The 57671-nt window shown below is 39.2% G+C and carries 53 protein-coding genes, 1 tRNA gene and 1 riboswitch (1 of these 55 cut by a window edge); of the genes, 29 read left to right on the top strand and 25 right to left on the bottom strand.

The window, feature by feature from the left end; genetic code table 11:
* The 4 genes from purB to EV200_RS17710 all read right to left on the bottom strand — a co-directional run.
* Positions 1 to 122, bottom strand: the 5' end (the start) of a protein-coding gene (gene purB / locus EV200_RS17725) for an adenylosuccinate lyase (RefSeq protein ID WP_132535037.1). It extends 1225 nt beyond the left edge of the window; 122 of the gene's 1347 nt are visible here — the first part of the coding sequence; it begins with the start codon at positions 120 to 122; the stop codon falls past the left edge of the window.
* A 237-nt stretch (positions 123 to 359) separates the two neighbouring features.
* On the bottom strand, positions 360 to 581 hold the full coding sequence (locus EV200_RS17720; protein ID WP_132535035.1) for a hypothetical protein: 222 nt from the start codon (positions 579 to 581) through the stop codon (positions 360 to 362).
* A gap of 130 nt (positions 582 to 711) precedes the next feature.
* A complete protein-coding gene (locus EV200_RS17715; protein WP_132535033.1) occupies positions 712 to 930 on the bottom strand; it encodes a hypothetical protein in 219 nt (72 codons plus the stop codon).
* A gap of 133 nt (positions 931 to 1063) precedes the next feature.
* Positions 1064 to 1282, bottom strand: coding sequence for a hypothetical protein (locus tag EV200_RS17710; protein WP_132535031.1), 219 nt, complete (start codon positions 1280 to 1282; stop codon positions 1064 to 1066).
* Positions 1283 to 1483: 201 nt separating this feature from the next.
* On the opposite strand from EV200_RS17710, the gene EV200_RS17705 reads away from it, so the two are divergent.
* The 4 genes from EV200_RS17705 (at position 1484) to EV200_RS17690 (ending at position 4342) form a co-directional block, all read left to right on the top strand.
* Positions 1484 to 2050 carry an RNA polymerase sigma factor gene (locus EV200_RS17705; RefSeq protein WP_029284795.1) on the top strand — a complete coding sequence of 189 codons (567 nt, stop codon included), beginning with the start codon at positions 1484 to 1486 and terminating at the stop codon, positions 2048 to 2050.
* Between the two features lie 8 nt (positions 2051 to 2058).
* On the top strand, positions 2059 to 3156 hold the full coding sequence (locus EV200_RS17700; protein WP_132535029.1) for a S1C family serine protease: 1098 nt from the start codon (positions 2059 to 2061) through the stop codon (positions 3154 to 3156).
* A gap of 155 nt (positions 3157 to 3311) precedes the next feature.
* Positions 3312 to 3947, top strand: coding sequence for a peroxiredoxin (locus EV200_RS17695; protein ID WP_132535027.1), 636 nt, complete (start codon positions 3312 to 3314; stop codon positions 3945 to 3947).
* Between the two features lie 197 nt (positions 3948 to 4144).
* Positions 4145 to 4342 carry a cold-shock protein gene (locus EV200_RS17690; protein WP_132535025.1) on the top strand — a complete coding sequence of 66 codons (198 nt, stop codon included), beginning with the start codon at positions 4145 to 4147 and terminating at the stop codon, positions 4340 to 4342.
* A gap of 56 nt (positions 4343 to 4398) precedes the next feature.
* Here EV200_RS17690 and EV200_RS17685 read toward each other — a convergent pair whose 3' ends face one another.
* Genes EV200_RS17685 through EV200_RS17670 form a run of 4 tightly spaced genes read right to left on the bottom strand, consistent with a single transcriptional unit; the run spans position 4399 to position 8058 of the window.
* Positions 4399 to 5583 (bottom strand): class I SAM-dependent methyltransferase, encoded by a 1185-nt coding sequence (locus EV200_RS17685; protein WP_132535023.1) that lies wholly within the window; start codon positions 5581 to 5583, stop codon positions 4399 to 4401.
* A 39-nt stretch (positions 5584 to 5622) separates the two neighbouring features.
* Complete coding sequence (locus EV200_RS17680; RefSeq protein ID WP_132535021.1) at positions 5623 to 6888, bottom strand: aspartate kinase; 1266 nt, start codon at positions 6886 to 6888, stop codon at positions 5623 to 5625.
* A gap of 1 nt (position 6889) precedes the next feature.
* Complete coding sequence (locus EV200_RS17675; protein WP_132535019.1) at positions 6890 to 7357, bottom strand: GNAT family N-acetyltransferase; 468 nt, start codon at positions 7355 to 7357, stop codon at positions 6890 to 6892.
* Positions 7354 to 8058, bottom strand: a complete 705-nt coding sequence (locus tag EV200_RS17670; RefSeq protein ID WP_132535017.1) for a YggS family pyridoxal phosphate-dependent enzyme — start codon at positions 8056 to 8058, stop codon at positions 7354 to 7356. Before EV200_RS17670 ends, EV200_RS17675 begins: the two co-directional genes overlap by 4 nt.
* A gap of 70 nt (positions 8059 to 8128) precedes the next feature.
* On the opposite strand from EV200_RS17670, the gene EV200_RS17665 reads away from it, so the two are divergent.
* From EV200_RS17665 to EV200_RS17650, 4 genes are all read left to right on the top strand, one after another.
* Entirely contained in the window at positions 8129 to 8680 is a 552-nt protein-coding gene (locus EV200_RS17665) for a DUF4296 domain-containing protein (protein WP_132535015.1), read from the top strand.
* A 1-nt stretch (position 8681) separates the two neighbouring features.
* Positions 8682 to 11060, top strand: coding sequence for an endonuclease MutS2 (locus EV200_RS17660; protein ID WP_132535013.1), 2379 nt, complete (start codon positions 8682 to 8684; stop codon positions 11058 to 11060).
* A gap of 493 nt (positions 11061 to 11553) precedes the next feature.
* On the top strand, positions 11554 to 12255 hold the full coding sequence (locus tag EV200_RS17655) for a CoA transferase subunit A (protein ID WP_132535011.1): 702 nt from the start codon (positions 11554 to 11556) through the stop codon (positions 12253 to 12255).
* 55 nt (positions 12256 to 12310) lie between these two features.
* The gene (locus EV200_RS17650) at positions 12311 to 12973 is read left to right on the top strand and encodes a CoA transferase subunit B (RefSeq protein ID WP_132535009.1); all 663 of its coding nucleotides are present in this window, start codon (positions 12311 to 12313) and stop codon (positions 12971 to 12973) included.
* A gap of 688 nt (positions 12974 to 13661) precedes the next feature.
* Here the strand turns inward: EV200_RS17650 and EV200_RS17645 are convergent.
* Positions 13662 to 14930 carry an Hsp70 family protein gene (locus tag EV200_RS17645; protein WP_132535007.1) on the bottom strand — a complete coding sequence of 423 codons (1269 nt, stop codon included), beginning with the start codon at positions 14928 to 14930 and terminating at the stop codon, positions 13662 to 13664.
* Positions 14931 to 15400: 470 nt separating this feature from the next.
* Here EV200_RS17645 and EV200_RS17640 point away from each other — a divergent pair.
* The 4 genes from EV200_RS17640 (at position 15401) to EV200_RS17625 (ending at position 20308) form a co-directional block, all read left to right on the top strand.
* Positions 15401 to 15473, top strand: a tRNA-Lys gene (locus tag EV200_RS17640).
* Between the two features lie 248 nt (positions 15474 to 15721).
* Positions 15722 to 17044 (top strand): site-specific integrase, encoded by a 1323-nt coding sequence (locus EV200_RS17635; protein ID WP_132535005.1) that lies wholly within the window; start codon positions 15722 to 15724, stop codon positions 17042 to 17044.
* Between the two features lie 191 nt (positions 17045 to 17235).
* A riboswitch (Fluoride riboswitch) is annotated at positions 17236 to 17301 on the top strand.
* A gap of 408 nt (positions 17302 to 17709) precedes the next feature.
* A complete protein-coding gene (gene eno, locus EV200_RS17630; protein ID WP_132535002.1) occupies positions 17710 to 18990 on the top strand; it encodes a phosphopyruvate hydratase in 1281 nt (426 codons plus the stop codon).
* A gap of 19 nt (positions 18991 to 19009) precedes the next feature.
* Complete coding sequence (locus EV200_RS17625) at positions 19010 to 20308, top strand: voltage-gated chloride channel family protein (RefSeq protein ID WP_132535000.1); 1299 nt, start codon at positions 19010 to 19012, stop codon at positions 20306 to 20308.
* A 197-nt stretch (positions 20309 to 20505) separates the two neighbouring features.
* On the opposite strand, the gene EV200_RS17620 is transcribed toward EV200_RS17625, so the two are convergent.
* A complete protein-coding gene (locus EV200_RS17620; protein ID WP_132534997.1) occupies positions 20506 to 22050 on the bottom strand; it encodes a SulP family inorganic anion transporter in 1545 nt (514 codons plus the stop codon).
* Between the two features lie 313 nt (positions 22051 to 22363).
* On the opposite strand from EV200_RS17620, the gene nhaA reads away from it, so the two are divergent.
* A complete protein-coding gene (gene nhaA, locus EV200_RS17615) occupies positions 22364 to 23677 on the top strand; it encodes a Na+/H+ antiporter NhaA (protein WP_165877964.1) in 1314 nt (437 codons plus the stop codon).
* Positions 23678 to 23918: 241 nt separating this feature from the next.
* Here nhaA and EV200_RS17610 read toward each other — a convergent pair whose 3' ends face one another.
* The 3 genes from EV200_RS17610 to EV200_RS17600 all read right to left on the bottom strand — a co-directional run bounded on the left by EV200_RS17610 (position 23919) and on the right by EV200_RS17600 (position 24927).
* Positions 23919 to 24335: a helix-turn-helix transcriptional regulator gene (locus EV200_RS17610; RefSeq protein ID WP_132534995.1), complete on the bottom strand. Its 417-nt coding sequence runs from the start codon at positions 24333 to 24335 to the stop codon at positions 23919 to 23921.
* A gap of 66 nt (positions 24336 to 24401) precedes the next feature.
* A complete protein-coding gene (locus EV200_RS17605; RefSeq protein ID WP_132534993.1) occupies positions 24402 to 24731 on the bottom strand; it encodes a type II toxin-antitoxin system RelE/ParE family toxin in 330 nt (109 codons plus the stop codon).
* Positions 24721 to 24927 (bottom strand): hypothetical protein, encoded by a 207-nt coding sequence (locus EV200_RS17600; protein ID WP_132534991.1) that lies wholly within the window; start codon positions 24925 to 24927, stop codon positions 24721 to 24723. The genes EV200_RS17605 and EV200_RS17600 overlap by 11 nt, the downstream gene beginning before the upstream one ends.
* A gap of 192 nt (positions 24928 to 25119) precedes the next feature.
* Here EV200_RS17600 and EV200_RS17595 point away from each other — a divergent pair, with 192 nt between their 5' ends.
* Both EV200_RS17595 and EV200_RS17590 read left to right on the top strand, forming a co-directional pair.
* A complete protein-coding gene (locus tag EV200_RS17595) occupies positions 25120 to 26613 on the top strand; it encodes a HEPN domain-containing protein (protein ID WP_132534989.1) in 1494 nt (497 codons plus the stop codon).
* On the top strand, positions 26603 to 30019 hold the full coding sequence (locus tag EV200_RS17590; RefSeq protein ID WP_132534987.1) for a DEAD/DEAH box helicase: 3417 nt from the start codon (positions 26603 to 26605) through the stop codon (positions 30017 to 30019). The genes EV200_RS17595 and EV200_RS17590 overlap by 11 nt, the downstream gene beginning before the upstream one ends.
* Before the next feature lie 161 nt (positions 30020 to 30180).
* Here the strand turns inward: EV200_RS17590 and EV200_RS17585 are convergent, their stop codons facing one another.
* From EV200_RS17585 to EV200_RS17560, 6 genes are all read right to left on the bottom strand, one after another.
* A complete protein-coding gene (locus EV200_RS17585) occupies positions 30181 to 30789 on the bottom strand; it encodes a hypothetical protein (RefSeq protein ID WP_132534985.1) in 609 nt (202 codons plus the stop codon).
* 33 nt (positions 30790 to 30822) lie between these two features.
* Positions 30823 to 31806: a relaxase/mobilization nuclease domain-containing protein gene (locus tag EV200_RS17580; RefSeq protein ID WP_132534983.1), complete on the bottom strand. Its 984-nt coding sequence runs from the start codon at positions 31804 to 31806 to the stop codon at positions 30823 to 30825.
* The gene (locus EV200_RS17575; protein ID WP_132534982.1) at positions 31796 to 32173 is read right to left on the bottom strand and encodes a MobC family plasmid mobilization relaxosome protein; all 378 of its coding nucleotides are present in this window, start codon (positions 32171 to 32173) and stop codon (positions 31796 to 31798) included. Before EV200_RS17575 ends, EV200_RS17580 begins: the two co-directional genes overlap by 11 nt.
* Before the next feature lie 274 nt (positions 32174 to 32447).
* Positions 32448 to 32753, bottom strand: a complete 306-nt coding sequence (locus tag EV200_RS17570) for a hypothetical protein (RefSeq protein WP_132534980.1) — start codon at positions 32751 to 32753, stop codon at positions 32448 to 32450.
* Positions 32750 to 33010 carry a helix-turn-helix domain-containing protein gene (locus EV200_RS17565; protein WP_132534978.1) on the bottom strand — a complete coding sequence of 87 codons (261 nt, stop codon included), beginning with the start codon at positions 33008 to 33010 and terminating at the stop codon, positions 32750 to 32752. The genes EV200_RS17570 and EV200_RS17565 overlap by 4 nt, the downstream gene beginning before the upstream one ends.
* Before the next feature lie 399 nt (positions 33011 to 33409).
* Positions 33410 to 34180: a hypothetical protein gene (locus EV200_RS17560; protein ID WP_132534976.1), complete on the bottom strand. Its 771-nt coding sequence runs from the start codon at positions 34178 to 34180 to the stop codon at positions 33410 to 33412.
* 174 nt (positions 34181 to 34354) lie between these two features.
* Here EV200_RS17560 and EV200_RS17555 point away from each other — a divergent pair, with 174 nt between their 5' ends.
* From EV200_RS17555 to EV200_RS17515, 9 genes are read left to right on the top strand one after another with little or no spacing between them, the layout of a single operon-like run.
* Positions 34355 to 34684, top strand: coding sequence for an ArsR/SmtB family transcription factor (locus tag EV200_RS17555; protein ID WP_115401794.1), 330 nt, complete (start codon positions 34355 to 34357; stop codon positions 34682 to 34684).
* A 55-nt stretch (positions 34685 to 34739) separates the two neighbouring features.
* Positions 34740 to 35207: a DUF6428 family protein gene (locus tag EV200_RS17550; RefSeq protein ID WP_132534973.1), complete on the top strand. Its 468-nt coding sequence runs from the start codon at positions 34740 to 34742 to the stop codon at positions 35205 to 35207.
* A 10-nt stretch (positions 35208 to 35217) separates the two neighbouring features.
* Positions 35218 to 35709, top strand: a complete 492-nt coding sequence (locus EV200_RS17545; protein WP_132534971.1) for a GNAT family N-acetyltransferase — start codon at positions 35218 to 35220, stop codon at positions 35707 to 35709.
* Positions 35710 to 35721: 12 nt separating this feature from the next.
* Complete coding sequence (locus EV200_RS17540) at positions 35722 to 36141, top strand: arsenate reductase ArsC (RefSeq protein WP_132534969.1); 420 nt, start codon at positions 35722 to 35724, stop codon at positions 36139 to 36141.
* A 2-nt stretch (positions 36142 to 36143) separates the two neighbouring features.
* Complete coding sequence (gene arsB, locus EV200_RS17535) at positions 36144 to 37220, top strand: ACR3 family arsenite efflux transporter (RefSeq protein WP_132534967.1); 1077 nt, start codon at positions 36144 to 36146, stop codon at positions 37218 to 37220.
* 47 nt (positions 37221 to 37267) lie between these two features.
* A complete protein-coding gene (locus EV200_RS17530) occupies positions 37268 to 38332 on the top strand; it encodes an ArsO family NAD(P)H-dependent flavin-containing monooxygenase (protein WP_132534965.1) in 1065 nt (354 codons plus the stop codon).
* Between the two features lie 2 nt (positions 38333 to 38334).
* Entirely contained in the window at positions 38335 to 39963 is a 1629-nt protein-coding gene (pafA, locus tag EV200_RS17525; protein ID WP_165877963.1) for an alkaline phosphatase PafA, read from the top strand.
* 10 nt (positions 39964 to 39973) lie between these two features.
* A complete protein-coding gene (locus EV200_RS17520; RefSeq protein WP_132534961.1) occupies positions 39974 to 40744 on the top strand; it encodes a metallophosphoesterase family protein in 771 nt (256 codons plus the stop codon).
* A gap of 3 nt (positions 40745 to 40747) precedes the next feature.
* Positions 40748 to 41485 (top strand): metallophosphoesterase family protein, encoded by a 738-nt coding sequence (locus tag EV200_RS17515; protein WP_132534959.1) that lies wholly within the window; start codon positions 40748 to 40750, stop codon positions 41483 to 41485.
* Between the two features lie 21 nt (positions 41486 to 41506).
* Here EV200_RS17515 and EV200_RS17510 read toward each other — a convergent pair whose 3' ends face one another.
* A complete protein-coding gene (locus EV200_RS17510) occupies positions 41507 to 41842 on the bottom strand; it encodes a YnfA family protein (RefSeq protein WP_132534957.1) in 336 nt (111 codons plus the stop codon).
* Between the two features lie 775 nt (positions 41843 to 42617).
* On the opposite strand from EV200_RS17510, the gene EV200_RS17505 reads away from it, so the two are divergent.
* The 4 genes from EV200_RS17505 (at position 42618) to EV200_RS17490 (ending at position 49236) form a co-directional block, all read left to right on the top strand.
* The gene (locus tag EV200_RS17505; RefSeq protein ID WP_165877962.1) at positions 42618 to 43247 is read left to right on the top strand and encodes an outer membrane beta-barrel protein; all 630 of its coding nucleotides are present in this window, start codon (positions 42618 to 42620) and stop codon (positions 43245 to 43247) included.
* A gap of 21 nt (positions 43248 to 43268) precedes the next feature.
* Complete coding sequence (locus EV200_RS17500; RefSeq protein ID WP_132534953.1) at positions 43269 to 43973, top strand: hypothetical protein; 705 nt, start codon at positions 43269 to 43271, stop codon at positions 43971 to 43973.
* A gap of 719 nt (positions 43974 to 44692) precedes the next feature.
* On the top strand, positions 44693 to 45958 hold the full coding sequence (locus tag EV200_RS17495; RefSeq protein ID WP_132534951.1) for an NAD(P)/FAD-dependent oxidoreductase: 1266 nt from the start codon (positions 44693 to 44695) through the stop codon (positions 45956 to 45958).
* A gap of 179 nt (positions 45959 to 46137) precedes the next feature.
* Positions 46138 to 49236 (top strand): glycoside hydrolase family 2 TIM barrel-domain containing protein, encoded by a 3099-nt coding sequence (locus EV200_RS17490; RefSeq protein ID WP_132534949.1) that lies wholly within the window; start codon positions 46138 to 46140, stop codon positions 49234 to 49236.
* 671 nt (positions 49237 to 49907) lie between these two features.
* Here the strand turns inward: EV200_RS17490 and EV200_RS17485 are convergent.
* From EV200_RS17485 to EV200_RS17465, 5 genes are all read right to left on the bottom strand, one after another.
* Entirely contained in the window at positions 49908 to 51287 is a 1380-nt protein-coding gene (locus EV200_RS17485; RefSeq protein ID WP_132534947.1) for a DUF3526 domain-containing protein, read from the bottom strand.
* Between the two features lie 4 nt (positions 51288 to 51291).
* A complete protein-coding gene (locus tag EV200_RS17480; RefSeq protein ID WP_132534945.1) occupies positions 51292 to 52737 on the bottom strand; it encodes an ABC transporter permease in 1446 nt (481 codons plus the stop codon).
* Positions 52737 to 55244, bottom strand: a complete 2508-nt coding sequence (locus tag EV200_RS17475; protein WP_132534943.1) for a TonB-dependent siderophore receptor — start codon at positions 55242 to 55244, stop codon at positions 52737 to 52739. The genes EV200_RS17480 and EV200_RS17475 overlap by 1 nt, the downstream gene beginning before the upstream one ends.
* Positions 55245 to 55257: 13 nt before the next feature.
* The gene (locus tag EV200_RS17470) at positions 55258 to 55953 is read right to left on the bottom strand and encodes an ABC transporter ATP-binding protein (RefSeq protein ID WP_132534941.1); all 696 of its coding nucleotides are present in this window, start codon (positions 55951 to 55953) and stop codon (positions 55258 to 55260) included.
* 94 nt (positions 55954 to 56047) lie between these two features.
* On the bottom strand, positions 56048 to 56359 hold the full coding sequence (locus EV200_RS17465) for a hypothetical protein (RefSeq protein WP_132534939.1): 312 nt from the start codon (positions 56357 to 56359) through the stop codon (positions 56048 to 56050).
* Positions 56360 to 56602: 243 nt separating this feature from the next.
* Between EV200_RS17465 and bla the strand changes: the two genes are divergently transcribed.
* The gene (gene bla / locus EV200_RS17460) at positions 56603 to 57472 is read left to right on the top strand and encodes a subclass B3 metallo-beta-lactamase (protein ID WP_132534937.1); all 870 of its coding nucleotides are present in this window, start codon (positions 56603 to 56605) and stop codon (positions 57470 to 57472) included.
* Positions 57473 to 57671 lie beyond the last annotated feature (199 nt).

Below are 57671 nucleotides of genomic sequence, written 5' to 3'. Positions count from 1 at the left end.
ATTTCTACAAAAACACGATATTTGATTAATGCTTCTTCAGAGAAGTAGGCTGCTAAACCTTCAGTAGTTTTTCTATATCGGCCATCAATTGGCGAAATGGCTTGTAGTGATGTTAAATTCATTATGCGGATTATATTTTTGCCGCAAATTTACTACAATTGGTGGGATTTTAGGACTTTCATCTTTAAAGAAATCCCGTAACAATGAAAAAAGTGGCTATTAAATAGATCCGTCCTATTTTTTTGAGGAATAGATATTGATCAGATAGAATGATATAAAAAAATCGCTTATTTCTTAGTCATAAAAAAAGGTCTTGATTTTAAAATCAAGACCTTTTTTTATTTATGATGAAAATTAAACTAGTGTTTAACTTCTTCAGTAGTTTTTGTAGTAGCTTTCACAGTAGTATCTTTTACTGTAGAATCTTTAACAACAGTATCAACACCAGTTGTGTCAGTAACGATAGTTGAAGAATCAGTTACAGTTGTATCAGCACCATCAGCTTTTTTCTCTGAGTTACAAGCTGCAACAGATAATGATAATGCTAAAGCTAAGAAGCCAAATTTGAATGTATTTTTCATTTTGATATTTTTTTAGAGTGAATATATACCTTTAATACTAAAGGATTAAAAAGGTAACCCAAAAAAATAAAAAAAAATAAAAATGGCCTTGAAAATTAATTCAAGGCCATTTTTTATAAGTAAAGTCAGACTAGTGTTTAACTTCTGTAGTAGTTGTAGTAGCTTTTACAGAAGTATCTTTTACTGTAGAATCTTTAACAACTGTATCAACACCTGTAGTGTCAGTAACGATAGTAGAAGAATCAGTTACAGTAGTATCAGCACCTTCAGCTTTTTTTTCTGAATTACAAGCAACAACTGATAAAGATAAAGCTAAAGCTAAGAAGCCTAATTTGAATGCATTTTTCATGTTTGAGTTTTTTTAGTTATTAATTAATTTACCCTTAATACAGTAAAATTTAAAAGGTAACCCAATAATTTAAAATAAATAAAAAAGTCCTTAAGATTATAACCTTAAGGACTTTTTTATATGGTAAGTTAGACTAGTGTTTAACTTCTGTAGTAGTTGTAGTAGCTTTTACAGAAGTATCTTTTACTGTAGAATCTTTAACAACTGTATCAACACCTGTAGTATCAGTAACGATAGTAGATGAATCAGTTAAAGTTGTATCAGCACCTTCAGCTTTTTTTTCTGAGTTACAAGCAACAACTGATAAAGATAAAGCTAAAGCTAAAAAGCCTAATTTGAATGCATTTTTCATTTTTGAATTTTTTAAGTAATTAATTTTCTTGTTAATGCCGCAAAGGTAGAAAGGTAACCCGGTATTTTTAAAAAAAGTGAAAATATTTTTTTTACGCTGCTTCAGGTTAGGTTTACCTGAGTCGGTTATTAAACTTATTTATTGGCTATAATTTTTTTTGTCTAATATTGGGTTACTATTTACCGAAAAACGTATTAACCAGTGAATAACAGTTTAAAGGGTTCAGTTCCAACAGATAGAGAGGTTATTTTAGGTATTCTAAATAACTCTGCGGATACACTTAACAAGTTATATAAGGCTTATTTTGCGATGGTTTTGCAATTTATCCTGAATAATAATGGAGATGAAGATGATGCAAAAGATGTATATCAGGAGGCGATTATTATTTTATATAACAAAATTAAAGAAGGAAATTTTGAGCTTAGCAGTAAACTAAAAACATATATATACTCGGTTTGCCGGAGGATTTGGTTAAAAAAACTAAGTCAGCGAAGTAAAAAAACAGGCAACATTACCGATTATGAAGATGTGTTTGCTGTAGAAGAGGATGTAGAACAACATGAAGAAAAGGATTTGCAGTTTGTGAAAATGCAATCTGCCCTTGATCATCTTGGTGAACCTTGTAAAACCATTATTCAGGATTTTTATATCCACAGTTTATCCATGCAGGATATTTGCGAGAAGTTTGGTTACACCAATACAGATAATGCAAAAACACAAAAGTATAAGTGCCTGCAGCGGTTAAAGAAAATATTTTTTCAACCTTAGTTATTGAAATGAGAAACGATTTGGAGTTAGACGCAATTATTGAAGATTATCTTTTAGGTAAGCTTAATCCACAGGAAACTGAAGCTTTGGAACAACTACGTCGTAATGATCCGGCGGTTGATCATAAAGTGGTTTCACATAAATTCTTCCTTGAATCTATGGAGATGTTTGCGGCGCAAATCCGTTTGAAAGAACAATTAAATAGTATTCATGCGGAAATCAATGTAGAAGGTCTTGCTTCTTCACTTAGGCCACATCCATCACGGGTGGTTCAACTTTGGAGGAAACAGAAATCAGCCATTGCTGTTGCTGCTTCATTTTTGGTTTTGTCTCTAGTGTCTGTTTATTCTATTCAGCACAATACTAAACAAAAAGAACAATTGGTTTTGTTAAGTAATCAGGTAAATAAAGCGATTAAAACACAAAATAGTTTAATCAGAAAAATAAATAACACCACTACAACAGCTGGAAAACCTGTAATTCAAAATAGTTTTGGCGGTACGGGGTTTGCGATTTCTACAAATGGTTATATTTTAACTAATCTCCATGTAATTAACGGAGCGGATTCCTTGTATGTTCAAAATAATAAGGGAGAATCATTTAAAGTGAAATCAATTTACACAGACCCTCAAAATGATATTGCCATACTTAAAATAAATGATAAGAATTTTAGCCATTTATCTTCTATACCTTATACCATTAAAAAGAATACCAGCAGTATTGGTGAAATAGTTTATACGCTAGGTTATCCTAAAGATGATGCTGTTTTAGGTGAAGGATATGTTAGTTCGAAGAATGGTTTTGTGGGAGATACCACTCAGTATCAGGTTTCTATCCCTGTTAATCCGGGGAATAGTGGTGGTCCGCTTTTAGATGCCAATGGCAACTTGGTGGGAATTATTAGTGGTAAGCCAGATCAAACAGAAGGTGCTGCATTTGCCATCAAATCGAAATATATTTTAGAAGCCATGAGGGCAATTCCCCAGGATTCTTTAGGAACTAACCGACTTTCATCTAACAAGAAAAGCATGCTGTCGGGATTAAAACGTACAAAACAGATCGAGAAATTGCAGGATTATGTTTTTATGATTAAAGTTTATAATTAAAATAACCCAAACAAATTATATTGTTGAGACCCTGAAGCTAACTACTTCGGGGTTTTTTATGTGTTTATAATTTAGATGTATTAAATAATATAATGTCTACGTATTTACTATGGTATTGATTAGATTTGTTTAATTCAAATTAAAAAAATAATATTATGAGTATAAGATTAGGCGATACCGCACCAAATTTTCAGGCAGAAACATCTATCGGAAAAATTGACTTTTACGAATTTTTAGGAGATAGCTGGGGTGTTTTATTTTCTCACCCGGCGGATTATACACCCGTTTGCACCACAGAATTAGGAAGAACTGCTGCCTTAAAGGGAGAGTTTGAGAAACGTAATGTAAAGGTTTTAGCGTTAAGCGTTGATTCGGCAGAATCGCATAAAGGATGGATTAATGATATCAATGAAACTCAGCACACCACTGTAGAATTTCCAATTATTGCCGATCCGGATAAAACAGTTGCAAATCTATATGATATGATTCATCCAAATGCGTCAGAAACATTAACCGTGAGATCGCTTTTTGTAATCAGTCCTGATAAGAAAGTTAAATTGACTATTACTTATCCTGCATCCACGGGTAGAAATTTTAATGAGGTGTTAAGGGTAATTGATTCTTTACAACTTACCGCTCAATATTCTGTTGCTACACCAGCAGATTGGAAAGATGGGGATGATGTAATTGTAGTGAATAGCATTAAAACTGAGGATATTCCAGCTAAATTTCCAAAGGGTCATACCGTAATCAAATCTTATTTACGTACTACACCACAACCTAATAAATAAATATCTGTATTATTAAACCATGCAACATTATCGTTAATAAATACAATATGTAGATATTTTTTAGGTCTGTTTATTATATTTGATAGTTTTGTTTTTGTGAATTGACGTTTAATCTGGTTATCAAATTGAAATGCTTAAAAAAAATGAATAACAAGACGTAAAGAATTATTTATTTATCATTATTTTTTATTTTTTTTATGGCAATTGGAAAAGTTAAGTGGTTTAATACTCAAAAAGGTTTTGGATTTATCATTCAAGAAGACAATAAAGATTTATTCGTTCATTTCAAGGATGTTTTGGGTGGAATAGATGCAATAAAGGAAGGTGATGCAGTTGAATTTGATGTGGCTGATGGTACAAAAGGTTTACAGGCTGTAAACGTTAAGAAAATTTAATATCATACTATATTGGTATCATAAGAAAAGTCATTCCTGTGGAAGGGCTTTTCTTGTTAATAATGCTGAATAATACGTGCACTCAGGATTATATTCTCATTTCCTCCAGTTTTAGTAAAGATTAAAAACTGATCTTGGGCGGACTTAATTTTATACTTTTTTGATAAATCTTCGGGCTTTGCCGGATAATTTCTAACAATAATATTCCCAGTTAGATTGGTTGCCTTTCTTAAATCCGTTGTGGTTAATTGTTGCAGAATTTCAAAAATTCTTCCTGGAAAACTATTGTTAATGATATTGCTGGCGTAAAGTTGTGTCTGCGGATGTAGTTTAACCAAGTGATATCGCTCGCCAATCAAATTAAAAGCCCCTGATTTTAATAATGCGGTATCCGGCTCATATAAATATTTAAATGTTGATAGGTTCTCCGCATATTTTAAATTAATATGACTTTCTGATTTTTTGAATGAAAATATTTTCTCGGTTTCATTAAGTGCAGCTGCGAATATTTTGGGTTCGTCGGTAAAATCATGATTAATTACCCATAATAGTTCCTTACATTCATTTTTTACACTCACGATGTGAATTTCACTCACTTGTTTTAATTCATTCAAACCCGCTGTAATATCCAATAAAGGAGCAGTTTTAATCAGCAGCCTTCCTGATTTTTTTAATAATAAATCTAAATTACTGCTGACATCAGGTGTGCAGTCTTTCAGCATAAAAACCTTGCCCATGCTTGCCCTGCGGGCAGGATCTACATAGATGGTATCATATCGTTGTGATGTTGATTTGATGAATTCCATTCCATCAACGGCCTTGAATTCAATATTGTTTGACTCCAGAATATTCGCATTATGGGCTGCTATTTCTGACAATTCTGAATTAATTTCACAATGTGTCACAGTATCCACCTGTTTAGCAAAATAATTTGCATCGATTCCAAAGCCTCCGGTTAAGTCGATTAACGAATGTCCGATTGCTAATTTAGATTTATAGCTGGCTGTAATTTCTGAGGAAGTTTGCTCAATTGATAGTGCCGAAGGATAATAAATGCCAGGAGTATGAAACCAACGCGGTAATTTCTTCTCTGCTTTCTTTTTACTCAAGATTTGTCCGGCCAATTCTGATGAACTGATACCATCAAACTTGCTTTTAGCCAAAGCGATATGATTTACATCTGCCTTTAGGTTTGCGTCAATGTATTCTTGTACAGCCTTGGTTAAAAGTTTAGGATTCATTCTATAAATTTACGTCAGTATATGGCGTTAAGAATTCTTTCAGGACTTATTTTTCATAACCATTTGACAAGTATAGCGACTTTTTACTTCCAATAAAATATCTTTATTAACCGTAACCCGATCAATGGTGTTCTGATTATAATAACGGATGGTAACCAATTCAAGACCTTTATTGTATTTAATTGTAAACTCCGCAGAAAGATCTTCAATCAGGCGTTCAATCCGTTCAGGATGATCGTCAATGCTTACCGAAAAACTAATGGCAGAATTTAACATCGTATTGATTTTGATCTTATGTTTATGAAACCGCTCAAAAATATTACTCAGATTTTCTTCAATAATAAATGAATAGTCCTTAGGGAAAATAGAGATCAGTGCCTGATTAATTTTGAATATAAAAGAAGGAATCGGCAAGGGATTATTTTCTTTTGTAATGGCTGTTCCCGTACCTTCAGGCTGAATAAAAGATCTTACAAATAATGGAATGCCTTTATTTTGTAAGGGTTTTATCGTTTTTGGGTGAATAACTGTAGCGCCGTAGTAAGTAAGTTCAATCGCATCATGATAGGAAAGCTGCGCAATGAGTTCGGTTTCGTCAAACCATTTCGGATCGGCATTTAAAACACCAGGAACGTCTTTCCAAATGGTTAGTGCATCGGCGTTTAGGCAAGAGGCGAATATAGCAGCAGAATAATCCGACCCTTCTCTTCCTAATGTTGTTGTATAGTTCTCACTGGTTCCACCGATAAAACCCTGGGTAACAATAATATTATCCTCAAGCAGAGGAACAAGATCTTTCTGAATAATCAGATTAGTCTTTGTCCAGTCGACCTTTCCTTCACGGTAAGTGTTATCAGTCTGAATAAAGTTCCTGGCATCTGCCCACAAGGTTTTATTTCCACTTTCCTTTAGCCATGCAGCTACTATTTTAGTAGAAACGACTTCACCAATCGATACAATCTGATCATAAATATAGTCTGCATCGTTATCAGGCTCATCCTCAATTAACCACTCAATTTCTACAAAAGTATTGGCCACATCATCATAAACGGAATGTGATTTGCCATCAAAAAGTTCTGCTATAATTTGAAAATGGAAGTGCTTTATCTCTTCTAAAAGTGCATGGGTATTTTCATTGCCTTCTAAATAAGCCTTCGTTAATTCTTCAAGCTTATTGGTCATTTTTCCCATGGCGGAAACCACAATCAGCAATTTGCCGTTCTGGTAATCTCGTACTATAGTGGAAAGGTTTTTTACGCCAGCTGCATCTTTTACTGAGGCACCCCCAAATTTATATATATCCATATTAAAATGCCTTAACCTGCTCTGTAGATAGTGCAGCATTCAACCATCCGCTTTCTAAATGTGCTTTGTATTTATTGTAAAAATTAATTGCGGGTTCATTCCAGTCTAAAACCTGCCATACCATGCCATTATAATTTCCATTTTTTGCTTCTTCAATTACTTTTTCGAAAAGTAATTTACCAACGCCCTGGCCCCTGAAGTCTTCTGTAACAATGAAGTCTTCAAGATATAATCTGCAGCCTTTCCAGGTAGAATAGCGGGTGTAATATAAGGCGAAGCCAATAATGGTGTCATCTGCTACAGCGACAAAAGCCTTCCACACAGCATTTGCGCCAAAACCAGCTTCGATAAAATGATCAAGATTTACGGTAACTTCTTCAGGTGCACGCTCATAAACAGCTAATTCAGTAATCAATTCGAGCATCCTTGGGCAATCGGCGGCTTCTGCAGTTCTTATATTTAAATTCATGATGGATTTTCTGATGTGTTTTTGAAATGTTTGATGGTCCGTTTTCCGAAAATACTGCTTCCAATCCGAACCATTGTACTGCCTTCTTCTATTGCTATTTTATAATCAGCACTCATTCCTGTCGAAATTTCTTTAAAAGAATCTTCATCCTTAAAAAAACTTGCTTTTAATCCATCAAAAAATATCTTTAGTTCATTAAACTCAATGGTAATCTGTTTTTCATTTTTGGTATTTGTCGCAATGCCCATTAAACCAATAATCCTAACATTTTTCATTTCACTATATTCACTGGAACGAAGTAATTCAATGGCTTCATCATGAGCAAGGCCAAATTTAGTTTCTTCATCTGCAATATAGATTTGTAATAAACAATCAATAACCCGTTTGTTTTTAAGCGCTTGTTTGTTAATCTCCTGCAGCAATTTCAAGCTATCAACGCCATGAATCAGGCTCACGAAAGGTGCGATGTATTTAACCTTGTTGCTTTGTAAATGGCCAATTAAATGCCATTCAATATCAGCTGGAAGTTGTGTCTGTTTATCGACCATCTCCTGAACGATGTTTTCGCCAAAAATTCGTTGCCCTGCTTGGTAAGCTTCTAAAATGGTATCGGCAGTTTGTGTTTTAGAAACGGCAATCAGTTTTACACCGTCAGCCTCTACTTCGCTTTTATATTGTTTAAGATTATCAGCTATGCTCATTTATAACTATTTTTGGGTAAAATTAACAACCTTGCCGCAATTTGGGCAAAAAATAATACTTTAATTGAGCATGAAAAAGATAATGTGGGGTTTAATTGTTGCTATACTGTGGTTTGGCTGCAAATCTAAAACGCCAAGTGGCATCATTGATGAAGAAAAGATGGAGGCCATTTTATTTGATGTCCACATTGCAGATGGTTACATTTCAACGATTTATGTTCAGGATTCTGCCAGAAAAGTGGCCGCTGCATATTATAAGGGGATTTATAAAAAATTTGATACCGATTCTGCAGCGTACAACAGAAGCTTAAATTACTATTATCAAAATCCTGAAAAACTGCAGGAAATGTATAAAGTCATCTCAACTCGTTTAGACAATCAAAAAGCTAAACTTAAACAGGCCGACTCGTTATTGCTAAAAAGGAGATTTAAGGCAGATTCAATTAAAATTATTAAAACATTTAAAGCTGATTCTTTAGCCATTAGAAAAAAGATGAAAACAGATTCATCATCGAAGGTTAAAGCAGATGCACAAATTAAAAAAAAGAAAGCACAAGCTGATTCGCTTTTGAACACCAAGAAAAGTGGTGATTTGAAGCCATTAGCCGTTGCAGTACAATAATATGTTATATCCCGAGAATTGTTTAGAACGTTTAGGTTTTTTAGAGATAAGGCAACTCATTAGCAAACATTGTTTAAGTCCGATGGGGCAAGCAATGGTGCTAAAGATGCAGGTGATGAACCGTTTTGATCAAATCGATAAATTTTTACGTCAAACCCACGAATTTAAAAGTATCCTGCAAAATCAGGAGCCATTACAAATAAATACTTTTTTTGATATTAAATCTCTGGTTGATAAAATCAGGGTAGAAGGTACTTATCTTATGGAAGATGAGTGGTTTCAGGTTTACACATCGCTACAGACTGTTTTTTCTGTTTTGCGGTTTTTTGAAGAGCGGGCAGAAGTATATCCTACTTTGGAAGCACTCTTTGAACATTTGCCTATCGAGAAAAATATCATCAGAAAAATTGAGACAGTGATTGATGCAAAAGGTAAAATCAAACCAAATGCATCAAAAGAATTGCAGGAAATTACTTCCGCCATTTCACGTGCTGAGCAGGATGTGCGTAAGCGCATGGATAGCATCTATAAGCAAGCTATTGCGAATAATTGGGTAGCAGATGGTAGTTTAACCATTCGCGATGGCAGGATGTGTATTCCGGTTTTAGCCGAAAATAAGCGTAAACTTAAGGGATTTGTACATGATGAATCTGCCACTGGTCAAACTGTTTACATTGAGCCGGAGGAAGTTTTTACTTTAAATAATAAGCTGCGTGATTTAGAATTTGATAAACGCCGTGAGATTATTAAGATTTTAGTAGCGCTTACAGATGACTTAAGGCCATATTCTCCATTATTACTTTCATATCATGGTTTCCTGACTAAATTAGATTTTGTGCGGGCGAAGGCTTTATTTGCCTTAGATATTGAAGCCGAAATGCCTGGTTTATTAAAGGAGCCTAAAACAAAGTTGATTAATGCCAGACATCCGCTTTTATCAATCTCTTTTGCTGCAGAAAAGAAAACAGTTACGCCTTTAAATATTCATATTGATGCAGAAACGCGGGTTGTCTTAGTTTCCGGACCAAATGCCGGAGGTAAATCAGTCTGTATGAAAACTGTTGGTTTATTGCAGATTATGTTGCAGACAGGCTTGCTGATTCCAGTGGATGCAAACAGTGAGGTCGGCATTTTTGAAAATATCTTTGCAGATATTGGAGATGACCAATCGATAGAAAGCGATTTAAGTACCTATAGTGCACATTTAAAAAAGATGCGGTATTTTGTGGAGCATGCTTCGCCCAAAACCATGGTACTCATTGATGAATTTGGTACCGGTACTGATCCGCAGTTTGGTGGCCCCATGGCAGAGGCTGTTCTGGAGGTACTTAATAATAAAAAAGTACGTGGCGTAATTACCACCCATTATTCAAATTTAAAGTTATTTGCGGGGAACACACCGGGATTAGAGAATGCCTCTATGCTTTTTGATAATGCAAAGATGAAACCACTTTACATTTTAGAAATGGGTAAGCCTGGTAGTTCTTATGCCTTCGAAATTGCCCAAAATATTGGGTTACCGAAAGAGGTGATTCAACTAGCCAGAGAGAAGACCGGATCTAATCAAAATAGAGTAGATACGATGTTGGTTGATTTGGAACGTGAAAAAAAGAATGTTTATGATGTAAAGGTGAGTTTAGCCAATCAGCAAAATAAAGCTAAAAATCTGATCGCAGAAAATGAGAAATTAAGGTCATTCCTTGATGAAAACAGAAGGATTTTAATCAAAGAAGCGAAGCAAGAGGCACAAAGCATTATTAAAAACGCCAATAAACTGGTTGAAAATACCATTGCTGAGATCAAAGAAAAGCAGGCAGATAAGGAGGCTACTAAGGAGCTTCGACAAAATTTACAGCAAGAGCTTATTAAAAACACGGTGCCAAAAGAGCGGCCAAAACCAGCACCTGTTGTGGTAGGCGGTGAAATAGTTATAGGCGATTGGGTTAAGTTTACAGATAGCGAAACCACTGGTATTGTGTTGGAAATAAACAGAAATGAACTCATTTTAGCTATCGGCGATTTACGATCTACTGTTAAAAAAAATCGGGTACAACGAATCAGTAATAAGGAAGCTAAAAAAGTGGTACAAAGTAGTGGTGGTTCTTTTGCTGGCCGAATGAACGATGCTGTCTCTGGCTTTCGTGCAGAGTTGGACCTCCGTGGCAAACGAACAGAAGATGCCCTGTTTGAGGTAGAAAAATATTTAGATAAGGCAATTATGCTCGGCTTTCCGTCTATTAAACTAATTCATGGTAAAGGCGATGGAATTTTGAGGAAAATGATTCGTGAGTATCTTCGGAAATATAGTCAGGTGAATAGGATGGAAGATGAACATGCAGATCGTGGTGGGGATGGAATTACCTACGTTTATTTGAATTAAGAAAGGGGAGTCTGAGAGTTGGGTAGTTGTGAAGTTGGAAAAGGAAATAGATAAGATAATCGTCTATGTGAAATGATCAGAATGTTGCTGTTTCCTTTTAGGGTGATTATAAAATACAATAAATGACATTAAAGATGATTAGAGGCCTTGATTGAGGATTTTAATCAATATAATTAGAGGAGTAAGTGATCAAGCTTACTTCTTTTTCTCACCTGGACATTTTTTGCAGCGCTTTCCTTTTTTGTATTTTTCACAGCATTTTTTGTGTTCAGCTGTACAGCTAAAAAGAAAGCCCATGCCTTTTTGAAATTCAGGATCAGTTGGGATAATAAATGTTTTGTCTTCGTCTCTCTCGTAAATCATTGCCTTACAAAGGTAAGCGTTGTTTAGATCAATTCCAATTTAAAGGCATTCTAAAAAGATTTAAAGGTCCAGATATATGAAATTGATAAAGGCAATTACTAATTTAGCGCCCTAACCAAAAATTCATAATATGATAAACAAAGTGGTATCAGGCGCTGAAGAAGCGATCAAAGATATTTCAGATGGCGCTACCATCATGCTCGGTGGCTTTGGTCTCTGTGGTATTCCCGAAAATTGCATTGATGCATTGGTTAAAAAAAATGTGAAAAATTTAACTTGTATCTCGAATAATGCGGGTGTTGATGATTTTGGCATTGGCTTGATGTTAAAGCAGCGTCAGGTAAAAAAGATGATTTCATCCTATGTAGGTGAAAACGCAGAGTTTGAGCGCCAGTTGTTAAGTGGTGAATTGGAAGTTGATTTAATTCCACAGGGAACACTTGCAACACGTTGTTTGGCTGCCGGATATGGAATGCCCGCTATTTTTACTCCGGCTGGTGTAGGAACAGAAGTAGCCGAAGGTAAAGAAATTAGAAATTTTGATGGGAAAGATTATTTACTTGAATATGCATTCGATGCAGATTTCGCAATTGTAAAAGCATGGAAAGGCGATGCCGCAGGTAATTTGGTATTCCGTTCGACAAGCAGGAACTTTAATCCGGTAATGGCAATGGCCGGAAAAATCACTATTGCTGAAGTAGAGGAATTGGTTGCTGTTGGAGAATTAGATCCAGATCATATTCATACGCCGGGAATTTATGTCCATCGCATCTTTCAGGGAAAAGATTATGAAAAAAGAATCGAGCAGCGAACTGTTCGTGTGAAATCTTAAGTCCTCCGTAAGTAGCATTCATTAATTCAATCATTCCCTCATTCAAAATTATATTATGTCATTATCAAAAGAAGAAATAGCGAAACGCATCGCGAAAGAAATAAAAGACGGTTACTATGTAAATCTTGGAATTGGCATCCCAACGTTGGTGGCTAATTATATTCCCGAAGACATTAATGTTGTGCTGCAATCCGAAAATGGATTATTGGGCATGGGACCTTTTCCTTTTGAGGGAGAGGAAGATGCCGATTTAATTAATGCCGGAAAACAAACCATCACTACTTTACCGGGTTCATCCATATTTGATTCGGCCATGAGCTTTGGAATGATCAGGGCACAAAAAGTCGACCTGACTATTTTAGGTGCAATGGAGGTTTCAGAGAATGGCGATATAGCTAACTGGAAGATTCCAGGTAAAATGGTGAAAGGGATGGGAGGAGCAATGGATTTAGTGGCTTCTGCGAAAAATATTATCGTAGCCATGCAACATGTTAATAAGGCTGGTGAGAGCAAGCTATTGTCAGCATGTACGCTACCATTAACAGGCGTAAAGTGTATCAAAAAAATTGTAACTGAATTGGCTGTTTTAAATGTTTTACCTGAAGGTGGTTTTCAACTTGTTGAACGGGCTCCGGGCGTTAGTGTCGAATTTATACAACAATCTACTGCTGGAAGATTAATTATTGAGGGAGAAATTCCGGAAATGAACTTTGACTAATTCCATTTCTTCCCAGAGGCTGTATCATCATTCGAAATGTCATCATGAGGTACTAAGGATCCCTGGGTTTTTATCTACTGACTTCATTTTCACACAGAACCCATTCGTTGGTTATTGGTTCACCACCACTTTATCCTTACCTCGGCTTGCCGCCGAAGGGCTTCTTCTTTGTTCTTGATAACAAAGAAGCAAAAAATCAAGGCTTGGATCTGATGTCGGATTAGCTCGCCGAAATTTATATGGCGCTAGCACAAGGGCTCAATTTTATTTTAATAAAGATTTTTTTAAAGAGCCGTTCGCGCTACCTCGGCTTTGAGGTCTTTGAAACGGAAGTGCAAAAATTTCAACGGCTTCTCCTTCCATCACCTCCCAGGCCGGATAACAGGATGCAGATAGCAAAGTGCTAACAGAATGCGTAAAGTAATCTTCCCACCTTGCTGTCATTCAGAGCGCAGCGAAGAATCCTTGCGTTTTTATCTACTGACTTCATTTAACACAGAACCTCTCATGCCGAATAGTATGGTGGAAATAGTAATGTGCTTTTTACAGGGTGCGAAGAATGCTTTTTTACGCCCTTTCCCATCCGGGGAAAGGTGCCGCAAGGCGGATAGGGGCTTTTTTTTTCTTCCATCATCTCCTGGTGTCATTTAGACGGTTAGATGGGTTAGTTGTTTGGATGGTCAGCCGCTTAATTTTCAAAAAGATAACCGCTGTACGCCAGGCCTTTGGCTACACTTTTGAAATTGTCTCCTGAATTGAGTGGAATGTGTGGGAATTTGGTTTTAAACAGGTGCTGAATTGCGGCCACCATTGATGTTCCGCCGGTTAAAAATAAACAATCGATATCTTCTGGTTTGATCTGGTGATCTTCCATAAATTGGTTGAGGTAGGCTTCAATTTTGTTGACATCCTTTTCTATAATGCCATTGTATTGCTCAATAGAAATGCTTTCATCTATTTCGATTCCCATATTGGAATAACGGAAATCAGATTGCGTCTGATCGGAAAGTTCAATCTTTGTTTTTTCAATGGCCCTGAATACAGAATAGCCTAAATTTTGATCTACCAGGGTAATCAGGTTTTTAAACTTCGGATCATTACCGGAATAATAATAGTAATCTTCCATCTCTTTCTGGATTTTCAAGCCATTAAAGAAATTCATTTTATCCCAGGTGCAGATATTGGCGAAAAGTGACTTAGGGACATTCAATTTTTTTCCTGGCGTTGCTTCGTACATGGTGTTCTTGCCGAAGTATGGCGTTCCGCGGTCCCACATAAAAGCAGAATCCAGACTGTCGCCACCGATGTAAATCCCACCGGAAGCAATCATATCATTTTTCCGGTTTTGGCTGCCTACTTTTTCGGGATCTAGAATAAGGTAGGTGAAATCCGTTGTACCTCCACCTAAATCGGCTACCAGTACTCTTTCTTTATTTTTAATGGTTTTCTCATAAGCAAAAGCGGCCCCAATAGGCTCAAACTGGAAACGGACATCTGTAAAGCCTGCCATTTCTGCGGCCTTTTTTAGCCGGGTTTGGGCTAAGGTGTCTTTTGATGTGTTGTCGTCATCGAAAAATACCGGCCGTCCGATTACGGCTTTATGACATTCTTCACCGATGATTTGATCGGCTTTCGCCTTTAGATCTTTGAGAATCAGGGTAACTAAATCTGATGCGGTATAGCGTTTGTTATGGATCCGGGTTTCTGTAAAGGTGCTTCTGGAGAGAATTTGTTTAATGGATTTAATGAAACGTCCTTTCATGCCATCATTCAGGTAAGCTTCAATGGCATTTTCACCCACAATGTGACTTTCTCCATCGACCATACTTTTAGTTTCGGTAAAGTAAATGAGTGATGGAATAGAAATCGTATCAATAATCTCTTTTTTCTGTTCGTCGTAAATGGAGAGTGCTGAATTGGTTGTTCCAAAATCAATTCCGTATAAAAAGTTACTCATGTAAACCTGAATTTAAAATTTCTTTAGCGTCTGTCGAACATTATAACCAAACCAGATTTAAATTGAATAGGATGTAAGTCCTCCGATGGTAACCTGCCTTAGTTCACCGCATGAATTGCTGTAATCTAACGCAGAAAAATGCCTGTCCATTCTTAAGTCTGTTTAGGATAATCTGTTGATCTTGAATACGCTGCTGTTTTCCTGAATGATAGTTTATCGTTTTAAACCATATTCAGGGAATATTTCGGCAAATATCTATAATTTTAATGATGCTATCTACCAAAAGTTTTCAACGGTTAATTTGTGTTTTCGATTCAGATTTAGAAGGTGATGTTTCACAAAAGCAATTTCAGCAATCATTGATGAAAAATATTTTGCTGTGAATCAGTAGTTTCAGGTGGGAGGGGGGCAGTTTATTTAAATACCTGTTGTTTTTTATAAAAAATTTCTATCTTTGCGACCTCAATAATGATTCCGTAGCTCAGCTGGTAGAGCATTACACTTTTAATGTAGTGGTCCTGGGTTCGAATCCCAGCGGGATCACAAGAAACAATATCAAAGAGAACTAAAACCCTGCAAATCAAATGATTGCAGGGTTTTTGATTTTAAGGGTTATGCCAAAATATGCACAAAATCGCATATAAAATGTGCGTCATTCGGTGCGTCGTTCGTTATAATATCAAACTCCCCTAATTCGTATTAAAACACTGATATTCAACTGGTTTAATAGCTGAACATCTTGTGTGAATGAAACTGCAAAGCTATTTTTGTTTAACCTTAATGTTATCGTTATGAAAACTAATTTTAGCGTGCTTTTCTTTTTGAAAAGGCCAAAGAACTACACAAAAGGGGCTGTTTACTTTATCTTTTTAAGGATTACAGTGGACGGGATTCGTGCGGAAATGTCAACAAGCAGAAATTGCGAGCCAGAGCGGTGGAATGCAAAAGCCGGAAAAGTCATTGGTACAAAGGAAGATGTCAAAACCCTGAATGCCTATCTGGAAAACATGAAAGCTGAAGTTTATGCAGCCCATAGCCAGCTAAGCGTGGACGGAGCCGAAATAACCGCCGATAGTGTAAAATGCAAATTCCTAGGCAAGGAAGAAAAAGCACACACCATATTGGAGGCCATTAAAACACACAATGAAAAAATGAAAGCATTAGTGGAGAAAGAAGAATATGCACCCGGAACCCTTAGAAGATTTGAGGTGTTGGAAAGGCATGTAGTGGATTATGTTGCTACCAAATATGGCAGAGCGGACTTTAATGTGAAACGCATAGACCACGAGTTTATTGACGGCTTTGACTTCTACCTGCATACGGTGAAGGAAAACGACACCAATACCGCAAACAAACACGTTAAAAACCTCAAAAAGATCGTCAGTATCTGCCGCAGATATAAATGGATCAGCACTGATCCATTCTTTGGGCATACGCTAAAATCCAAGCCTGTCCACAGGGAGTTTTTAACCGCTGATGAATTGCAGAAGATTACCCAAAAACAGTTTACTACTGACAGGTTATCGCAGGTACGGGACTTTTTCCTGTTCAGTTGCTATACGGGACTTTCCTATGCGGATGTTCAAAAACTAAAATTAGCCGATGTAAGTATTGGGGTTGATGGGGAAAGATGGATATTTACCTACCGAAAAAAAACAGATACAAGGGTGGCAATACCCTTGCTTCCAATAGCGGTAAGCATCCTTGATAAATATAAAGATCACCCTTATTGCCTCCATAACAACAGGGCTTTACCAATTTCCAGCAATCAAAAGATGAACGAATATCTGGTTGAAATTGCGGCACTTTCAGGGGTTAATAAAACATTGGGCAACCGGATAGCAAAACGGACTTTCGGCACGACTGTAACTTTGCTTAATGGAGTTCCTATTGAAAGCGTATCTAAAATGCTAGGGCATACCAATATACGTACCACTCAATTATACGCTAAAGTATTGGATACCAAAGTAAGCGAAGATATGGCTCCGTTAATGGGAAAATTTGTCGCCCAACATACTAAAGCCTATGACGTTACCGAATCAAAAATAAGCACTGACATTGCCCTAATCAGGGAAAAATATATTGTGAAAAACTCTATGGAGGAAGCTTTTTAAAGTTCTGCCAAACAATTGATAGTAAATTTGTTTTGGATATGTGAAGGGGCTGCAATAATTGCAGCCCTTTAATATTTGGATGCGCCCGCCCTATAAACGAGGCTGTAGGGGAATGTCATAATAAACATATTTTGGTGTTAGATCGCAGAATAATTTGCTTTTCTCAATACAATACCAATTTAATAGCTATATTAGCGGCAGGAAATGGTGTCCTTCCTATTCAACCGCTTTTAAAAGCTGATGGCGCCTACAATACACTCCAAGAGGTAATTAAGCCTTATGGACTAAACTATTGTAGGTGAAAAAAAATAAATCAGTATCAGCTCAGCCTTTTATCCCTTTTTCAGTAAATAATCTTTTAGGACTTTGTCTTAAACAAAGAATGCTTAAGTGGTTGCCACAATTTGTTAGGATTAGGGCATATAAACCTATCTATTTTAATGAAGGTTACTTCCATTTTACTTATGCGTTAACCTTCAATGATAAGTTGTCGATATCTACATTTTTTCTATTAAACATGCTATTTATGCGACAAAATTCAAGCTAAACCTAAAATTTGGAAGACGTAACACCCCAGCATTTCTAATTAAAAAGTAAAAGAAAATTTTAACTAATTTTTTATTGCATCTAAAAACAAATAAATATCAACGATTAAATCCAAAAATATGAAATTAACAAAAATTCATGCCCGTGAAATCCTAGATTCAAGAGGGAACCCTACTGTAGAGGTAGAAATGACATTAAATGGAGTTACAGCAAGAGGAATCTCTCCTTCCGGTGCGAGTACGGGGCAAAAAGAAGCAGTAGAACTGAGGGACGGAGATCCTAAACGCTATAATGGCAAAGGGGTGGAAAAAGCAATAAATGGAATTAATATAGACGTGCGAAAATCCCTTGTTGGCTTATCTTTTGATAACCAGGATGATTTTGACAAGCATTTGATTGCTCTTGACGGAACTGATAACAAATCGAGGTTGGGTGCAAATGCTATGCTGGCAGCTTCTATCGCCTTTGCCAGAACATCATCTGTCGCCAAGAATATCCCATTATACAGACAACTTGTGGACAAGGAAAATTATTTGATGCCAGTTCCTTGCATGAATGTGATTAACGGTGGAAGACATTCTGATAACAATATAGATTTTCAGGAATTTATGATTGCTCCACATAATGCTCCTTCATTTAAGGAAAGTCTTCGCATGGGAGAAGAAGTTTTTCATTCATTGAGAAGTTTGTTGAAAAGCAAGGGGTATTATACCGGGGTTGGCGATGAAGGTGGATTCGCACCAAATCTGAATTCAAATGAAGAGGCTGTCCAAATCATAATGGAAGCTATAGTTCAGGCAGGATTAACTCCCGGCAGAGATGTTTCGCTTTGTCTTGATCCGGCAACCAGCGAAATGTGGAAAGACGGCAAATATGAATTTTATAAAAGTTCAAAAGAAACAATTAGTACAGATGAAATGATCATTTTTTGGCAAGAATGGCTAAACTCATATCCTATAATACTATTGGAAGACGGACTGGGTGAAAATGATTGGCAAGGCTGGGAAAAGCTCACACGCATCTTGGGAGATAAAGTTGAATTGGTTGGAGACGATATATTTTGCACCAATCCAAAAATTATTCAACAGGGAATCAGTCAGAAAATAGCTAATAGTGTTCTAATAAAACTGAACCAGATTGGTACTGTTTCTGAAACGCTAAAAGCAGTAGAACTTGCGCAAAGCAATGGCTATAATTGCTTTATTTCGCATCGCAGTGGCGAAACTGAAGATACAACCATAGCAGATCTTGTTGTAGCTACAGGTGCGGGACATATCAAAACCGGGAGCGGGTGTAGATCTGAAAGGGTTGCCAAATTTAATCAGCTGCTACGTATTGAGGAAGAGCTAGGCGCCCAAGCCACATTTGCAGGAATAAACACATTTTATAAAAAGTTATAATTTCGAACATCAATTATCAATGATGAAAAATAAATTATCATTCGAGCATTTCCATATTTTAAAATTTTCAGTTCGCTGGACATTACTGATACTTCCTATTGCGATAGCAATAGGAAGTACTGTTGCCTTATTTCTTTGGTTACTGAACTGGGCTATTCACTTTCGGTTCAGCCATACCTGGCTGCTTTACCTTTTACCCATTGCCGGAATAGCCATTCATCTCATATATAAGTCTGTTGGTAGGTCTTCGGAAAAAGGTAATAATCTCATCATGGATGAGATTCATCAACCAGGTGGTGGTGTTCCCCCTCAGATGACGCCTGTGATCTTAATTACAACGGTAATCACTCATCTATTTGGGGGCTCGGCCGGACGCGAAGGTACAGCAGTACAAATCGGTGGAAGTATTGCAGGGATGTTTAGCAAATGGTTTAAGCTAACTGAGCCAGATACAAAGATTGTCTTGACAGCGGGAATAGCAGCTGGTTTCGGTGCCGTGTTCGGCACGCCACTAACCGGTGCGGTGTTTGCAATGGAGGTGCTTACAATAGGAAAAATAAAATACAATGCGCTTCTCCCCGTGTTGATTGCAAGTGTGATCGGTGATTTAACAGTTTCAGCATGGGGAATACATCACACGTTATATCATATTGATATTTTGCCTAAAAGTGATTACATTCTTTCTAGTTACCTACCACTTGACATTCTTTTGCTGGGTAAAGTTATTTTTGCTTCTGCAATGTTTGGTTTGGCTAGTTATCTTTTTGCGACAACAGTGCATGCAATTAAAACTTTCTTTTCCAAAGTATTTAAGACACAATGGTTGATACCTGTCATTGGGGGGATAATAATTATTGGGCTTACCCTGGTTATTGGTAAACCTGATTATTTAAGTTTAGGCGTCGATGGCGAATATCCTGGGGCGATCACAATTCCTTCTGCTTTTCATGTTGGTGGGGCTGATACTTGGAGCTGGTTATGGAAAACAATCTATACAACGCTAACCTTAGGAACAGGCTTTAAGGGTGGAGAGGTAACACCTTTATTTTATATCGGAGCTACTTTAGGCAATGTACTCTCCACGCTAATGGATGCACCCGTTAGCTTGTTTGCTGCTCTAGGCTTTATTGCTGTCTTTGCTGGAGCCACAAACACACCGCTTGCCTGCACAATTATGGGAGTTGAGCTGTTTGGAAGCGAATACACTTTGTTTTTTGCAGTTGCTTGTTTTACCGCTTATTTATTTAGTGGTAGTTCTGGAATCTATTCAGCACAGCGTATTGCCGTTCCAAAAATATTTATTGACAAGAGAGTTTAATGGTTAGGGAAAGTATCACTTAATACATTTATAAAAAGTCACCTTATGCATTTCCAAATAAGGGAAAACTAAGATCTTATGCAGAAGTAGAAGAAGCTTCATAAAATAAGCCCCATAATGGTTGCAAAATTGCCTGTTCATGTTGTATAAGATATAATCTATGTATACATTATTCATGAACAGGCATTTAATTGATATTATTGTCGTTTGTCAGTCGCTACCTGGTAAGTTGGATCTTCAATGATGTTCACATCAATAATATCTCCAGCATTTTTTAGCAATAGTATGCAATCTTTACTAAGGTGCTTTAAATGAAGTTTTTTACCCAGCTGATGGTATCTCTCGGTAAGTTTATTCAATGCTTCTATACCGCTCATATCTGCAACCCTGCTTTCTTTAAAATCAATGATCACTTCATTGGAATCCTCCTGTACGTCAAATTTCTCATTAAAGGCAGCAACGGAACCAAAAAATAGCGGGCCATAGATTTCATAATGCTTCACACCATTTTCGTCGATATATTTTTTTGCACGGATTCGTTTTGCACTTTCCCAGGCGAATACTAATGCGGATATAATTACACCTATCAAGACCGCTAAAGCAAGGTTATGAAGCCAAATAGTGATCACTGCAACCAGCATTCCAACAAAAATATCTTGTTTGGGCATTCTGTTGATGATACGGAAACTAACCCATTCAAACGTTCCTATTGCTACCATAATCATAACTCCGGTTAAAGCTGCCATTGGTACACGCTCAATAATTGGTGCACCAAATAAAATAATGGCTAAGATAGTAAGAGAGGCAATTATCCCCGACAACCTGGCTCTTGCACCAGCGGACAGGTTCACTAAAGTTTGGGCGATCATCGGACATCCTCCCATACCAAAGAAAAAGCCGTTAGCTATATTGGCTGCTCCCTGCGCAATGCATTCTTTGTTGCCATTGCCCTTTGTACCCGTCATCTCATCGACCAGATTAACAGTAAGCAGGCCTTCTGTTAAACCTACTCCCGCCATAATCAACGCATATGGAAATATAACTTGAAGTGTCTCCAGATTAAACGGTATCATGGGAATATGAAAAGGTGGGAACCCTCCGCTAACAGATGCGATATCTTTAACCGTTTTTGTGTCAATATTTAATCCGAATACTAATAGGAAAACAACGATAATAGCTACCAGTGATGGCGGGACAGCTTTTGTAATTTTAGGCAAAAAGACCACGATTGCAATGGTTAACAGAACAAGCCCCGCCATAATCATCAAAGGAGTACCACTTAGCCAGCTAACCTGCCCATTTACAACGGTTTTAAATTGTTCTAACTGCGCCATGAAGATAATGACCGCAAGACCATTGACAAACCCGTACATTACAGGTTGTGGTACAAGCCTGATAAATTTCCCCAATTTAAGGACACCGACAAGTATTTGAATAATACCCGCTAGCGCAACGGCGGCAAATACATATTCGATGCCGTTGGATTTCATTAGTGCGATGAGTACCACAACTGTTGCACCCGCACCACCCGAAACCAATCCTGGTCTACCTCCAAATATCGAGGTGATTAGCCCCATAATAAAGGCAGCATATAAGCCCACCAGAGGAGGAAATCCGGCAAGTATGGCAAAGGATAAGGATTCTGGCATCATTGTCATCGCCACGGTTAAACCTGCAAGAATTTCATTTTTGTAATTAATCTTTTGCGAAAAGTCAAAGAGACCTAAATAAGTTTTAGTCATGTAATAAAGTATATAAGTGAAAAATAAAAGATTCAATGAAAATTTCGAACAGCATTTGGTGCTGAACGACATTTAAATTTTTAGAAATGCCAAAAGGAATTTCAAATAAAAAACTGTTTTAAAAATTTGGATATAAAGAATTTGCCTTGCTTAGAACAGCTAGTGCATAAAAAGATGTACTGATATTGATCAGTGCTTTGTCACTCGGTTATATGAAACTTTATCCTTTTTTCTCATTTCGATTGCTGCAAAGATATAAAAAAACTGTATTTCTGCGAAAATGATTTATTTTATATATTCTATCTTTGGCGATATGGAGAAATCAGCAATAGATAAGATCATGGCTCCGGTAAGCCGATTCATTCATTTAGAATACACCAGCGGCATTGTGTTGCTTGCTAGTGTCATTGTGGCTATTGTTTGGGCAAATTCTGGTTACCATGAATTTTATGAGCATTTGTGGCACATTAATTTTTCAGTAGGGTTTGATAACTTTATGCTAACCCACCCACTCCACATCTGGATCAATGATGGATTAATGGCAATTTTTTTCTTCGTAATTGGCTTGGAATTGAAGCGGGAATTTATGGAAGGAGAACTTTCTTCATTGAAAAAAGCATCCTTACCCATGACTGCGGCGCTTGGGGGAATGTTATTACCTGCACTGATATATTTTGCAATAAATAAAGGTACGGATGCTGATCATGGCTGGGGAATTCCAATGGCAACCGATATAGCTTTTGCCCTTGCACTTTTATCCATGGCAAGTAAAAACATTCCAGTTTCTGTAAAAGTATTCTTGTCTGCATTGGCCGTAGCAGATGATCTCGGGGCAGTACTTGTAATAGCGTTTTTTTATACAGCTGAAATAAATTTCATATCGCTTGCAATCGGTGGCGGTTTCCTTTTAGTTTTAATCGCAGGTAATTTATTGGGCATAAGAAGTAGTCTATTTTATCTAATTATAGGCATCGGCGTTTGGATAGGATTTTTACTTTCCGGTGTACATGCTACAATAGCTGGAGTGTTAGTAGCTTTCACAATTCCTGCGGTAACGAAAATAAACGAGCATATCTATTCCGATAACCTTAGGAAGCTGTCACACGACTTTGAGACGGACATACCAGAAAAAGGAAGTCTAATTACACCTAAGCAAAATAAGACTATACAAAAAGTAAAAAGCCTGAGCATGGCTGCTGAAACTCCCTTACAAACAATCGAACATGCCCTACATCCATGGGTTGCTTTTGGTATCATGCCATTGTTCGCATTAGCTAATGCTGGTATCGTCATCGGATCAGACTTCTTTTCTTCTATCATAAATCCGGTATCAATTGGTGTGGCAGCAGGATTGATAATAGGAAAATTTATCGGGATTCTTCTTTTTTGCTGGATTATGGTTAAACTCAAATTAGCTAGCCTTCCAGAGCAAGCCAATTGGAAGCACATCGCCGGAGTTGCACTGCTTGCAGGTATAGGCTTTACTATGTCATTATTTGTTAGCGGCCTGGCATTCAAAAATCCGGTTTTCATCGATCAGGCCAAGTACGGAATTTTAATCGCTTCAGTTCTTGCGGGGCTACTTGGCACTGTTGTACTCAAACGCATCGGAAAATCCGGTAGTTGACAAATTTGACATACATCTTTGGTTTCTTTGCATCCCTGTCTATAAGGAGGAGAACCCGAGTGCTACTTTCCGTAAATGCCCAGAGCGAGAACTGCGGGCTGGCCTTGGGAGAAGGGGTTTCGCAGGCCGCACCGTGCGTGGGGAATATAAATTTAGGGTCTTTTTTAGAAAATCTATTATAAGTAGAAAGCCATTGCGGTTTGCAATGGCTTTCCTGGAATAAAATATCCTTGTCTAATTCTTATTTATTCTCCTGTGCTTTTAATAAACGCTCATAGAGTGCTTCTTTTTCTGCATGAAGTTTTTTAAGTTCATCTACCGTTTCCATTAGTTTGTCTAATGGGTTAAATGAGCAATTATAATTCGGCCCGATTAAGTGACCGTGGCTGTTATCATAGTTATATTGAATATTATTGATAGCCGTTTCCTCGTCAAAATTCCTGATCGCCTCTTCCGGCACATTCAATATCTTAGCAATTTCCGCTAAAAGTGCATCTTCTATTTTTTCTTTGGATTCCAGAACTGAAATCTTTTTCTGGCTCCATTCCTCGCCCAAAGAAGCGGCAAGCCCTTCCTGTTTAATCCCCATCATTTCACGAAAACGTTTAACATTTCTGCCTTCATGCACTTTATTTGGACGATCAGTTGTAGTACTCATATAATGTTAATTTGAATCAAATGTAATAAATCTTCTGTTGTGTGGTAAAATAAATTAGTTGTCTGTTTATTCGGGAACCTGCTTTAACAGCTCGGCAAGTTCCGCATCTGTTAAATTCGACTTTTCAGATTTATCATAGATGGTTAGCAAATAAACAGCGTCATCTTCAATAACCAAATTTGCGATAACTCTGGCACCGCCGGATTTGCCCTTTCCTTTTGAGGCAATGGCCAACCTGATTTTATAACACTTGTTACCTATCGCTGTGCCCTGTTCTGGATTATTCTCTAAAGAATCAATAAGATCAATATATTCCTTTTTTAAAGAGGGATATTTTTTTACCAACCTTTTAAGCTGCTTATCAAAGGGGCGTAAAGTATAAACATTATAGCTCATTGATCAAATCCCTTGCAGGGCGGGCTTTAAGTTTACCCTGGCGTACTAATTTAAGGTCTTCAACCGCTTCTTTAATCTCGTCAACTAAAACAGCGTTTTCATCGGAAAGCGGCCTTGCTTTAACAAAAGACAGGCTGCTCAAAAGCTCCATAACAAAGGCGGCCTTATTGTCCTTAATATCTAGTATTACTTTCATGATCTGTGTTTAAAGGGGGTTAATACACAAAGATAACTATATCTTTTCAAACATAAAAACAAACCATCTGGATTGAATTTTCGTCTGAAATAGCGTTTAAAATATGCCCCAAATCATCTAAAAAATGGACTGAAAGATTAATATAGACTTTGCAGGTTTTGGTTCTTTGGCTTGAACTAATTAAAGCCTAACATGAAACAAGAACCAACCGTTAGCGAAAAAACCTCTTTCCGCTATTTAAAAGAAAAAGATATAAATAATCCGCATTTTCAAATCGTATGCTTTTTCTGCGACGAAAACCATATTGAATCTTTCCGCTTTGGAATGATCGACCTGATTAAAACAGCCTGCTCCAACGGGTATTACGGCAATAAGGACAGCTATTATTACCATCAGCAGCAGTTTGTAAAACTATTGGAACTGGCTTACGTACTAAATGAAAGCAAGGAAGACTTTAAACTAAGTACCAATCATCCGCTGTACAGGTTTTCTGACCATCCCTTTGAAATATATACCGAAAGCAAACACAAGCCTTTTCCGGCTTTGCATTTTCGAACGCTCCACGGAACGGAGGTCAACGATGTACGGATATTTTTTGAAGAATTCTTCGGCTATAAAAGTTTAGAAGACTGGAGGGGCATTTTAGATTCTGTTTTGTATTGTACAAAAGGTGACGTGAAACTAGATGACATCTATGATGAAAAAGTCTATGAAACGGTATTGATCAGGGAATATATAGAGAAAACGATAGAGGCTATGGGGCTGGTCTGTGAAACTAAATCTCTGCCTTACATTAAATTGCATCACGCCGGGGATTTCAAATTTGAAGATGAGGAAGAAGAGGCCGCTCTCATGGTCAACCCTATCCCGCTGATGAGGTTTACCGAAAAGAACTTCCCGGCAGTTATCAACTTTATCGCAGATGTTATCGAGCCGGAAAAGATTTACTGCTTAAACCATCGAAGTGACCCGGATGGTAAAGACCATGCCGATCTGATCTTGGTCATCCCCGAAAAATATCCGCAGACATTCGAGGAAATAGAGACTATCGTAAAATTTGCATTCCTCAAACACCTTCATTTGAGCTGTACCTTATTTAAAAGCTCATTTTTTCATAAGATGGTTAGTGAAGGACATATTTATTTTTCCATGGCCTGTAATGCTGAAAGCCTGGTGTACGATGACGGCAGCAAACCTTTGCCAGCATTGCGACTGGATAGCAGGCCTGAAAAAATAGAAAAAACCAGGCAGGACTTTTCTACCGGGCTTACCAAAGCCAAAACCTTTTATACTGCTGCCCATACCTACCGAAATGACAACGTGATATTATCTGCCTTCATGCTGCACCAAGCTGCTGAACTATCTCTAAGGGCGTTAAACAGGTCGCTAACCACGCAAGACAAAACGACACATAGCATAAAAGCGCTGCTCAAATTCAGTTTACGCCTCACCACCAAATTATCATTACTGATGGATAGCGGCAGTGCTGAAGACGAACGTCTGCTGACCGTATTCGAAGGTGCTTACCTGGGTTACAGGTACCATGAGAAATACACTATCGAACCTACCGACCTGGATATTCTTTTTGATCGGGTCAGAGACCTGCATTCATTTGCGGAAGAAACATTCGTGAACTGGATAGAAAATTATGAACGCCTGATAAATACTGCTCAAAATGAACAATAAAAACCCGGAAAATTCGCCTAAAAGAAAAGCATCAACGCCTTACAAATTACTGCTGAATGAGGTAACACAGTTGCCACACCCAGCTGATCTGATTACCGTAGAGGAACCGGAAGCGGAAAACTACCCGTACTGTAGCTATGAAATTACCCGATTTAAAGGCCGTACATTGACCATTCGTTCAGGATGGCGGGATTATCATCAGCAGGAAATCATCATGATCAAAGATTATATCCTGGTATCCTGTAACTGCGGAACTGAAGTCACACGGCTTTGCTGGCACGTTACCAAACTATTCACCAAGATGATTGAAAGAAGGGAATTTGGTTTTTTTGAGCGTTTTAAAAAATATCCCTTTACCGATACCGCTTTCTTTGAAGAGTATCTGACGCTGAAAGCACATTACCACTATGGTGTTACTGCTGTCCCTAAACCGGAATACGGCCATATTTATAACTACGAAAGTGCTATAGAGCCTGGGCGCTTTATATTGTACCCTTCATTTTGCCCATTGCCAGTAAAAACAAATGAAGAAGATTACGGCCTGGTGGCTTATGTCATTGCGGCGCACTCTGATTTTAATGTCCCTTTTCTGATCCCTTGCCAGGCACTAGGGCATGCTAAAGGTACGGCTATCAAATCCTTCGTCAACTTTTATGATCCTGCACTGGCACCAGAACGCTTAGATTCAGCAGGCAAGTTACTGCATTCCTACAGCCGGGATTTTGACCAGCTCTTAAATTTTGAAACAGTACACAAGCAATACAAATACGCTCCCGGTGAAGAAAGAACAGCCTTGCGGCATACCGCTTTTAACTATTGGAAAAGAATAGTACCAGTGTTGAAAGCGCAAGGTCAACTGTTTTACCACACCTTTTACAATAAGCTGCCCTACAAAGGGAGCCTCCCAAAAAACACGATGAGACCGATTGCGCTATCAGATGAACGGGTATCATTCGGGTTTACCTTTTCCCAGCATAAAGGCCATTATAAGCTTAGGGTTAAGGCGCAGTTAAACGGAACGGATTTTGACATTGGCGAGGTGTTGCCTGCCGGAGACCCATTTTTCCTTTCGCTGGAACAGGTGCCCGGTTTGTTTTACCAGTTTTTTAGCATGGAAGAAGGCCAGGCCATCGGCGAACTGGTTAAAGCCGGGGGAACTTTTACCGTTCTTGAAAATGACCTTGAAGAGTTTAACCAACTCATTTTATTCAAACTGGCATTGAATTATCCGTTAACCTTCGAGCTGACAAAAAGAACAGCGCCACAGGAGCTTACTGCAAAATCAAAACGCATCAGGACGCTGGATCAAGGTGAATATGTTGCTTTTATCCCAGAGATAGTATACGAGGGAGGATTGGACATTCCTGTCCAGTCCGGTGGCACTGAATTGCTACAAATTAAAAATGACCACGTGCAGGTGTTGCAACGAAACAAATCGGAGGAATTGGCCTTCAAAATATTTTTTATGGAGCTTCACCCCGCATTTGAGAAACAGGGAGCATTGCCATATTTTTACCTGTCCAAAGATACCCTTGGAGCCGAACTCTGGTTTGCCAGAACGATCTATAACCTCAATGATCCAGATGTTACTTTTATGGGTTTGGAAAACCTTACAGGTATTGATTTCCATATACAGCTACCGGATATAGCAGTAAACGTACAGGAGGAAAAAGGCTGGTTTGATATTGGGGTATCTGTGACTTTTGGCGAAGTTGAACTAAGTCCAGAAGAAATCCAGAAAGCCCTTAAAAAGCGATCCACTACCTTAACGCTTTCCAATGGAAAGACTGCGCATTTACCCGATGATTTTTTTACAAAGCTAAGTACCGTTTTCCGAAGTGGCACACTGACCGATAAAGGTGTAAAACTTGCCGGGCAATACTATACGCTTATAGATCAGCTATACAATAAAGTGGAAAGACCTGATCTTGCAAATATGATAGCAGCAAGAGAAAAGCTGTTTAGTGAGCAGGAAAAAATACCACTGGTTACAGTTCCTGATAATCTAAATGCGGTATTGCGGCCATACCAGTTAATAGGTTATAGCTGGTTGTGCCACCTGCATTCCTTAAAATGGGGCGGTCTGCTGGCCGATGATATGGGGCTGGGAAAAACATTACAGGTACTTTCCCTGCTTCAATATCTTAAGAATAAAGGGCTTGCTGCTGCTCCGCATCTGCTGTTAGCCCCAACGTCTTTGCTATATAACTGGCAGGAAGAAGCGGCAAAATTTTGTCCAGAATTAAATGTGCTGGTATTTCATGGAACCGTACGGGAAAAGGTTGTATCTGAATTAAAGAAGTATGACCTCATCATCACTTCCTATGGTACCGCTGCTGTCGACGTTGCTTTTTTGCTCACGACCAGCTTTGATTACGTGATCCTGGATGAAGCACAGGCGATTAAGAACCCGTTTTCACAAAAGTTTAAGATGGTGATGCTCTTTGATGCGCAGAACAGGCTTGCGCTTACCGGAACACCAGTTGAAAATAGTTCTTCCGATCTGTATGCGCTGATGAATTTTGTGAACCCCGGTTTTTTCGGAAGCCTAAGAATGTTTAAGGATAACCTTGCAGCAAAGGGAGATCATGAAGATAAAGAGCGGGCTGGAACTTTACTAAAAATGACTAAGCCTTTTATTTTAAGGCGCACCAAAAAACAGGTCGCAACCGATCTGCCTCCTAAAACAGAAATGACCATATGGTGCGAAATGGAACCTGCCCAGCGAAAAATTTATGACAGGTACCGTAAGGAGTTTAAAACTTACCTGACCGATAAGATTGATACCATCGGACTGGAAAATTCCAAACTGTACGTATTAAAAGGCTTAATGACACTTAGGCAAATTTGTAACTCCCCTGTATTAATCAAAGATGCACCCGATTTCGATGGACATTCCTGCAAAATTATCGAACTGATGGAACATATTATGGAGAAGACAACAGGCCATAAACTGCTGATTTTTTCAGCTTTTACCGGAATGCTGGGCTTAATCAGATCAGGATTGGAACAACAGGGCATAGCTTACGCATACCTGGATGGAAAAACCACTTTAAATAAAAGAAAGGAAGCGGTGACCAACTTTCAGGAAAATGAGGCTTGCAGGGTATTTCTGATCAGCCTGAAAGCAGGCGGAACGGGACTAAATCTGACCGCTGCCGATTATGTCTATCTGGTAGACCCTTGGTGGAACCCTGCTGTAGAAAATCAGGCAATTGACCGCTGTTACCGGATTGGGCAGGATAAACATGTAATGGCCTACCGGATGATCTGTAAAGACACTTTAGAAGAAAAGATTTTGGAGATACAGGACAAAAAAAGAAAGCTTGCGGGTGAACTGATCCCGACCGATGAGGGTATATTGAAATCCCTTGGAAAAGATGACCTGCTTAAATTATTTGGATAGTGATACAGGTACAGTCTTACCATTAAAAAAAGCAAAGGGTTTGAAATGATCGCCCCCTCTGATTTGCCATTCATTATTTATTGAATGGCAAATTATTTCATATCGTCACCTAGATTGCATTTAGTCGCACCTCTTATATTTATCATTTCACATAAACAAACTCAATCTTTGTTTTTCAGCGAATGCAGCCGCTTCCTGGCCTGCTTCGCCTCTTCTGCCGTTTCTCTGGCAACTTCTTCCGCATAGGCTTTTTCCAACGCCTCGGTTTCAAGTTTAATAGTATTCTCTTCCATCGCCTGTGGATTACGGCTGTAGGTCGTATCCGCCCAATGTCCCCATTTAGGGGCGATCTGCCTAATCGCACGAAACTTGATGTCGTTGGCCGCAAGAAGGTTGTTTTTGTGGTTCAGGTACAAAGCTGTTCCGAAAGATGAGGCTGTGATTAGGAAACAGGCTGCAACACCAATGATGAGGTTTTTTGACCATGCCCCGAAATGGTGGTGATGTTCGTTTTTTACGGTGATTACCTTTGGCGTGGTACCCACGAGGTCTTTGACCTGATCGATCTGCTGGCTGATCTTCTGATCGTCATAACGCTTGTTGGATTTTTCTATCTGGCCAGAGATGTTAGCTAAAGTCTCTTTATACTGTTCTAAAAACGACTTTAAAAATTCTGGTAGTTCGCTTTCAATGACTTCCATACGCTTGACTAAGCCCAAAATTAGTTCTTCGGCCATTGTTACTTTTTCTTCTAATTCGTCCTGTTCCATAACATTGAATTTTGTTGGTGAATTTTTGTTTATTTATCTGGTTACACCCTGGGATTGCTCTGCCTGATGTTTCTTTCGTTTCCTCCGGGCTATTTCTGCGTCTCCTACCGGATCTGGTGCCGATGGCACAAACTCCGGGCTAAGCAGGATATTCAGCAGGTTTTCAACTACACCAGACGCATTAGGACTATGCCCATGCTCGGCATGAATGTCCTGCCGGATTGTCTCCCGTAACTGCTGCGCCAGTGAGGGCTGATGTGCCTCCCTTGCGGCATGGTAATCCTGTACCTGCTGGTTACGGTTTAGCTGTGCATCCATACGGGAAAAGCTCAAACTCCGGTCAATGGCGGAACCCTTCATTTTAATCTCGCCCTTCTCATAGGAAATGCCCTGCACTTCTTTAGTGCCACTTTTGAACTTATAGACGATACCGATACCCCGTAATGTTAGCTTCGCTTCCAGCTCTTTCCAGTTCGTGGATGTTTTCATAGCCGCCTTGATGGAATCATACAGTTCATACCTGATCTTTTCCCTGCCATTTAAAGCCTGCCTGTTGACCTGCTCTTTACCCTTGCCCCAATGGTAACCGTATTTTAAGGTAAGCTCCCTGCATGCTTTGATATTGCGTGCGTAATTATTTTTATCGGTGATCGTTGCCCCTTTGTTATCGACCCGGTTATAAACCACGTGCAGATGTGGGTGCAATCTATCATGGTGACGTACAACTACATACTGCGTATCCCGGATACCCATCTTCTGCATATACTCTTTGGCATGCTCCAGCATGATCTTATCGGTCAGTTTGGGCAGGTCTTCCTTACTCCAACTTAAGACCAGATGCCCGACCGCCTTACCCAGTTCCGGCCTCATTTTTCGTTGCAGGTTAAAATCATTGGTCAGCGTGGTGGCGTTCTGCATCCTTACACCCTCGGCAAAAAGGATCTTCGCTTCGGGCTTGTCCACGATGTAGCGGACACAGCCCCCGAAGCTTCTTCCTGTGATCGGTTTACCCATCATGGCTGCTGATCTTGGTTAACAGTTCTTCGATCTGCCTGATCAGCGCCTGACATTTTAAAGCCAGCGTAGGCAACCCTTCCACGTGGGCAAGGTGGGTCAACTGGTTCAGGTTATTGGCCATCCCTGATAGCATCCTGAACCATCCGCTTTCCTCCGGGGTAAAGCGGGGGAAAACCCTGGCACTTTTTGCCGCCCTGCGGAACCATTCGCTCGGTTTCAGCCCCGCATTTTTCGCCCGTTGCCCGATCAGTTGTTTTTCCGTCGGGGTTAACCGGATCATAAGCAGGTCACTACGGCTGATCGTTTTTCTTGGTCTGCCAGGTACCCTTTTTTTCTTTATTTCACTACCAGTTGTCGCTGTTTTCATGCGCTGTGTTCCTTTCCAAATCTGTGTTAGATCCCTTCTTAATTCCTTTTTTTAACCGACCAACGGGAGCGAGTCCGGGGCATCCCTTAAGGGTGAATCCGGGTTTTTGTATAGCAAAAACATTAACTCGCTCCCTACAAAGCGCATAAGTTAGACCTTCTAAAAGCTTCGGCAAACCTTAGCGGTTTCCATGCCTTGATGGCTCCTGTAAGGAGTGTCAGGGCTCTAAACTTCGCCGGGATTTCCCGGCACCTTTCTGGTCGGTTGCCCCAGCTCAACCGGGTGGCCAGTAGACCAGGCTGCCCCTGATCGGGTGGTATGATGGCTGGTAGCGGATGTACCCAAATGCATCTAGTTCTTTGATGCATTTATGGTATGTGGCAACCGATGCAATCCGGCTGTATGCCATGAGCTTTTTACGTGTAACAGCAAAGGGACTGGCAAACCCGCCATGTTGCCAGCAGACAAAAAGTGCGGCAAACAGGCTGACATGGGTGGCCAGCATCCGGCTGTCTGTACCCATGCGCCTGACCAGTTTGGAATAGTCCGCCGCCTTGTTATGGATGCCTGTTTCTGTCATTGGTTACCTCCCTCTAGCAGCTTGTTGATGTCTTCCAGTTTGTAGTACATCATCCCGCCGATCTTGGTAAATCGCAGCGTACCGTTGATGCGTAAATTTTGCAGGGTGCCCGGTGAGATGTTCAGCAGTTTGCGCACTTCGGCGCTTTTTAGCCATTGCTGAGCTTTTTCCTGTGGTCTAACAATATTCTTAATGTCGTTCAGCAGTTCGGCCTTAAACTGCTTTAAATCGTCTTTTGTGATAATTTCCAGTTGCATTCTTATTCCTCCTTGAATTGATGATTAGTATATTTTTTAGTGTATAACTGAGTATCGGTATAACTATGGGGTTATTAGGCTGGATATACAGCTAATGAGTTAGCTGAATATCCAGCTTAGCGCTTAGGAACTATCAAGCCTAAGCAATGACCTGCTAAGTTGAACCGAACTGATTGCATCATGTATGCAATGGGAAGGGAATTGTTTTTTTGTGATTTCCATAACCTTTGTTTTGGAACAAAAGAATGTTATGGAACTAACTTTAATTTACCACGAAGTCTGGGTGGTAAAATGATTGATTTGGAGGTCTTTGCCTTAGTTAATTAAATAGCTCAATACCAATTGATTAAAAAGCTATTTCTTTGGTGGATTTCGGCAAACTACAAAACTCTTATCTATCTATTTTGAGCGGGAGATCGTGTAAAGTTGATGTTTTTTCGGTATCTCGTGTTCCCTTTTTCTAGGGTCTTGAGGGTCAATACCCCGTAAATAGTACCTTAATCTTTCTATTTTGATTTCCTTGGTCTGACCTGTATTTTCATTATCAACCTCCCTAAAGTATTTACTTATCATCTTTGCCCAAGTATTTTGTGCAGGAGTAATTAAGAAAGCTCCATCGTCTGTGGCTTTCAGCATTTGCATTTTTATACATAAATCTAGTAAAGCCAATGCCTGCCCGTCTCTGATTAAAATGTAACCATCAAATTGACGGTATTCTGCTAAGTCTGCTGTTAACTGGATGGTCTTTTGATTTAAGGCATGGATTTCTAATTCCTGCGCTGCTACAACTGCTTCTGTAGATTTATGTAAATTCCACCGGTCATGTGAGATCAATACTTCGGTGAATTTTTTAAGCTTTCGGATTTCACGCTCATTTCGGATATGGTCTTTGTCATAAATATCTTTGAGCAGTAGTACTTTAAGTTGACGATCTATCAAATCCCATAGATGCCTAAAAAAAGTTTCTTCATTGCCGTTGGGATGTTGTTCCAAATAGTAATTAAGATGCCGTTGGTAAAATTTTTCAATGCGCTCTTCTCTGACTGCAAAAATTCTTATAAACAAATGCCTTAAAAAATTTTTACGGCTCCAAGATATGGGGTTTCCAATGTCCAAGGTGTCAGTACTAAAATCAAAACGGTCACGGAGTTTAAAATAGCTAATACTCATAAGCAGCTGATTGAAAGTGTTTTTTCAAATTTACACATTCTTACGCTTATGTAAATAGCACTAAACCGGATCAGGAACATTGTCCAATCAAATTCATTTTTGAAGAAGAAGAATTTTTTTATACAAAAAATTTGGAATACGTCAAGATGCATCGTAATATTGCAATATAAAATTATGGGACTTACAAAAACAGAAATATTTACAGATGAGCAGAACCAGCTTGCAACTTTATTAAAGGCTATGGCTCATCCTGCACGTATCGCTATTCTTCAAAGAATACTGATTTCTAACACATGCATTTGTGGTGATCTCGTTGGCGAACTTGGTTTAGCGCAGGCTACGATATCACAACATTTAAAAGAGCTGAAGAATGCTGGGATTATACAGGGTACAATAGAAGGTGTTAGCGTTTGTTATTGTATCAATCCAAAAACATGGAAATTATTGGAAACACAATTAGGTGCGTTTCTTGGGGAATACAAAGGAGAAACAGCTTGCTGTTAACCTTTTTTTAGTCAAATCAATCGTTAAATTGCAATAATACTTTAAATATATAATTATGAAACTATCAGAAATAAAAGAAATCCTTGCTACGGCTGAAGGTGTAAATTTTAAACTTGAAAATGGCAATTCAGTACCAGAACATTTCCATGTAACAGAAGTAGGAATGATCACAAAGGACTTTATTGATTGTGGTGGTACCGTACGCCATGAAAAAGTGGCTAATTTCCAATTATGGGATGCTAATGATTATGATCACAGGTTGAAAGCAGGAAAACTGCTAAATATCATTTCACTTTCAGAAAGGGTATTGGGAATGGAAGATTCAGAGATTGAGGTGGAATATCAGGCAGAGACCATTGGTAAATATGACTTGGGTTATGATGGAGAAAACTTTCTTTTGCTCGCTAAGAAAACAGCATGTCTTGCAATGGACAAATGTGGTGTCCCAGCTGAAAAACAAAAAGTTGAAATGGTAAATCTGGCTTCTGGTGCAGCTTGTACCCCAGGTGGTGGCTGCTGCTAATACCGTTAATATGGAGATCGTTGAACTGATGCCCCTTCATTGGGAAGATATTAAGTCAATTTATCTGCAAGGAATAGCTACAAAACAAGCGACTTTTCAAACAGATGCACCGTCATGGGAAGAATGGGATAAAACCCATCTTCCCGGTTTTAGATACCTGGCAATGGTCAATAACATTATTGCAGGATGGGCAGCATTAACCCCTGTTTCCGGCAGGTGTGTGTATGCCGGGGTAACAGAAGTCAGCGTATACATCCATGAGAACTTTCGGGGTCAGGGTGTAGGTAAATCATTGCTTCAAAAATTGATAACCGAAACAGAAAAAGGAAACATTTGGACGCTGCAGGCTGGAATATTTCCAGAGAACCTACCAAGTATGGCGCTGCATGAAAAACTTGGATTTCGGCAGGTCGGCTACCGGGAAAGAATTGGAAAGATGGATGGCGTGTGGAGAGATACAGTATTATTAGAACGAAGAAGTAAAATAACAGGTCAAGATTAAATTTAGTCATAAATGAAAAAAGTATTGGTGCTATGTACTGGCAATAGTTGCCGCAGTCAAATTGCAGAAGGCTATTTGAGACATTTCGCAGGGGATAAGGCGGAGATTTATAGTGCAGGAATAGAAACACATGGTGTTAACCCTAAAGCCATCCAGGTAATGGCAGAAGATCATATTGACATTTCAGCGCATACTTCGAACCATGTAGATGAATATTCAACAATTCCATTTGATGCTGTAATTACGGTTTGTGATAATGCCAATGAGGCTTGTCCATTCTTTCCCGGCAAAGTAGACCGCTTTCATCAGAACTTTCCTGACCCGGCAAAAGCAACCGGCAGCGCAGAAGAAGTCATGGCTGAATTTAGAAAGGTACGTGAGCTGATTAAAGCTTATTCAGCAGATTTTGTAAACCAATACATAAACAAATAATAATGAGTGCTAACAATTGTGCCCCTGTGGCAGAACGTAAAAAACTTGGATTTTTAGACAGATACTTGACCCTGTGGATTTTCATTGCTATGGCAATCGGTGTTGGTGTTGGCTACTTTGTACCTTCTTCGGCTGGCTTTATAAATTCATTTTCAAGTGGGACAACGAATATCCCTCTTGCAATTGGCTTGATCTTAATGATGTACCCGCCACTGGCCAAGGTGAAATATGAAAAAATGGGAGAAGTGTTTAAAGATACCAAAGTGCTTAGTGTTTCGTTGGTACTCAATTGGGTAATTGGCCCATTATTGATGTTCTTTCTGGCCGTGACCTTTCTAAGGGACTATCCCGAATATATGGTTGGACTAATATTGATTGGACTTGCCCGATGTATTGCAATGGTGGTCGTTTGGAATGAATTGGCAGAGGGTAACAGGGAATATGCGGCTGGTCTGATTGCTTTAAACAGTATTTTTCAGGTGTTATTATACAGTGTTTTTGCCTATGTCTTCATTACGATTTTACCGCCTTACTTCGGATTAAAAAGCCTTGAAATTGATGTGACCATTGGCGAGATTGCTAAATCTGTAGGTATCTACTTAGGTCTGCCCTTCGCAATGGGAATCATCAGCAGATATTCTTTAATTAAACTAAAAGGTGAAGAGTGGTTTCAAAATAAGTTCGTTCCATTAATCTCTCCGATTACCTTAGTTGCATTACTCTTTACCATCGTCATCATGTTCAGTCTTAAAGGGAGCCTGATCGTTAAAATACCAATGGACGTTGTACGAATTGCCATCCCGCTGGTCATTTATTTTTCCATCATGTTTGTAATTAGCTTTTTTGCAGGGAAATATTTTGGGGCGGACTATTCTAGAAGTACATCAATTGCTTTTACAGCTACAGGAAATAACTTTGAACTGGCTATTGCTGTAGCAATTGGAGTATTCGGAATCAATTCAGGACAGGCATTTGCGGGTGTAATTGGCCCTCTGGTTGAGGTTCCTGCGCTGATCGCTTTAGTGAACCTTGCTTTCTGGTTCAGGAAAAAATACTATAAGACAGAAACCGCCGCCTAAGTTAAAAGCTCTCATATAACTGACATTAGTCTTTTGCCAAATAAATAATGAATAGATACGACATCATTATCATCGGGGGTGGGCAAAGCGCATTGGCCTGTGCCTACTTTCTACAGCGAAGAGGATTGGACTATCTAATTTTGGACGATCAAAATGAAGCAGGCAGAGCTTGGTTGCATACGTGGGATTCGTTAACCTTGTTCTCTCCTTCCGAATATAGTTCGCTGCCTGGCAGGATGATGCCTAAATCTGAACGTAAGTTTCCGTCCAAAGATGAGGTGATAGCTTACCTCAACGAATATGAAAAACATTATAAAGTTAAAGTCCAAAGATCGGTATCAGTTAATGAGGTAATCAAAACAGAAAATGGTTTCCAATTAGAAACTAATCAAGATAGCTACGAATGTAAAGTGCTGATTTCTGCCACTGGCACATGGAAAAAACCTTTTATCCCATTTGTACCGGGTTCAGACCTATTTGACGGGCAGCAAATACATTCTGCCAATTATAAAAATCCAAACAATTTTAAAGCCAAGAAAGTATTGGTTGTAGGCAATGGAAATTCCGGTGCCCAAATACTGGCTGAAGTTTCGAAGGTTGCAACAGCAACTTGGGCCGTACAGAGTGAACCAGAGTACCTGCCTGATGAGGTTGACGGAAGAGTACTCTTCGATGTGGCTTCCGCAAAGTACCATGCCATGCAGGCAGGAAAAGAATTCGATGCTTCTCAATACAGCTTAGGCAAAATAGTAATGGTACCACCTGTTGTTGAGGCAAGAGAGCGAGGTGCATTGCAATTTAAACAGACTTTTAAAGCGCTTACAAAAACGGGAGTACTGTGGCCTGAGGGAATTGGAGAACAGTTCTATACAATTATCTGGTGTACAGGGTTCAGGTCTGCAACGGATCACTTGAATTCGTTGAACATCGTAGACGAAGACAGCAGGATTAAAACTATCGAAACCAAATCTACAGTTGTACCAGGATTATATCTTGTTGGCTATGGCAACTGGACTGGATTTGCCTCCGCCACTTTGATAGGTGTCGGCCGTTCGGCAAAACAAACCATTGAATTGGTCGCTACCTACTTAAATATTTTAATATCTAAATGACTATGAGAAGAAAATTTCTTTTACCTTTTTTAATGATTTGTCTATCCGTAGGATCGTTAAGGGCGCAGCAAGCTGAAAAACCAAAACTGGTGGTGATGATGGTCATCGATCAGATGCGTGGCGATTATGTTGGAAGATACTGGGACAAATTCGGTGATGGCGGTTTCAAGAGGATCATCAATGGCGGCTACAACAATAAGAACGCGAACTATAACTTCTTTCCAACCTATACCGCTGCTGGACATGCGAGCATATCAACAGGTTCAATACCATCGTTGAACGGGATTGTAGGAAATGACTGGTACGACAGGAATAAGAAAAGATCGGTCTATTGTACAGAAGATGAAAATGTGCAGACCGTAGGATCAAAATCTATTGCAGGCCTGCAATCACCAGCAAATCTATTAACGACTACCATTGGCGACGAACTGCGGCTCGCAACAAATTTTCGTTCAAAGGTGATTGGAATTGCACTCAAGGATAGGGCGGCGATATTAACCGCAGGACACAATGCTTCAGGGGTTTACTGGTTTGATGAAAGTAATGGGAGTTTTATTTCAAGTACCTATTATACCAAAACCTTACCTTCATGGTTAACCCAGTTCAATGATAAGAAATTGACAGAGCAATATCTCACTGAAAAGTGGGAAACCCTATTGCCCATGGCAGAATATGCAAAATTTGCTACTCCAGATGATGTTCCATACGAAGGTAAATTTAGCGGCGAACAGTCGCCAGTGTTTCCCCATGATATCCCTTCCATACGAAAAAAGGGAAATCTTGGGCTGATCAGAAGCACCCCAAATGGCAATCGCCTAACATTTGATATGGCAAAGGCAGCGATCGAAGGTGAGGCATTAGGCAGCCATGAAACGCCAGATCTGCTCAATGTCAGTTTTTCTTCACCAGATTATATCGGACACCAGTTTGGCCCCCGATCTGTAGAAGTTGCAGATATGTACATCAGATTTGATCTCCAGTTGCAAGAGTTTTTAGAGTACCTCGACAAAAAGGTAGGCAAAAATAACTATGTAATCTGTATTTCGGCAGATCACGGAGCAGCAGATAATCCTAATTTTTTAACGGATAATAAATTTCCGGGCGGTTATGGGGGGCACAAATTAAAGGATAGCCTGAATATTTTTCTTAAGGATAAGTTCGGTATTGCCCCGGTAACCGTTTTCAAGAACCAACAGTTCTATCTTGATGAACTTGCCATAATCAACAGCAAGATCAGTCAGACCGATGTGGTAGCTGCAATGAAAACATACCTACTGACAAAACCTTATGTACTTGCCGCTTACGACAAGGAACAGATCATGGTTTCTGGAAATCCAATGGGCATGCTGACAATGCTTCAGAACGGCTTTTTTTATCACCGGTGTGGTGATGTGAATGTTGTATTTAATAGTGGCTATCTGGAAGGTCAGTCCGGTACTGGAACAACCCATGGCTCTACATACAGATACGATACAAATGTTCCCATGCTTTGGTATGGAAAAGGCATTAAAAAGGATACCGATTTTTCATCGGTTCACGTAAGCGATATTGCGCCAACACTTTCGGCCCTTCTGGATATACAACCGCCTTCGGGTAATGTAGGTACAGTTATTCAAAATATATTCAAATAAAATTCAGCATATGAAAATAGCACTATTCTCAGATATTCACGCCAACCTGCCTGCACTAGAGGCATTTTTTAAAGATTTGGAAACAAGAAATACAGACGCCGTTTATTGCCTTGGCGATTTGGTTGGCTATAATATCTGGCCTAATGAAGTTATTGACGAAATAAGAAAAAGAGGTATTCCTACAATTGCTGGCAATTATGATTGGGGCATTGGCAGATCTAGCGATGATTGCGGATGTGCCTACAAGACCGATGAGGAAAAAGCAATGGGCAAGGTTTCCATTTCTTATACGAACGAAGTGGTTAAGGATGAGCAGCGTGCCTATCTGAGAACCCTTCCTGCGCACATCAGACTGGAATACCAATTGAATGATGAGAAGCGCAATATTTTATTGGTACACGGAAGTCCACGAAAGGTAAATGAGTATCTTTTCGAAGACCGTAATGAGAAAAGTATGATCCGGATTATGGAACATGCAGATGCAGATATTATGTGCTTTGGGCATACCCATCAACCCTATCATCGTATACTAAATTCAGGTGCCGATGGAAGGGATCATTTTAGGCATGCCATTAACATTGGATCGGTTGGTAAACCAAAGGATAAAGACCCACGGGGAGGTTATGTGATCTTGACCATCAACCCAGATAGCAACGTAACAAGAAGCGAAAGTATTCAGGTAGAGTTTATCCGCTTTGAATATGATATAGAAAAAGCAGCGAAAGCGGTAGAGGAAAGTCCACTGCCAAATGAATATGCAGATATGTTACGTAACGGATAGACGATGAAAATAGCACTTTTTTCAGATATACATGCCAATCTTCCCGCCTTTGACGCAATGTTAAATGATATGGATAGCCAAAAACCCGATATGGTATATTGCCTTGGAGATTTGGTGGGATACCACATTTATCCAAATGAAATCATTGATGAAATCCGAAGGCGGGCGATAGGGACTTTGAAAGGTAACCATGATGAAAAAGTCGAAAGTATAATCACCACCTCTGAAAGTTTAAATGAAGCGGGTAAGAAATATGCTTATCACCTGATTAACCAAGGAAATAGAGACTACCTAAAGGCTCTTCCTGCCCACATTCGGCTGGAATATAAACTCAATAATAATAAGCTTAATCTGGTATTTGCTCATGGAAGCACCAGAAGTATTGACGAATACATACTTATTGATACTGAAGAGAACTATGTTTTAGACTTACTAAAAGAAGCTGACGCCGATCTGCTCTTTGTTGGTCACTCACATAAGCCTTATCATAGGATTCTGCAGGACGCCAATGGCGAATTTAAGCATGTAATTAATCTTGGGTCTGTTGGCAAGCCCAAAGATGGAGATGTAAGAGGCTGTTACGCCATCTTAACCATCAACAACGATAGTTCAACACTTGTAAAGGAAAGCATAAAAGTTGAGTTTAGAAGGGTTGAATATGATGTGGAATTATCAGCTAAAGCAATCGAAAATAGTCCATTGCCCAATGAATTTGCTGAAAATTTACGAAACGCAAATTAGATATATCCTTATTTAATGATTTTAAGAAGTGGTTCTGGGCATGTATATAATTATACATGCCCCTATCAAAGCTATAGTTGCACCGATAATATCCCATTTATCAGGTTTAAACCCCTCTACTTTCCATGCCCATAGTAAGGCTAAAACTATGAAAATGCCGCCATAGGTCGCATAGACACGGCCAAAGTTTGCAGTCTGCCACGTAGCTATTACTCCATAAGCAGCAAGGATCACCGCACCGAATATACCATACCATAACGGTTTACCTTCTTTAAGCCATAACCATATCAAGTAACCACCACCAATTTCACATATTCCTGCAAGTATAAATATAGCTAGCGACCTGATAACTTCCATATATTGTTTTAAAGATTAAATTCGAGTTTAACTCCTTTTCGCTAGTAATATTTGGTTACCATGTGCAGGTGTTTGGACACAAACATAATGAAATTAAAAAAATGATAGCAGTGATTTTCTAAACTTAATGAAATTTATTCGTCGGTATTAACAGAAGGGTATTTGTAAGTCATTGCAAGCACCAAATTTATGGCTGTTTATGTGTGATTTATTTGAGGCAATATTTTGATAAGTAACATATTGTTTGTATATTAGAACATAGGATTTGCAATCATTATTTATTAAACAAAAGGTGCGTTATTCGGGGAGTTCGGATTTCAAAGCCACTCTAAGATATTGCAAACGTTGATTTTTACACTAGGTGTAAATCCCAGCGGGATCACGAAAAGCCTTACAGAAATGTAGGGCTTTTGTATTTTTTTCATTCGCATCTCCATCATTAAGCTATTTTGGATCAAGCAGAAAATTTCTCTGATTATTTAATGTATTATCATAAGAATCAAATTTCATACGCGAATTAAAGAGAACTCTAATAGTCTGATTTCAATCTTATTAACTGATTTTAACACCCCGGTCTGCGACCACCCCTCTGAAAGAGGGGAATTACGATCGAGATCCAACCATCCCATTTTTTAATGATAAAAAATTACCCAAAAAATGGTATAGGATGGGCAATTGCAACGGTTTTATCTTTGACCAACCTTTTAAATGCTTTTTTAAGGCCTATTTAAATCCAAATACATCCTTTTATTTAAACGTAATTCAATTGATTTTAATGAAAAAGCAATTATTAATGATGTCCTTTTTTATGGCTATTGGCGTTATTGCAGCAGCCCAGTCTAAATCAAAAAGTAAGGCTGCACCAAAAGCCAAAACTGAAACTAAGTCTACGGCTTCCAGAAGCAACAGTTCTTCTCTTCGGGCTTATGGTAAAGGTGATAACCTGCTCAATGTGGGAATTGGTATCGGAAGTCCGTTTTTTGGTTCAGGTTATTCTTCATCACTTCCGGTAAACCCGAGTGTATCTTTTGAGAAAGGTATTACAGATGAAATCAGCGTAGGCGGACAAGTGGCATATGCCAGCTCTAAGTACAATGTAGACTTGCCTGGTTCAAACTACAGCTTTAAACAGAATGCATTTTATATTGGTGCCCGTGGTTCCTATCATTTTAACGAAATTTTTAAGCTTGATCCTAAATTTGATGTTTATGGTGGTGCCAGCCTTGGCTATGTTATTGCCAGTGTGAGCGACAAAGATGGCTTCAACGGCACTACAGGCAGCGGTATAGGTTTCGGATTATTTGCAGGTGGTAAATATTATTTTTCTAATAATACCAGTGTATTTGCAGAACTGGGCTATCAAAGTCTTGCAGTGTTGAACGTTGGTATCGCATTTAAGCTGTAATCTATAAAAAAAATAAAACCTATGAAAAGTCTACTTAAATTATCTTCACTGTTATTGTTATTTCCGCTGCTATTTGTGGCCTGTAAAAAGAAGAAGCAGGATGAAACGCCTTCTGGTCCGCTGGGACCTAAATACCCCATGGTGGTTAACAATGTGATTACGCCAGAAATTCTTGAAAGTCTGAAAAAAAACGGTATGACCATCAATAGTGGTACCACACCGCCTACCATTAATGGTGTGTTTTTATTTAGTCCGGCCTATTGCACATTTGATAATTCAGGCAGCAACCGTCAAGGTACTTATTTCAATGATTATAAAGTTCAGTTTAAAAATCAGAGCACCACGGATTATACGGTGAGCATGGAATATAAAGAATTAAATAATGGCACTGATATTGGCGGCGATAATAATGCAACTTATATATCAGGTGAGAACAATTTATTTACTGTTTTTTCGCAATCTAAGGGTAAGTCAGGCAGTATTAACTATGTGGCGCTTGATGTAATCAGTGGGGAAGCAACAGGGGGATCTATGAAAAACATGATATGGAGCAAATACCTGGTATCAAAAGAGGGTGATGATGCTAATATCTTTCTTGTACCTGTTGGTACAACCAGAATATTTACAGATAAAGATGGTTTATCAGCATCTCAAAATACTTTTGATGTTTTGCCTGAGCAATTTAAGGGCTTAATAAAAAAGGCATCGTTAATGTCAGCAAAATAATTCTATTGCCACTGAATGAATATTATAAATTAAGTTTGATTAATAATAAGTATTCTAATTTTCTTTTAACAGATTATTTATGTTTTAACCACCCCGCCTTTGGGCACCCTTTGAAAGGAGTGGATTAGCGATTGTAATTTCACTCCTTTATAGCAGTGGTCGCTCATTGAGGTGTAGAAACAATTAAATAATTATTGAACGTTTAGGTCTTAATAGTTTAAAAACAAATCCTCCAATTTGCATCGGAGGATTTGTTTTGTTATTTAAAATGAAAAATTTTGCTTTGGGCAGTGCATTTTTCTACCAGATAAGACATAGAAGAAAATATAAGAAGAAGAAGTATAAAATCTATTGAGCTTATATGGATCTTATGTTCCTTATGTGTTTAAATAATATTTGGCGTTACATTTTTTCACCATATAAGACATAGAAGAAAAATATAAGCTAAAATGTATAAAGAGTCTGATGCATTTGTAGAGCTTATATTCCATATGTGTTAAACAATATGAAGCAATGTATTTCTACTACTTAAAATACAAAAACTGGTAAATGGATCATCTTAGATTCTTATCTATTAAAAAGCTTCTTCTCTGATAAAATGAATAAATCCTAACTTTATCGCTTTAAATTTGTTCTGTTGGTAACAGGAAAAAAAGAGCGTCAATGGGCAAATAATATATACGATTAGACCTTGACGTGAATTAGCATTAAAATATAATATGAAGAAAGTTGTCATCATAGGCGGTGGTTTTGCAGGGCTTAATCTTGCTAAAAAGCTATCCAAAAGTACATCTCATCAGGTTACCCTTGTAGATCAGCATAATTATCATTTCTTTCCACCACTGTTGTATCAGGTTGGAACGGCTTTTATTGAAGCATCAAATATTATTTATCCTTTTCGGAAAATGTTTCACAATCAAAACACCCGGTTTTTTATGGGCGTGCTAAAAGAAGTACTTCCAGAACAACAAAAGGTGGTGACTGATAATGGTACCTTGGATTACGATATTCTCGTCCTTGCTATGGGTACGGAAACCAATTTTTTCGGTAATGATCAGATTAAGGAAAATGCTTTGCCGATGAAAAGTATTGATGATGCTTTGCGGATGCGTAACCATATTCTTCTTCAGCTGGAAAAAGCAGTGCGTTCCGATCAGGATGTAGATAAGAAAAGGCTATCCAGTGTGGTCATTGCGGGTGGTGGACCAACGGGAGTGGAACTTGCCGGTATGATGGCCGAAATGGGAAGTCATATTATTAAAAAGGATTATCCGGAAGCAAAATCAGGCTTAGGTAAAATTTATTTAGTTGATGGTTTACAAACACTTTTGGCACCCATGAGTGATAAAAGCCAGGAGGAAGCGATTAAAGTACTTAAAAATCTTGGTGTAGAAATTCTTTTGGGTAAACTGGTGCAAAATTATGATGGGAAGTCAGTTTCTCTCTCAGATGGTACCGAGATTGAAGCTTCTACCTTAATCTGGGCTTCAGGTGTAATTGCACGTGAGGTTCCTGGTCTACCCAAAGAGGCGATTGGCAAGGGGCGAAGGATTATTGTCGATGCATTTAACCAGGTAGAAGGATTAAAAGGTGTGTTTGCTATTGGCGATCAGTGTCTTCAGCTCAGTGATGCTGCTTTTATCAACGGACATCCTCAACTGGCGCAGGTAGCCATTCAGCAAGGTGATTTGCTGGGTGAGAATTTATCGGCTGTAGATGGTGGGAAACCGATGAAAGCCTTTAAATATAATGATAAAGGTTCTATGGCTATCATTGCTAAATTTAAAGCTGTAGTGGATTTGCCAAAAGGATTTTTCAGGGGATTTTTTGCCTGGCTGGTTTGGTTATTTATCCATATTATTCCCATTGCCGGCTTCCGGAACAAAGCCAAGCTGGCTTTCAATTGGCTATGGAGTTTCATTACGAATGATCCCACTTTAAGGTTAATCATCCGGCCAGATGATGAAGTAGCGCATAAATATTAATGCTATGGATGGCACTGGTTTATAAAGCTTTTATGAGGCAGTGCCATGATTCACCAATACCATATTTTGATCAGTATTGATTACATTTTGATCATTTCAAGGGGATGGTAAAAATTGGAAAGTGTCTGCCGTATATTGCAGCGACATTAAAGTGATTCCACTATAACTATTCCAGGCAAATGAATAAATATTTAATTTTGTTATTGCTTTCTTTGAGCATTGATCTCTATGCACAGGAAACGCCCGAATGGGAAAATCCTAAGATTTATGCGATTAACAAAGAAAATACCCGGGCCACTTCCATCCCGTATCCCAATCGTGATTTGGCTTTAAAGAACGATTACAGTTCCTCCACTTATTATCAATCATTAAATGGCCGCTGGAAATTCAAATGGGTGCCAAAGGTGGCACAAATTCCAGAGGATTTTTATAAAACAGATTATGACGTTAAATCATGGGCTACCATTCCTGTTCCAGGTACGTGGGAGTTTAATGGTTTCGGCACCCCGATTTATGTAAGTGAAGGTTTTGGTTTTAAGCCTAATCCGCCATTTATAGATCGGGAAGACTCACCTGTGGGAGCCTATCGGCAGGAGTTTACCTTAAAAAATGACTGGATAGGCCGACGGGTGATGATTCATTTTGAAGGTGGCACTAATGCCATGTACCTTTGGGTAAATGGCAAAAAGGTAGGATATACAGAGAACTCGAAAAGCCCGGCCGAATTCGATATTACAGATTACGTAAAGCCCGGTGTAAATCTGCTGGCTTGTGAGGTTCATAAATTTAGTGATGGCTATTACCTGGAAGATCAGGATATGTGGCGCATGGGTGGCATCAACAGAAATGTTTATCTCTATAGTACTGCGGAAACCAGGATTTTAGATTTTTTCGCACATCCTACCTTAGACGCAAATTATCAAAACGGACTATTTGATGTTGATCTTACCTTAAAAAACTATAGTAAAAATCAGGCGGTGCAAAGCATAGAAGTGCAGCTCATGGATCAGTCTAATCACTCCGTTTTCCAAAAGGAAAGTAAAGTAGAAATTCCAGCAGAAGGTGTAGTTAATCTCAACCTGGCGGGTACAGTTGCTTCACCGCTTAAATGGACGGCTGAAACACCAAACCTCTACCATATGCTCTTGGTTTTAAAAAACAGCCATGGGGAGATCATCGAGGCGACTTCGCATCAAATCGGTTTCAGAAAAACTGAAATCAAAGATGGTCAGGTGTTTATCAATGGAATGAAAATTTATTTCAAGGGCGTAAACCTGCATGAATTTAATACCGTAACTGGTCAGGTCGTTTCTGAAGAGGTGATGCTCCGGAACATTCAGCTGATGAAGGAGTTAAACATTAATGCTGTTCGCACTTCGCACTATCCTCAGCCGCCTTTATGGTACAAATTATGTGATCAATATGGCCTTTACCTGGTAGATGAAGCCAATCTGGAGTCGCACGGTTTAGGTTATGGTCCGGAAAATGTTTCGAACTTGCCTGAATGGCGTGATGCACATCTCGACCGGATGGTGCGTTTGGTTGAACGTGATAAAAACCATGCTTCCGTGATTTTCTGGTCCTTAGGAAATGAAGCCAGTAACGGAAAGGCCTTTTTTGATCTTTACGACTGGGCTAAAAAACGCGATCCAAGTCGGCCGGTGCAATATGAACAGGCGCATCAAAAAGATCGAAACACCGATATCATCTGCCCGATGTATCCATCATGGGATAGCATGGTGCGTGATGCTAAAAAAGATTTGGGCAGGCCATTCATCATGTGCGAATATGCGCATGCCATGGGCAACAGTATGGGCAATTTTCAGAATTACTGGGATTTGATGCGTACCAGTAAAAACATGCAGGGTGGTTTTATTTGGGAGTGGTATAACCATGGCTTTAAAACTACCGATGAGCAGGGGCGGGCTTACTGGGCTTATGGGGGTGATTTAAATGGTTACCAGAAAATGAATAGCGATAACTTTTGTATGGATGGAATCATTTCGCCTGATCAGCAATATTTACCTCATACCCATATTGTTAAAAAGGTTTATCAGAACATTTTGTTTAAACCTAAAGATCTCAGTAAGGGTATTATTACCGTAATCAATGATTTTAAATTCACAGATTTAACCAGTAAAAATTATCACTACAAATGGGTTCTGTTAAAGAATGGTGTAGCAGTTAAGCAGGGGAATTTCAATGTGCAAATCCCGGCAGATTCTAAAAAAGACATTCAACTTCGTTTACCTGAAATGGAAAAGCAGGCTGGCGTAGAATATTTTCTCCAGGTTTTTGCCTACAGCAGCAAAGCCGATCGATTTATACCTGAAGGTTTTGAGGTAGCTAAAGAGGAATTTTCTTTTCCTTCGAATCAATATTTCGTATTGACTAAACCAAAATCCGGACAGATCACAACGGAAGATCAATCCGATAAAATTGTGGTCAAAGCCAATGAGGTCGCTTATGAATTTTCGATTAAAAATGGTCAGTCTTTGATCAGCATGACGAAGAATGGGCAGAAAGTTTTTAATGAATTGCCTCGACTTAATTTCTGGCGGGCGCCTAATGATAATGAATTTGGAGAAGGTGCTCAAAGGAGTTTGCGCTTATGGGATGCTGCCGGATATAATGTGATTTACCAGTACAAAGGCACCAAAAAAAGTGATGAGGGCGTGTTAATTTCTTATGAAGCCAAGCTTCGTGGCATTGAAGCATTGGTAAACCTCAATTACACGGTAAACAGCGATGGAAGTTTGAAAGTGGAGGCGGGTTACCGGGCCATTGCAGATGATCTTCCGGAAATGGTAAGGTTTGGAATGTTAATGACGATGTCTGGTGATCATGATGAGTTTACCTGGTATGGGCGTGGTCCTTATGAAAATTATATTGATCGGAATGCCGATACTTTTATGAATATCTGGAGGGGTAAGGTGAAAGACCAGCTCTTTCCTTATTATCGCCCGCAGGAATCGGGAAATAAAACCGATGCACGGTGGTTGAAATTGCAGAATAAGGATGGTAACGGCGTAGAAATTCTTGGTTTACAGCCGCTATCCATTAGCGCAACCAATAACCTACCGGAAGACCTTGATCCGGGAATGACTAAAAAGCAGCAGCATTCATCCGATATTATCCCTAATCCTGATGCCATTATCGCCGTTGATTTGTTTCAAAGGGGCATCGGCGGATTAAATTCATGGGGTGCTAAACCACTCAATGAATACCGGTTTATGAATAAATCATACGATTATGGTTTTGTGATCAGGCCATTGTAAAGCATTTGATGTTACCTGATTAACTTACGAAGTTTCAAAAGGGAAAGAGTATGGCGGAACTTCGTCAGTTTAATAAAGTATTAAGAGGGGGTGGTTAAAAGGTGTATTTTCCAAAATTAACACCTGGGGGTAAGGTTGGTTTCTGTGCTTGTGGGTTGGGGATTCTTCGCTGCGCTCTGAATGACAGGAAGTGTAAGTTAACTGAAGAAATGCGATAAAGGGGTGGGTAGGTAAGGTTGGTTTCAGTGCTTGTGGGTTGGGGATTCTTCGCTGCGCTCGGAATGACAGGAAGTGTAAGTTGACTAAAGAAAATGCGATAAAGGGGTTGGTAGGTAAGGTTGCTTTCGGTGCTTGTGGGTTGGGGATTCCTCGCTGCGCTCGGAATGACAGGAAGTGTAAGTTGACTGAAGAAGTGCGATAAAGGGGTGGGTAGGTAAGGTTGGTTTCAGTGCTTGTGGGTTGGAGATTCTTCGCTGCGCTCGGAATGACAGGAAGTGTAAGTTGACTGAAGAAATGCGATAAAGGGGTGGGTAGGTAAGGTTGGTTTCAGTGCTTGTAGGTTGGGGATTCCTCGTTGCGCTTGGAATGACAAGGTGGTGATATCAAATTGCAAAAACGAGTCGTAGCGAAATGCTGCGACTCGTTTTTAGATGTTTCTAACTATACCAATGTTACTCAGTATCTGTATTTCTAATTAAAGCATTGCCTTTTAGGTTTCTGAATGCAATTGTGGAGAAAACCAAGATCCAGATTAATAGCGATAAAAGTCTGCTCCAATCATGGACTTTTGTGGGGATAAACTTTTTTAATCCGATGCTTTTAATATCGGTTGAGGCGATGTCTTTTTCCTGAAAGATGCTGGGATAGAAGTGCAGGCGAATTTTTTCGTGCTGATTTCTTACCGCTTGCTGAAACTTCAGGTGTGCATTCAAATCAGATCCGGCCAGTTCGTTTACTGCAAGCTGGGCTTGAATGGTTGGAAAAAAGAGTGCGGCAATGTTGGTGAAATCCTGTCGGGCAGCCAATTTATCAGCCACTGCCAATCTGCTCTTTATCGCCTGATCATCACCCATTTGTTGCATGCCGTAATACCAGAACCAGCTAAAACTTTTATCAGCCGGAAAAGGATATTTTTTGAGCTGCGGATAGTGTTCAAAAAAGGGCTTCATGGTCACCTCCTTCGGCATGTCCCACTTTTCATGATAACCCTCACGCTGGTTAATTACATTCTGCAAAGCTTCGGGTACGCCATATTTTTGTGTAAGCAAAAGGTTTAAAGATGCAGGGATTACCAAGCAAATGGCTACCCAGATGGCTACAAGTGCAGATGCATTGTAGCTTGATGAGCGTCCTAAAGAAACGATAAACATTGATACTGCAAACCAGAAGGCCAGGTAGAGGATAATTAATCCAGCAACAGCTGCCAAGGTAGCATCTATGGATAAGTGCAAATAAATAACTGCGGCAATGAGGAGCAAAAAGGCTACCGCATAAACAGCTGTGATTCTGATCAGAAATTTTTGCCAGATTACGTTTGCCAATGCATTGGTTTGCGATTTGAGTAAAGACCATATCCCACTTTCCTGCTGTTCGGAAATGAGGTTATACGTGAAAGCAATAATTACAAGTGGAAACAAAAACAGGTAAACAAAGCTTAGATCCATATTGCCTAAAAGCATGCTTACCGGATTGGTGATATCGGTATCATAAAGTTGCCCTTCTATTCCGAGCATCGTTACCGATATCAGGTAAGGATTCACATCCCGCTGTCCGTTGGAGAAGGCTGCCCATCGATCGGGGAAATTAGCCGTAGAGAATTTGTTGTGAAAGAAAATCAATCCGATGTCTTTGTTAAAGTGCTTGATATTGTCGAGCGTGTTTTTCTTTTGCAATAGGGCTGCCTTTTCAATTACGGCTTGTTGATTGGCAATAAAAGTTTTTCCAAAATATAATCCGGCGAAGCCTGTAAGCAGCAATACCAAAATGCCTATCCAGGCCGAACGGTTTCTGAAGAAAAGTTTAAATTCTAAATTAGAGGTGCTTTTTTTCATAACATTATATGGTTTTAATCCATTTGAATGAATATTGGAGAAGGAGCAGTATTGCAATGAACCAAGCAAACAAAGCCATTAGTGATAGCAGTTCATGCCTTAAAACGTTGCTCAAATGATCAAATTTATAATTGAAATCTGGTTGCTCTGCCCAGTTGGATTTACTGATCGATAAAGGCTTTTCATGTTCGCCAGGGGAATGGTTACTGATTTTATCAATTTGAAGTTTATTCATTTTCTGCGCCAATCCATACCTATAAGCCTCTGCCTGGTTTTGAAAATTGACATAGGTTTTAAAATCGGAAGCGGTGAGGGCCATTGAGATTTGTTTCAGTGATAAGTAAGGATTGAACAAACCGGCAAATACGGTGAAGCTATTTTGCTTATCGAAGGTGTTGTTCAGCTGGCGCTGATGATCACTATAAATGTGGGAAGTGATTCTTTCACCTTCTGCCATAATATAGCCACCATAATTAAAGGGTAGTTTCTTTACATCATCAACTTGATATTTCCGCAATAACGAATCTTTTATGGCGGCAAAATGCGGATCATTCGGATCGTGGCTATCACCTTGTTTCTGAATATCTTCTGAAATGGCATCCGCAAATTCGATTTTGGAAGGGGTGGGGTGAATCTTCGTTCCTATTGCCTGAATGATTCTCGGCATTAAAATCACGAAAAATATCCAGCAGGATAAAAGGGTAATCAATGCTGTTTTTGAGCTTCGCTGAAAAGCCGAAACCAATACGGTTATGGCCGAAACAATGAAGAAATAAATGGAATAACTTAAAATTAAGATCAATAGGCGCAGTGTTGCGTCTATACTGATTTGCCAGTTGCTTAAAGAAGCCCAAAGTAAAATGGTCAACAGAATGAGGGGAATAAAAATGGTTAAGGCTACACCAATAATGCCTAGTGTTTTACCCCAAAGCAGTTTTTTCCAGCTAACGTTCTGACAGAGCAAAATTTTAAGTGTTCCCGATTCCCGCTCTGCGGATATACTATTGTAGCCCAGAAAAAAGATAAGAAGTGGTACCAATAATTGCAATACCATTGCAATGCTGATTTCGCCAAAGCGCAGCATCCCGTTGGAGAAACCAGCTTCACTGAAATTTACGGTATTTTGTTTATGGGCTTCCAGAAAGATGGAAACCCCGGCAAAACTTTCTATCCCAAAATCGAAGAAACTCAGTTCATGTTTTTCCCGAAAGGCGAGGTAGCCGTAGTGCGCCATCCGGTGTGGATGTTTATCTGGTTTAGATAACCACTGTGCCCGTACCATATTTTTATAGTAAAGCCGTTGATTGTTCTGTGTTTTAAAATTCTGCCAGCCTACATAGGTGGCCAGGCAAAGTGAAAGCCCCAACAAAATGGTGAGCACTAACGTAGCCTTATTCCCAAAGGTTGATTGGTAGGTTTGTTTGGCAATGGTGAAGGTAATATTTGGCATTATATTCTGTAGGTTACATTAAACATGACATTTCTTGGCGTACCGGGGAAAAGGCGCAGGTAATTCTGGGCACCAACCCAATAGGTTTTATTGAAGATGTTATTGATATTCATGGCCAATTGAACTCTGGATGCTGCGGGGGTATAATAAATTGCAGCATCAGCGATGGTAAAGCCTGGCAGGGTAAAATCTCTAATATATAAGGGAAGCTTGTTGCCGCTGTATTGTAACCCGGCACCAAAGCCAATGCCTTTCAAAGCTCTGCTTTCCAGGTTGTAACGGGTCCATAAGCTGGCGCTGTGTTTAGGGGTGTTCTGTACACGCTGGCCAATGATTAATGGATCATTATCTTCGGTTACAACAGCATCTACATAACTATAGCCCACGTTAAATTGCCAGTTTGGCCTGATGAAGCCTGATGATTCTACCTCAATTCCCCTGCTTCGCTGTGCGCCACGTTCAATCAGGCGGTTTACATCAAATGGATCATTGGCATTCATCAACAGGTTTTTCTGGTTGATTTCGAAAAGGGAAATGTTAACCATCAGATTACCTTCAAGCCATTCAGATTTGGCACCCAATTCTTTCAGGTTACTTTCCAGCGGTTTAAAGTTAGAACCGGCGGGTGGTGGAACAATTACCAGGCTGGATGTATTTCCTTGTGGCTGGTAACCTTGGAGGTAAGTTCCGTAAATATTGATATGAGCATTTACCGCATAGGTAACGCCAAGCCTTGGCAAGAGCTTGTGCCGACTAATTTTACTTTCGTTTGAAAGCCTGTAATTGCTGTAATCTTCATACCATTCCTGTCTGAGGCCCAGTGTTAAAGTAAGCTGCTGGTATTTAATCTGATCTTGAAGATAGACACCATTAACGAGGTAATAAGAAGGTGGGATTTCTACTTTTGAGAAAACATAATCGTTCAGGTTTTTGAGGGTGTAAGATGGATTGGCAAGGTTAAAATGTTCTACATTTGGAACGGGTGCATTCACGCCATTCACCACACGAAACTGGTAGAGATCTTTCTTTGTCACATCATACCGAGCGGCAATTGTTCCATCCTTCAGGCGATAGCCTTGAGCGGTATTGATACCGCCACCTCTTAATTTCTGGTTCATGATGCGGTCATAACCTACTACCATTTTATGCTCTACACCAAATGTATGGGCATTGATGGACAGATAGGTACTGATGTTATCGGTGGCAAATTTTTGCTGACGCTGTACGGCAATCATTCCCGCCAGGCTGCGAATGGGGTGGTTATTTTCATCCACCGCAAATGCATTGTTGGTACGGTGTTCCACCAGATCTTCATTCCAGTTCTGTTTCATATAGGCCATGTTAAAGGAAATGCCTTTAGAAATTTTATGAGAAAAATTGGCCATCAGCATCAGGTCCTGCGTATTAAATTTATCGTTACTGGCGCCCAGGTTAAAACGGATTGGTGTGCTGTTTAGATCGGTCTGACCAGCTACGGCACCAAAAATAGGTTGTCCGCGATCCAGTCTTGAATTGCTGTTGTTCATCACTACTTCCACATTTAAACTGGTTTTGTCATTCGGGATGTAGGAGAAGGAAGGTGCAATGATGTAACCCTTCCTAAACTGTAAGTCTCTAAAGCTCTTACTATCTTCATAACCTAAGTTGAGCCGATAAAGCAAGGTTTTCTCTGTGTTTAAAGGGCCAGTGAAATCCAGTGCACCACGAACGGTACTGAAACTCCCGCCAGAGATGCTGATTTCTTTCCGGTCTTCACTTAAAGGTTTTTTGGTGACGAGATTAATGCTCCCACCCGGATCAACACTGGAGAATGTAGCACTTGCCGGGCCTTTAATAACTTCAATTCTTTCCAGATTATTGGTAAGAGGCTGGTTGAAATAATTTTGACGGGTACGCATTCCGTTGATGATTGTTCCTTCTTCGTTCTGGTTAATTCCACGGATAGAAAACTGGTTGTAAAAACTGCTTTGCGATACACTAGTTACATTTTTTACTGCATCGGCAAGCACGGCTGCCTGTCTGTCGGCTATCAATTCTTTTGATATGGATGAAATTGCCTGGGGTATATCCTTATTTAGGGTAGCGGTTTTGGTTGCCGAAAAAGAATAGTTGCCGTAATACTTTTTACCATTTGTGCCTATAATCTCTACTGTCTGCAATTCTTCATTGGCTGGTGATAAAGCAATAGGATCTAATTTAAAATCACCCAAACCATTGATGGGGTAGTTTTTAGAAAAGGTACTGTAACCAATTGCGCTGATGGTAAGGGTATAATTTGCAGCTTTAGGCAGGATAATGGAAAAATTACCCAATGAATCGCTGCTGAGATTTAACTGGTCTTTGCCACTTTTAAATTTAATGGTGGCTTTGCTTATTCCATTGCCATGTTGGTCGTTAATGCTTCCGCTTACCCGAACTTGTGCTTTAGCAGCAAGGCTGATGATACTGAAGAATAAAAAAAGGGATGTTAACCGCCATATCTGACGGATTTTATTCGTGTGATCCATTAAAATATGATGATTAAATGGTTTTTAAGTATAATTCCTGAAGGTCTGAAGCCGATATTTCACTGGCCTTTAAGGTGTGAACGAGTTCGCCCTGTTTCATAATGCCGATGTGTGTGCCGAGGCTTACGGCATTGAAAATATCATGCGTAGCCATCAGGATGGATTTTCCTTCGGATGCAAGTTTCTTAACCAGTTCGGTAAATTCTGCGGTAGCTTTTGGATCAAGCCCGCTGGTGGGTTCATCCATTAAAATGATTTTCGCGTTTTTTGCTACGGCAATGGCAATACCCACTTTCTGGCGCATGCCTTTACTAAATCCTGCAAGGTGTTTATGATGCGCGGTAGACTGCAAACCACAATTGCTTAAAAACTGAACCAGTTCTTGTTCACTGTAATCAAAACCAGCCAGCTTAGAAAAGTAATCCAGGTTTTCGATAGCCGACAGATTTCCATAAAGCATTACCACTTCAGGAATATAGGCAAGGTGTTTCCTTCGTTGATCATCACCCGCCGAAATTTCTTCGTTATCGATTAAAATTTTTCCGTTACTGGGCTCAATAAACCCTAAAAAAAGGTTGATGGTTGTGGTTTTGCCAGCCCCATTCTGGCCAAGCAGGCAGTATACTTCTCCTGGATTAACCGTGAGGTTTAATTGATTAAGGGCTTGATATGATCCGTAATTTTTGGATAATGAAATGGCTTGAAGCATAAAAAAAATATGATAAATGAGATTGCAGGCCACTAAGGGCTTACATGGATGTGAAATGATGTGATAAGAATGCATACTCCCGCTTAGGGGTGTATTAAGCGATAAAGCTGGGTGGCCCTTTGTTGGCTGCAGCAAGAATATAAGCTACAGGATGTTTCTGAAAATACCTGAAATGATGATTGAAAGGGATTTCCCTTTTTACTACAATGGTGTTGGGTAGTGGTAAAGTGTAATGATGAGATTGGTGTTTAACAATTTCGCAGAGCTTACAATTTACCTTATTAATTTTAAACTGAGTAGATGCCTGTACCTTTTCATATCTGGATTTGCAGGAATCGGGAACATCCTGTTCATGATGGTGAAGCGCCTGAATCAGCAATGCACTTGTAAATAATACCAATAACAAAAACGCCCTGATTTGGGTGAATCTTTTTTTACGATATAAGTTTACTGCCTTGTCCAATTGCAACAAAGATACATTTATACCAAAACTTTCTGCATGTTTTTTTGAAATTATTAAGGTATTGCCGTTTTGTTAAACTGAGCCGAAGTATAATTGGCACTTAAAACCGAAAGGTTGAATACCATGATACGGGCCATTTTCGAAAAAATAGCTATTATTACAGAACCTTAAAGCTAAATGATTCCCATGCTTAAACATTATTTCAATTTTATAGCTGTCACCTTGTGTTTGCTGTTCACTTCTGCGCTGGCATCTGCACAATTAATAGAAGAACCCAAGGATATACCAGCCGAATGGTCTCAACCTTATCCGCCTTTTCGTATTGCGGGTAACTTATATTATGTGGGTACCGCTGATCTGGCCTGCTACCTGATTGCTACACCAAAGGGAAATATCCTCATCAATACTGGCCTTGCAGCTTCACTTCCTATTATTAAGGCGAATGTGGAAACACTGGGTTTTAAATTTAATGAAATTAAAGTTTTACTGACTACACAGGCTCATTACGATCATATGGCTGCCATGGCTGAGATTAAAAAAGCTACAGGTGCTCAATTTATGGTGGATGAAAAAGATGCTGCTGTTGCGGAAGATGGTGGTAAATCTGATTATGCGCTGGGTGGACATGGAACCATGTTTAAGCCAATCGTGGCCGACCGTTTATTGCGTAATGGTGATATGGTGAGTTTGGATGGTATGAAGCTAGAAATGCTCCATCATCCTGGCCATACCAAGGGTTCTTGTAGTTTTCTGTTTGATGTAAAAGATGGACAAAAAAAATATAGGATTTTGATTGCCAATATGCCTACAATCGTTACAGATAAAAAGTTTTCTGAGTTAACAGTCTATCCGGATATTGCTAAAGACTATGCTTATACCATTGGGGAAATGAAAAAACTGAACTTTGATATCTGGCTGGCCTCTCATGCGAGTCAGTTTGAACTTGATCGTAAACATAAACCTGGCGATGCTTATCATCCTGAATCTTTTATCGATAGAAAAGGTTATGATGAGTCGCTGAATGATTTAGAGAATGAATTTTTGAAGAAGAAATAACGTAGATCTATTGAGCATATTGATGTGGAAAAGAGGCTGTATCATCATTATTAATTGAGATTAAAATTTGTCATGTTGAGTTTGTCGAAACACCGTTAAGGACATTTTTTATAAGTCCTTCGACAGGCTCAGGATGACATCTACGAGATAGAAAAGGTTATGATGAGTTGCTGAATGATTTAGAGAATGAATTTTTGAA

Source organism: Pedobacter psychrotolerans (assembly GCF_004340665.1).
Classification (GTDB): domain Bacteria; phylum Bacteroidota; class Bacteroidia; order Sphingobacteriales; family Sphingobacteriaceae; genus Pedobacter; species Pedobacter psychrotolerans.
Note: the sequence above shows the minus strand (reverse complement) of the source record. Positions and strands in the feature narration are given on the sequence as shown.

Bases quoted from the DNA above. Each gene is read 5' to 3' on its own strand.
- EV200_RS17625 (WP_132535000.1), top strand. From the start codon at position 19,010: ATGATGAAAAATAAATTATCATTCGAGCATTTCCATATTTTAAAATTT.
- EV200_RS17555 (WP_115401794.1), top strand. From the start codon at position 34,355: ATGGGACTTACAAAAACAGAAATATTTACAGATGAGCAGAACCAGCTT.
- EV200_RS17610 (WP_132534995.1), bottom strand. From the start codon at position 24,335: ATGAGTACTACAACTGATCGTCCAAATAAAGTGCATGAAGGCAGAAAT.
- EV200_RS17510 (WP_132534957.1), bottom strand. From the start codon at position 41,842: ATGGAAGTTATCAGGTCGCTAGCTATATTTATACTTGCAGGAATATGT.
- EV200_RS17485 (WP_132534947.1), bottom strand. From the start codon at position 51,287: ATGAAAAAAAGCACCTCTAATTTAGAATTTAAACTTTTCTTCAGAAAC.
- EV200_RS17665 (WP_132535015.1), top strand. From the start codon at position 8,129: ATGAAAAAGATAATGTGGGGTTTAATTGTTGCTATACTGTGGTTTGGC.
- EV200_RS17530 (WP_132534965.1), top strand. From the start codon at position 37,268: ATGAATAGATACGACATCATTATCATCGGGGGTGGGCAAAGCGCATTG.
- EV200_RS17540 (WP_132534969.1), top strand. From the start codon at position 35,722: ATGAAAAAAGTATTGGTGCTATGTACTGGCAATAGTTGCCGCAGTCAA.
- EV200_RS17710 (WP_132535031.1), bottom strand. From the start codon at position 1,282: ATGAAAAATGCATTCAAATTAGGCTTTTTAGCTTTAGCTTTATCTTTA.
- EV200_RS17575 (WP_132534982.1), bottom strand. From the start codon at position 32,173: ATGAAAACAGCGACAACTGGTAGTGAAATAAAGAAAAAAAGGGTACCT.
- EV200_RS17695 (WP_132535027.1), top strand. From the start codon at position 3,312: ATGAGTATAAGATTAGGCGATACCGCACCAAATTTTCAGGCAGAAACA.
- EV200_RS17545 (WP_132534971.1), top strand. From the start codon at position 35,218: ATGGAGATCGTTGAACTGATGCCCCTTCATTGGGAAGATATTAAGTCA.
- EV200_RS17475 (WP_132534943.1), bottom strand. From the start codon at position 55,244: ATGGATCACACGAATAAAATCCGTCAGATATGGCGGTTAACATCCCTT.
- EV200_RS17560 (WP_132534976.1), bottom strand. From the start codon at position 34,180: ATGAGTATTAGCTATTTTAAACTCCGTGACCGTTTTGATTTTAGTACT.
- bla (WP_132534937.1), top strand. From the start codon at position 56,603: ATGCTTAAACATTATTTCAATTTTATAGCTGTCACCTTGTGTTTGCTG.
- nhaA (WP_165877964.1), top strand. From the start codon at position 22,364: ATGGAGAAATCAGCAATAGATAAGATCATGGCTCCGGTAAGCCGATTC.
- EV200_RS17700 (WP_132535029.1), top strand. From the start codon at position 2,059: ATGAGAAACGATTTGGAGTTAGACGCAATTATTGAAGATTATCTTTTA.
- EV200_RS17675 (WP_132535019.1), bottom strand. From the start codon at position 7,357: ATGAATTTAAATATAAGAACTGCAGAAGCCGCCGATTGCCCAAGGATG.
- EV200_RS17480 (WP_132534945.1), bottom strand. From the start codon at position 52,737: ATGCCAAATATTACCTTCACCATTGCCAAACAAACCTACCAATCAACC.
- EV200_RS17635 (WP_132535005.1), top strand. From the start codon at position 15,722: ATGAAAACTAATTTTAGCGTGCTTTTCTTTTTGAAAAGGCCAAAGAAC.
- EV200_RS17515 (WP_132534959.1), top strand. From the start codon at position 40,748: ATGAAAATAGCACTTTTTTCAGATATACATGCCAATCTTCCCGCCTTT.
- arsB (WP_132534967.1), top strand. From the start codon at position 36,144: ATGAGTGCTAACAATTGTGCCCCTGTGGCAGAACGTAAAAAACTTGGA.
- EV200_RS17565 (WP_132534978.1), bottom strand. From the start codon at position 33,010: ATGCAACTGGAAATTATCACAAAAGACGATTTAAAGCAGTTTAAGGCC.
- EV200_RS17655 (WP_132535011.1), top strand. From the start codon at position 11,554: ATGATAAACAAAGTGGTATCAGGCGCTGAAGAAGCGATCAAAGATATT.
- EV200_RS17580 (WP_132534983.1), bottom strand. From the start codon at position 31,806: ATGATGGGTAAACCGATCACAGGAAGAAGCTTCGGGGGCTGTGTCCGC.
- EV200_RS17520 (WP_132534961.1), top strand. From the start codon at position 39,974: ATGAAAATAGCACTATTCTCAGATATTCACGCCAACCTGCCTGCACTA.
- EV200_RS17660 (WP_132535013.1), top strand. From the start codon at position 8,682: ATGTTATATCCCGAGAATTGTTTAGAACGTTTAGGTTTTTTAGAGATA.
- EV200_RS17505 (WP_165877962.1), top strand. From the start codon at position 42,618: ATGAAAAAGCAATTATTAATGATGTCCTTTTTTATGGCTATTGGCGTT.
- EV200_RS17645 (WP_132535007.1), bottom strand. From the start codon at position 14,930: ATGAGTAACTTTTTATACGGAATTGATTTTGGAACAACCAATTCAGCA.
- EV200_RS17715 (WP_132535033.1), bottom strand. From the start codon at position 930: ATGAAAAATGCATTCAAATTAGGCTTCTTAGCTTTAGCTTTATCTTTA.
- EV200_RS17600 (WP_132534991.1), bottom strand. From the start codon at position 24,927: ATGAAAGTAATACTAGATATTAAGGACAATAAGGCCGCCTTTGTTATG.
- EV200_RS17570 (WP_132534980.1), bottom strand. From the start codon at position 32,753: ATGACAGAAACAGGCATCCATAACAAGGCGGCGGACTATTCCAAACTG.
- EV200_RS17590 (WP_132534987.1), top strand. From the start codon at position 26,603: ATGAACAATAAAAACCCGGAAAATTCGCCTAAAAGAAAAGCATCAACG.
- EV200_RS17620 (WP_132534997.1), bottom strand. From the start codon at position 22,050: ATGACTAAAACTTATTTAGGTCTCTTTGACTTTTCGCAAAAGATTAAT.
- EV200_RS17680 (WP_132535021.1), bottom strand. From the start codon at position 6,888: ATGGATATATATAAATTTGGGGGTGCCTCAGTAAAAGATGCAGCTGGC.
- EV200_RS17605 (WP_132534993.1), bottom strand. From the start codon at position 24,731: ATGAGCTATAATGTTTATACTTTACGCCCCTTTGATAAGCAGCTTAAA.
- EV200_RS17585 (WP_132534985.1), bottom strand. From the start codon at position 30,789: ATGGAACAGGACGAATTAGAAGAAAAAGTAACAATGGCCGAAGAACTA.
- EV200_RS17690 (WP_132535025.1), top strand. From the start codon at position 4,145: ATGGCAATTGGAAAAGTTAAGTGGTTTAATACTCAAAAAGGTTTTGGA.
- EV200_RS17495 (WP_132534951.1), top strand. From the start codon at position 44,693: ATGAAGAAAGTTGTCATCATAGGCGGTGGTTTTGCAGGGCTTAATCTT.
- EV200_RS17490 (WP_132534949.1), top strand. From the start codon at position 46,138: ATGAATAAATATTTAATTTTGTTATTGCTTTCTTTGAGCATTGATCTC.
- EV200_RS17685 (WP_132535023.1), bottom strand. From the start codon at position 5,583: ATGAATCCTAAACTTTTAACCAAGGCTGTACAAGAATACATTGACGCA.
- EV200_RS17650 (WP_132535009.1), top strand. From the start codon at position 12,311: ATGTCATTATCAAAAGAAGAAATAGCGAAACGCATCGCGAAAGAAATA.
- pafA (WP_165877963.1), top strand. From the start codon at position 38,335: ATGAGAAGAAAATTTCTTTTACCTTTTTTAATGATTTGTCTATCCGTA.
- EV200_RS17470 (WP_132534941.1), bottom strand. From the start codon at position 55,953: ATGCTTCAAGCCATTTCATTATCCAAAAATTACGGATCATATCAAGCC.
- EV200_RS17550 (WP_132534973.1), top strand. From the start codon at position 34,740: ATGAAACTATCAGAAATAAAAGAAATCCTTGCTACGGCTGAAGGTGTA.
- EV200_RS17720 (WP_132535035.1), bottom strand. From the start codon at position 581: ATGAAAAATACATTCAAATTTGGCTTCTTAGCTTTAGCATTATCATTA.
- eno (WP_132535002.1), top strand. From the start codon at position 17,710: ATGAAATTAACAAAAATTCATGCCCGTGAAATCCTAGATTCAAGAGGG.
- EV200_RS17595 (WP_132534989.1), top strand. From the start codon at position 25,120: ATGAAACAAGAACCAACCGTTAGCGAAAAAACCTCTTTCCGCTATTTA.
- EV200_RS17670 (WP_132535017.1), bottom strand. From the start codon at position 8,058: ATGAGCATAGCTGATAATCTTAAACAATATAAAAGCGAAGTAGAGGCT.
- EV200_RS17500 (WP_132534953.1), top strand. From the start codon at position 43,269: ATGAAAAGTCTACTTAAATTATCTTCACTGTTATTGTTATTTCCGCTG.